This is a genomic window from Clostridium sp. NSJ-49 (assembly GCF_014287725.1).
Classification (GTDB): domain Bacteria; phylum Bacillota; class Clostridia; order Clostridiales; family Clostridiaceae; genus Clostridium; species Clostridium disporicum_B.
Genome location: NZ_JACOOP010000013.1, coordinates 1 through 57,671 on the forward strand (window position 1 = coordinate 1; position 57,671 = coordinate 57,671).

Sequence of the window (57,671 nt, forward strand, 5' to 3'; positions counted from 1 at the left end):
AGAAATGGTATATTATTGCATGAAAAGAAAATAGCGTAAAGGTATATTTTTACAGAGAATAGGAGATTTATAACCTCCTATTTGTCGTGTCAAAAAACTTGTTCATTTAGAAATAATTTCATATAAATATATGAATAAAAAATAAAAAGACCGTCTACTGAAATGATTTTAAAAATCATTTCAGAGACAGCCCCTTTTTTTAATTAGTAACAACATCTAAAGGAGTTTGTATATTTTCTTCAGTAGCAAGTTTGTTTAATGATTTAAATTCTTTAGCTATTAATATTATTGTAATAACTACAGATAATAAGTCAGCACAAGCACCAGCAGCCCATACTCCGTCTAATCCCATAAATTTAGGTAATATTAATGTGAATGGAATTAGAAGAATAACTTGTCTTAATAAACTTACAAACATAGACATTTTAGCTTTTCCAACTGATTGATAGTAACTTGTTGCTACTATGTTAATTCCTACTATAGGCATCATAAGTAAATAAATTCTTAAGCCTTTAACTGCTAATCCAGTAAGTTCGGCATCGTTATTAAATATGCTTATTGCAATTTGAGGGAATAATTGAATTAGTATTCCACCAATAGTACATATTATTGTAGCTGCTATAGTTGCATATATAAACGTCTTTTTAGCTCTCTCAAATTTTCTAGCGCCGTAATTAAAGCCTATTATTGGTTGGCAACCTTGGTTTATACCGAATATAGGCATCATAAATACCATATTTAATGAACCGATAATTGTCATTGCACCAATAGCTAAGTCATTTCCATAAGTTTTTAAAGCATTATTAGCTACAACTTGTACTAAACTATTTGCTATTTGAGTAGCAAAAGGAGCAATTCCGATAGCGAAAGTCATTAAAATTAGACTCTTTTTAAGTTTTAAATTTTGTGATCTTAACTTTAAGTTAGATTTACCTTTTGTATAGTAGTATAAAATAATAAAGAATGTAAGTGCTTGTGAGATAACAGTAGCTAAAGCAGCACCTTTAATACCCATATTAAATACAAATACAAAAACATAGTCTAAAATAACATTTGTAACACATCCAACAATCATAGTGAATGATGCCATTTTAGGATTACCGTCAGCTCTAACTGTACTGTTTAATGCAAAAGAAAGAATATTAAAAGTACATCCAATTAAGATTACTGTTATATATTCTTTAGCGTAAAATAAAGTATTTGCGCTAGCACCAAATAAATTTAATATAGGGTTTAAGAATATAAGACCTATAGCAGTTATAGCAATACCAACTATTAAGCTTAATGTAACTGCATTACCAATTAGCTTTTCAGCAATATCTTTCTTACCACGACCAAGATTTAATGAGATGTTAGCAGTTGAACCTATACCTATAAGCATACCAAAGGCTAAAAGTATAGACATGATTGGCATTGTAATACCAACTCCAGTTAAGGCTAAAGAACCAACATCAGGTATACGACCTATAAACATTCTATCAACGATATTGTATAAGGCATTTACTAGCATTCCTATAATTGCAGGAATAGAATATTTTAAAAGTAGTTTTCCAATAGATTCTTCAGCTAAATATTTTTGATTACTCATGTATTACCTCCTAGTTTTTTGAAACATTTTTAGTTAATTTATTTAATATTTTTAATCCATAAAGAATCTCTTCTTCGCTTAAATTTGAAGTAAGCATATCTTCCCATTTCATTAAGCTTGCAAGAAATTCATCCTTAATTTCTAAGGCTTTTTCTGTTAAGTAGATTTTATTTACTCTTTTATCAGAAATATCTTTATTTCTTTCAACATAGCCAAGCTCTTCAAGTTTTTTTATTGCTTTGGCAGTAGTGCCTTTATCTATATTTATAAGTTCAGAAAGTTTTTCCTGGCTTATACCATCATTTTTATATAGATGAATCATAAACATATATTGACCAGAACCAATACCGAACTTATGAAATTCTTTTGAATAAAACACACTAGATTGACGATAAAGAATTGAAATATATCTTCCAAAGTATTCGTTGTTCTTATTATTCATAGATAAATCCTTTCGATTTGTTTTGCTTTATATATTATAATGCTAAAATAGTTGCAATTGCAACTAAATAAAAAATGAAAAAATAAAAAAAATTTACAAACTTACCTATGAAAATAATTAAAGTGTATTTAATAGGAAAATAAAAGTATATAATATGAATATAGAAAAAATAGCCATAAACATTTATAATAATTAATGTTACTTTGCAGTAGAATTTTATTAAGATGGTAGAAATATAATATAGGTATTACTTTTAAAGGAGAAATATTATGTGGGTTATATATGCATTTGCTTCAGCAATATTTGCAGGAGCTACATCAATATTGGCTAAGGTTGGTATAAAAGATGTAGATTCACATGTTGCAACAGCTATAAGGACAATAGTAGTTTTGATTTTTTCATGGATGATGGTTTTTTTAGTGGACTCACAATGGACATTAAATGATATAAGTACTAAAAGTTATGTATTTTTAATACTTTCAGGAATGGCTACAGGAGCATCTTGGCTTTGTTATTTTAAGGCATTACAAATAGGAGATGTAAATAAAGTTGTTCCAATAGATAAATCTAGTACAATTTTAACTATGATACTAGCATTTATAGTATTAGGCGAGAAAATTACAATAAATATGATAATTGGAATGATTGGAATAGCCATAGGTACTTATTTGATGATTCAAAAGAAAGAAGAAAAACTAGATAATTTAGAACAGAATGTGAAAGGGTTAAAAAATAAAGCTTGGCTATTATATGCATCACTTTCAGCTGTATTTGCATCCTTAACTTCTATTCTAGCTAAAATAGGAATTGAGAATGTAGAATCAAACCTAGGAACTGCAATTAGGACAATAGTTGTTTTGATTATGTCATGGATAATTGTATTTATAACAAAAAAACAACATGAAATTAAAAACATAGATCGTACAAGCTTATCATTTATAGTATTATCAGGAATTGCAACAGGTGGATCTTGGTTATGTTATTACAAGGCTTTGCAAGATGGATTAGCTAGTGTGGTTGTACCTATAGATAAATTAAGTATATTAGTAACTGTAGGTTTTGCGTATGTATTCTTAAAGGAGAAGTTCTCAAAAAAATCTTTAATTGGGTTAAGTTTAATAGTTGCTGGAACCTTAGCACTATTAATAAAAATATAAAATAAAAATGCTTCAGCAAATAAGCTGAGGCATTTTTTTATATAGAACTTTTAGAAGCATATTTTTTAGGTGTTATACCAGTAAATCGCTTAAAGGTTTTAGTAAAATAACTTTGGTCATGAAAACATAATAAGGTTGAAATGTCTAATATAGAATAATTAGTATGAGTTAAAAGATATTTAGCTTCATCAATTTTACATTTCAATATGTATTCACTTAGGCTAATTTTTACTTCATTTTTAAATTTTGAAGATATATAGGGCGGAGATAGATTTAATATATTACTAATTTTTGAAAGTGAAATATCTTCGTATAGATGTTTCAAAATTATGTCTATGCAATTACAAGTAATTTTGGAGTAGTTAGATTTTTGGACTTCTTTTACTTTTGCAGCAAAAGCTATAGGGATTTTAGTTTCTATAGTAATAAAAGAGCTAATATTATTAATTTCTTCAATGTTTTGAATGAATGAATCGCTAAGAGTAAAAGCATCTTCACAAGATACACCACCATCAATAGATGCCTGAGTACATAAGGTTGTTAGAGCTATAATTAAATTTTTTCTATTTCGAAGGTCATTACTTTTGGCAACTGTACCTGATTCACCATCAGGTTTAGATTTTAAATCTAATAATAGTTTATCTATATTTCCAGTTTTTATATCATTATAAATAGCTCTTACAAGTTTGTTGCTATGATGATGAGTAGTATTTTGTCTATTTGTAGTTAATAAAGTTTTATATGTATTTTTTACTTTAAAATTAATGTCCAAGTAGGAATTATCATCCCTTAAGATATAATCACTATACATAGGACTATTGTAAATAGAGAAAAAAAGCAGGCTAATCCAATTTAATATACTTGATATTTCAATAACGGGAATTTCACTATAATACTTATATATAAGATCCTTATCAATATTTGAAATATCTTTATTATTATAGATATAATTTTTATCTATAGGACTACTTAAAATTGGACCAATGATTATAGATCCCATATACTCTTCAAAGTTCAAATTAACTATTATAAATTTAAAGATATGCTTAGTACTAACTAGTATTGGAAGAGTTAATGTACAATAGCTCATAGATAACTTTATAAGTAAGTTATCAAAATCTATTGATATATTTGTTGATGTCATATTTTTGAGTGAATAGATGATATTATTTTTATTAGAAATATAACATACAGATGTATTAAATGTACTAAATGTTAAATCACAGAGATATTTAATTTTATTAAAAGGTAAATTTTGAGACATAATAGAAACTCCTACATTAAAATATTTATAAAAATATAAAAATAATACAAATGTGAAATAATTGTAAATGTTATCATATAATTTAGGAAAAATCAACATAATATTTTAATTTAGTAAGATATTGGGGGGATGAAATTGGGGAGAATAGATGAGGTATTTAATAAGTTAATTGAATTATATGATGGTGAAGGGGTTACTACAATAGATATTGCAACTGGATTAGGATTAAGCAGAGCAAACGTAAGTAATGATTTAAATCGTTTATGTGAAGAAGGCAAAGTAATAAAGAAATGTGGAAAACCTGTATTGTTTACTCCAATAATTAAAAAGAAACCTAAAGTTAAAAAAATATTAAACAAGAATGTGTTAGATAATTTTGTTGTTGAAAACAAAAGCTTATATTCAGCAGTTGAACAAGCTAAAGCATCAGTTTTATATCCACCAAATGGAATGAATATGTTGGTTCTTGGAGAAACTGGTGTAGGAAAATCAATGTTTGTATCACTAATACATAAATATGGAATAGAGATGAAGAAGTTTATAGAAAACTCTCCATTAATAACATTTAATTGTGCAGATTATGCAAATAATCCACAGCTTTTATTAGGTCAATTATTTGGATGTAAGAAAGGAGCTTATACAGGCGCTGATTCAGACAATGTAGGATTAATAGAGAAGGCAAATGAGGGGATTTTATTCTTAGATGAAGTTCATAGGTTACCATCTGAAGGGCAAGAAATGCTTTTTACTTTTATGGATAAAGGTATATATAGAAGGCTTGGAGAAACTGAATTTGAGCGAAAAGCTAAAGTGCTTATTGTTTGTGCTACCACAGAAAATCCAGAAAAGGTTCTGTTAAAAACATTTACTAGAAGAATTCCAATGACAATACATATTCCATCATTAGCTGAAAGAAGTATTGAGGAGAGATTTTCCTTGATTAGTACCTTTATGAAAGATGAATCAGCTAGATTAGATAAAGAGATAAAAGTATCTATGAATTCTATAAAAGCTTTATTAAGCTATGATTGCGAATTTAATATAGGACAATTAAAAGTGGATATTCAATTAATATGTGCAAGAGCTTATGCAGAATACGTATCAGGGAGAAAAACAGATATAAAGGTGAATAGCTTGGATTTACCACTATATATAAGAAAGGGCTTATATAAAGAAGTTGACCATAGGCAATTGTGGAATAAGCTTATAGATATTAATAAGAAGTATTGTATATTTAATAATATTAATGATGAGATAATTTTTGAAGATTATAAAGAAGAAAGTAATATATATGAGTTAATAGAAGCAAGATACCATCAGTTAAAGGATAGAGGAATTGATGAGTCAAATTTACAGGAAACTATGAACTTTGATATAGATAATTATTTCAAGAAGTATATAAATAAGCTTAATAAAAATTTTAATTGTACTTTTGATATATCACAATTAGAAGGATTTATTGATGGAGATATAAGAAGAGTTATATTGGAAATAATTAATTTTAGTGAAGATAGGTTAAATAGAAAACTAAGTGAGAAGGTTTGCTATGGAATGGCCGTACATATTAATAGTTCCATAGAGAGGGTTAAATCTAATAAAAAGATTACTAATCCACAATTAAATAAAATACGAGTCGAAAATACTATTGAGTTTAATATAGCATTAGATTTGTTAAAAATTATTGAGAGATCATTAGATATAAGCATGCCCATAGATGAAGCCGGTTTTTTAGCCATATTTTTAGCATATGATAAGTGTAATATAAACAAAGAAGAGCAAGAAGTAAAGGTAATAGTTATTGCTCATGGAGAGACTACAGCTACATCTATGGTTAATGCCACTAATAAGTTATTGGGAAATAATTATGCTATAGGGATAAATGCTCCTATAGAAGAAAGTCCAGAAAAAGTATTAGAGAGAGTTAGGAAATATATTAGCAAGAATATAAAATCAGATATTCTATTCTTAGTTGATATGGGTTTATTAACGACTTTTGCAAAGGAAATAGAAGTAGAGTTTAATATAAAAACTAGAGTTATGCCATTAGTAAGTACTCTACATGTTCTTGAAGCAACAAGAAAAGCTATGCTTGGATATAATGTTGATGAAATATTAAATGATATGATAAAAGTTAATGAGTTGTATATTACAGACTATGAAACTAAAAAGGATCTTTTACCAAGTGATAGCATAAAAAAATTAGCTATACTATCAATATGTACAACTGGTGATGGAGGGGCTAAAAGTATACTTAATTTATTAGAAAATAAACTGAATTATGATAGTAATGTAATAGAGATTATTACAATGAATTTAATTGGGGAAGAAAATATAGAAAACAAGATAAAGAGATTATCAAGAGAGTATAAAATAATATCTCTAATAAGCACATTTGATATAGAGGTAGATATATTTAAGATTTCATTAAAAGATATATTTGTTGGAGATGGAATCAATAAATTACAAAAAGTTATTGATCTAGAAACAACATATATAAAAATGGTAGAAACTCTTAAAACACATTTAAAACACATTGATGGAGAAAGAGTTTTAGAACATATAAAGTGTTTTAATGAAAGAATTCAGAAAAAAATGAACATGAAGATAGAAACAAATAGATTAATAGGAATAACACTTCATATAGCTTGCATGATAGATAGATTAAATGAAGGAATAAATGCGGAACCTTTTGAATTAAGGGAGAAATTTATAAAAGAAAATAAAGAGTTATTTAACTTAGTAAAAATTGAAATAAATAAATTAAAGAATAAATACTATGAAAATATTGAAGTAGATAATGATGAAATATGCTATATCACTAGTTTCTTCAAAGGTGGATTCATAAATTAATAATAATGTTTTAATAAAAACTCTCATTAATTGAGAGTTTTTATTTTATGTGTTTTATTAGTTTTGGCATGGCAATTGCTTTATATATTATTAAGAAAACATAAAAAATTAAGAGGTGAATAGAAAATGGATAATATGGAGTATCAAGAAGTAGTATTTGGTTTAATAGTAAATGCAGGAAATGCCAGAAGTAAAGCTATGAACTCAATAAGGTTAGCTAAGAAGGGTAAGATAGAAGAAGCTAAAGAAAATTTAAAATTATCTGAAGAAGATTTAAATCTTGCTCATGAAATACAAACTAAACTGATTCAAGGAGAAGCAGCAGGAAAGAAAACAGAACTTTCATTATTAATGGTACATGCTCAAGACCATTTGATGAACGCAATAACAGTAAAGGATTTAGCAAATGAAATAATTGAGATTCATGAAAAGCTAATAGTAAATTAAGGTTAAAATTTATAAAAAGTATTTATTTAAATTTATATATATTTTTAGGAGGAAAGAATAATGAAAAAAATAACTTTAATTTGTGCAGCGGGGATGTCTACAAGTTTATTAGTAACAAAGATGGAGACTGTAGCAAAGAAAAATAACTTGCCAGTTACAATAACTGCAATTCCACAATCAAAATTTGTTGAGTATGAAGATAAGACAGATATTCTTTTATTAGGACCACAAGTTAGTTTTTTATATGAAGATTTTAAGGAAAAATATGAGCCAAAGGGAATAGTAGTTAAAGTTATAGATAGTGCAGATTATGGAATGATGAATGGTGCAAAAGTTTTAAAAGCAGCATTAACTAAATAAAAGGGGGATAAGAAAATGAACGTATCAAAAGTACAAGAAAAAGTTATGCCAGTTGTAAATAAAATAAGTAATAATAGATATTTAAAAGCAACATCAGATGGGGTTGCTGGAGCGCTTCCGGTAATTATTGTAGGGGCAATATTTACTTTGTTAGCAAACTTCCCATTTGAGCCATATCAAAACTTTTTAGCAAATACAGGACTTGTAACATTATTTAATTTACCAATAACATTTACGACAAACCTTCTTTCTTTATATGCAGTATTTTTCATTGGATATAAGATGTCAGAAAGCTTTGATTGTAGTGGCCCTATAGCAGGTATGATATCTTTATTATGTTTCTTTATAGTAACTCCATTAGCCAATGTAGAGGGAACTAGCTTTATATCATTTGAATGGTTAGGAGCAACTGGATTTTTCGTTGCTATATTAGTTGGATTAGTTGTAGGAAGAATATATGCACTTATAGTTACTAAAAATATAGTAATTAAAATGCCAGCAGGTGTACCTCCTACAATAGCACAATCTTTTACTGGATTAATACCAGCATTTATAATTACACCTATTTTCTTAACTGTATCAGCAATTTTTGCTAATAGTTCTTTTGGAAGTATACATGCATTAGTTTATCAATTTGTACAAACACCATTACAAGGATTAGGTGGGTCATTTGGAGCTTTATTAACAGTAATTCTTGTATCTCATGTATTATGGTTATTTGGTATTCATGGAACTATGGTAGTCTTTTCAATAATGATGCCTATATGGACAGGGTTAGATATGGCAAATTTAACAGCATACAATGCAGGACAGCCATTACCTAATATAGTTGGATCAGCATTTTTAATGACTTATGTATTAGTAGGTGGATCAGGTGCAACTATGGGAATGAATATATATATGTCATTTAGGGCTAAGAGTAAACGTTATAAGACTTTAGGAGCATTAGCTTTACCAGGAAGTGTTTGTGGAATAAATGAACCTTTAATTTTTGGAGCTCCATGTATAATGAATCCAAGACTAGCAATACCATTTATAGTATCACCTATAGCTTGTGCAACAATAGCGTATTTATTAACTGTAACAGGAATAGTTCCAAGATTAGCATGTATAGGATTACCTTTAGGAACTCCATTAGTAGTAGGTGGATTCTTACAAGGTAGTTGGATGATAGCGGCATTACAAATTTTATTAATTGTAGTATCCTTCTTGATATATTTACCATTCATTAGATCTTTAGATAAAGAAGCTTATGCTATGGAACAACAAGAAGAGGAAGATGATGTAGATTTTAGTGATGTTGTTTTTGACTAAGAAATATATAGTATAAATTTAAAATGAGGCTTGTTTATTATAAATAAGCCTCATTATTAGGAGGAAAATAATATGAGTAAAAATAGATTTCCAGAAAATTTCTTATGGGGAGGAGCTGTAGCTGCTAACCAATGTGAAGGAGCATGGGATGTTGATGGAAAAGGAATTAGTACGGCTGATGTAGCAACAGCTGGGTCAAGGGAAAAGCAAAGAGAGTATACTGATGGAGTAATTGAAGGAAAGTATTATCCATCTCATGAAGCAATAGATTTTTATCATAGATTTGAAGGTGATATTGCTTTACTTGCTGAAATGGGATTCAAATGTTTTAGAATGTCAATTGCATGGACAAGAATATTCCCAAATGGAGATGAAAGTGAGCCAAATGAAGAAGGATTAAAATATTATGATAGATTATTTGATGAATGTTTAAAGTATGGAATAGAGCCTGTAGTTACAATATCTCATTATGAAATGCCATATACATTAGTCGAAAAATATGGGGCTTGGAGAAATCGTAAATTAGTAGATTTTTATGCTAATTACTGTGAAGTTATATTTACAAGATATAAAGATAAGGTTAAATATTGGATGACTTTCAATGAAATTAATGTAATAGCATTACATCCATTTATGCCTGCTGGGATAAAGTTTGCAGAAGGAGAAAATAAAGAGCAAGTAACATATCAAGCTGCTCATCACCAATTAGTAGCAAGTGCTAAGGCTGTAAGTATTGGACATAAAATAAACCCAAGCTTTAAAATTGGAATGATGATGATTTATCCGCTTATGTATCCAGAAACATGTAATCCATTAGATACGTTATTGGTACAAGAGGCTATGAATAAAAATTACTTCTTCTCAGATGTACAGGCTAGAGGATGTTATCCAAATTATATGAAGAATTACTTTGAAAGAAATAATATAAATATAGAAATGGAAACGGAGGATGAAGCGATATTAAGAGATGGTGCTGTAGACTATATAGGATTTAGCTATTATATGTCACTTGTAATGGGAACGAAGAAAGATAAAGAGTCAGTTTCAGGGAATATGATGGGAGGTAAGAAAAATCCATATTTAGAAGCATCAGATTGGGGATGGCAAATAGACCCTGTTGGACTAAGAATATCATTAAATAATTTATATAATAGATATCAAAAACCATTGTTTATTGTTGAGAATGGTTTAGGTGCTGTAGATATTGTTGAAGAAGATGGATCAATTAATGATGACTATAGAATAGATTATTTAAGAAAACACATAGAAGAAATGAAGAAGGCTGTTTCTATTGATGGAGTAGAGTTAATGGGATATACACCGTGGGGATGTATAGATTTAATTTCGGCATCAACAGGAGAGATGATGAAGAGATATGGATTTATATATGTTGATAAAAATAATGACGGAGAAGGTACATTAGAGAGAAGTAGAAAGAAGAGTTTCCATTGGTATAAAAATGTTATAGCAACAAATGGAGATGAATTATAAAAATATATAATATTTGTTTATAGAGGTAAAGTTTTAAATTTTACCTCTTAATACTTTGTAATATTTAATTAAATTATGAAAGTTTCAAAATAAGAAAATCTAAGAACGTGTTCGATGATATAATCATATGAGGAAGGAGATGGAAGCATGGAATTGACGGTATTTAAAAGAGAAAATGACTTCTATAAGAGAATGTTAGCTATAGCTATTCCAATAACGTTACAAAATTTAATTACAATAGGAATAAATATGGCAGATACGATGATGCTTGGCTCATTAGGCGAAGTAGCATTATCAGCTTCTGCATTAGCAAACCAATTTAGCTTTATATTTCTAGTAATACATTTTGGATTAGCTGGAGGAGCAGGAGTTTTAACAGGACAGTTTTGGGGAAAAGGGGATAAAGAATCTATAAGCAAGACATTATCTATGATGCTTAAGATAAGTGCGATATTTAGCTTTACTTTCTTTATATTAGGACAGTTTTTCCCATCTCAAATAATGAGAATATATACTCCAGATCTATCAGTAATTGCTGAAGGAGTTAAGTATTTAAAGATATTATCTTTTGCATTTTTAGTACAAGGTTTTTCTACTATAGCAATAGGAATTTTAAGAACTGTTGGAATAGTTAAGTTAGCTTTATGTTCAACAGCTATTTCATTCTTTGCAAATATATTTTTAAACTGGATGTTTATATTCGGTAATTTAGGTGCTCCAAGATTAGGTGCAGCTGGAGCAGCAGTAGGAACTTTAATATCTAGGATAATTGAATTCTTAATAGTTGCAATTTATTTAATATTTATTGATAAGAGAATACAATTTAAGATTAAGGATTTATTTAAACATGATAAGGCTATTTTTACTGATTATGCTAAGCATGGAACTCCAGTGCTTATAAGTGATTTTATATTAGTAATAGGGTTAAATATGTTATCTGTAATCATGGGGAGAATGGGAGCAGAAATGGTAGCTGCTAACTCTATAAATACAGTATTACAACAATTCTGTACAGTATTTTTAATGGGAGTAGCAAATGCAAGTGGTGTAATTATAGGAAATACTGTTGGAGCTAGAGAGTATGATAAGGCACAAGATTATGGAAAGACGTTTTTAGTATTAGCAGTATTAATAGGATGTGTTTCTGGACTGCTTATATTTAGCTTAAAGAATGTAATGATAGGATTTTATGATGTAGCGGGAAGTACAAAGGAAATTGCATATCAACTAATGAATACAACATCTATTATAGTAGTATTCTCAGCTGTTGGCTCAACATTAACTAAAGGTGTATTAAGAGCAGGTGGAGATACTAAATTCTTAATGAAAGCTGATGTACTTTTCCTTTGGTTATTAGCAATTCCTCTTGGATTTATAGCAGGGGTAGTATTAAATTTACCAGCTGGTATAGTATTTTTCTGCTTAAAAATAGATGAGGTAATTAAAGCATTGTGGTGTACAAAGAGATTGCTTCTGGATAAGTGGATTAAAAATGTTACTCTTGCGTAGAGAGTAGAAATTAATAATGGGAAATTTATAACAATAAATTCCCTATTATTAATTCTTTTTTTATTTAATATATTTTCAAAAAATGAAAACTTATGTATAACTTTACTGATATAATTTAATTATAAAATATAATAATTATAACTTAATTTGTAAAAGGGTGGAAAATATGAATAAATTAACTTTAGGAATAGATATAGGTGGAACTTTTATAAAATACGCATTAGTAGATTCAGCATTTAATATAATAGAAAAGTGGAAAATTCCAACAGCTAAGTGTGATACTAAAGATGAATTTTATGATTATATATGTTCAAATGCTAAATACTTAGATGAAGTAGATAGAATAGGGGTAAGTGCTCCAGGATTAGTTAATGAAGCATCAGAAATAAAGTCTTATGCAGCACCAAATGTTGTAATAATGTTTGGGACAAGCGTTAATGAAGAAATATCAAAGAGAACTGGTAAAATAGTTGCAACTATAAATGATGCTAAATCAGCAGGACTTTGTGAGCTTAAAGCTGGTAATGCAAAAGGAACTAAATCATCAGCCTTTCTAATTATAGGAACTGGTACTGGTGGATGCCTATGTAATGAAGATGATGTTATATATGGAGTTGATGGATTTGCAGGGGAGTTTCATCATATGCCATTTATAGATTTTCATGAAAATAAGGTATTAAGACAAGGTGATTATTGCTCAATGACTGCTTTAATTCAAATTTATAATACTAAAGTAAGTGAAGATGAGAGATTAGAGTATGGTCATGAAATAACAGCTAAATATTTAGCTGGAGATGAAGTGGCTAAGTTAGCTATAGAAGACTGGACTAGAAATATAGCAAATCAATTACTATCTATAACAACATTCTATAATCCTGAAATAATATGTTTAGGAGGAGGAATATCTGAAGAGGATTGGTTTATAAATTTAATATCAGAAAGATTCAAAGTAGCATCGAAGAATTTCTTAGGACTAGATATTCTTACAACAAAAATAGGTAGATGTAAGTACAATAATGATGCAAATATATTAGGGGCAGTAATTAAAGTAAATATGAAATAAAATTAAAGAATATAATTATTAAGTAAAAGTACGGAAAGAGATTTTCGTGCTTTTTTTATATTTAATTATGAAATTTTTATATAAATATATTTTCAGTTTAAAAATGTGACTATTATCACAGTTTTTTAGATAAAAGTATGATAGATTTTACTTAGTGAAATAAATAACAATGGATTTAATGATATTAATATATAAAGAAGTGGAGATGAAGTTACTTATGAAAAAAATTCAATCAACTTGTAACTTATGTGCATTAGCATGTAACATTGACTTTCATGTAGAAGACGGAAAAATATATAAGGTTTCACCAACTGTGGATTATCCTGTTAATAAAGGGTTTTGCTGTATTAAAGGTTTAAATTTAGATAAACAGCAAACAAAAATTAAAGCAAGAAAAACACCTCTTTTAAGAGATGAAAATGGAGAAATGAAAGAAATTTCTTGGGAAGAGGGAATAAAAACATTTGCTAAAAAAATGACAGAGATTCAAGAGAAGTATGGTAAGGAAAGTGTTGCTTTCATAAGTACTGGTCAGATGCCAACAGAAGATATGGCACTACTTGGACATGTAGGTAGAAATCATATGGGTATACCTGGTGATGGTAATACTAGATTATGTATGGCTACTTCAGTAGTTGCTCATAAGCAAAGCTTTGGATTTGATGCACCTCCATATACATTAAATGATGCTGAGCTTTCAGACACTATAATATTAATTGGAGCAAATCCAGTAATAGCTCATCCAGTATTCTGGGGAAGAATCAAAGAAAATAAAGATGCTAAAATAATAGTAATAGACCCAAGAAAATCAGAGACAGCTATGAATGCTGATATTTGGATAGATGTTAAGCCAAAAGCTGACTTAGTTTTATTCTATACATTAGCGAATGTATTAATAGAAAAAGGTTATATTGATAATAATTATATTGAAAACTTCACAGAAGGATATGAAGGATTCAAGGAACATGTTTCTAAGTTTACATTAGAAAATGTTGAATCTGAAACTGGAATATCAGCTGAAAGAGTTTTAGAATTAGCTGAAATAATACATAACGGAAAAAGAGTTTCATTCTGGTGGACAATGGGAATTAACCAAGGATATCAGGCTGTTAGAACTGCTCAATCAATAATTAATTTAGCTTTAATTACTGGTAACATGGGTAGACCAGGAACAGGGGCTAACTCTTTAACTGGACAATGTAATGCTATGGGTTCAAGAGCATTTAGTAATACTGCAGGACTTTACGGTGGTGGAGATTTTGATAATCCAGTACGTAGAAAAGCTGTTGCAGAAGCTTTAGGAGTAGATGAAAGTGTACTTGCTACTAAGCCAACAATTCCATATAACGTTATAATAGAAAAAGTTATATCTGGTGAAATAAAAGGTTTATGGGTAATTTGCACAAATCCAAGACACTCATGGGCAAATAATCAGGAATTTGAAAAGGCAGTTAAGAACTTAGATTTCTTTGTAGTTCAAGATATATATGAAGATACAGATAGCGCTAAGCTTTGTGATTTATTCTTACCATCAGTTCCAGCTATTAAAAAAGAAGGTGTATTAATAAACACTGAAAGAAGATTATCAAAGGTTAATCCTGTTATAGCTAAAGAAGAAGGAGAGTTATCTGATTACGAAATCTTCTACAAGATTGGTGAAGAATTAGGAATGGGAGATACTTTAAAAGGATGGGAAACTCCAAGACAAGCATTTGAATTGTTAAAGAAGTGTTCAAAAGGAATGCCTTGTGATATTACTGGTGTAACTTATGAAATGTTAGAAGGTAAGAACATGGAAGGTTCAAGAGGAGTTCAATGGCCATTTAGAGAAGGGGATGTTCTTGAAGCAGATGAAAGAAGATTATTTGAAGATGGTAAGTATTATACTCCATCAAAGAAAGCTAAATTCCACTTTGAAGATATAGCAGAAAATCCAACTCAAACAAGCGAAGAATTCCCATATATATTTAACTCAGGAAGAGGAACAGTAGGACAATGGCATACTCAAGTTAGATCTAGAGAAATTGAAGAATCTGAAAGAATATATTCTAAAGAATCCTATGCATTTATGCATCCAGAACTAGCTAAAGAGTTAAATATAGTAGAAAACGAAAGAGTTAAGATAGCTTCTCAAAACGGAGTTACTAGTGAATTTACTATAAAAATTTCAGACCATGTTAAAAAGAATCATTTATATGCACCAATTCACTACATAGAAACAAATTCACTTACTCCTTCAGTATATGATCCATATTCAAAGGAGCCATCATTTAAGACTGTGGCAGTAAATATCATCAAGAAGTAAGAGGTAGAAAAATGAAGAGAATTAAGATAGATAGAAGTAAATGCGTTGGATGCCTAACATGTACAACTGCATGTATAGTATCTCACGGTTCAGAGGATACAAGAAGTAGAATTACAATAGATAGTAACGGTAAATATGCTCCAATATTCTGTAGACATTGTGATAAACCAGAATGTGTTTATACTTGTATGACTGGTGCTATGAGCAAGGATAGAGAAACAGGAAAAGTAACTTATGATAAAAACAAATGTGCAAGCTGTTATATGTGTATAATGGCTTGTCCATACGGAGTGTTAAAGGCTGATTCAAGAACTCATAAAGAGATAATGAAATGTGATGGATGTAAGGAAAAAGGAAGCCCACAATGTGTGGCTAAATGCCCGATGTCAGCAATTACTTTAGAGGAGGTTAAGTAATGAGATATGTAGTTATAGGAGCCTCTGCAGCAGGAATCAGCGGAGTTAAGACTTTAAGAGAGTTAGATAAAGATGCAGAAATAATATTAGTATCTAAAGATGAAAATGTATATTCAAGATGTATACTTCACCACTATATATCTAATCATAGAGACGTAGAAGCACTAAACTTCACAGATAAAAAATTCTTTGAAGATAATAATATAACTTGGATTAAAGGTGTTGAAGTTAAGTCTATAGATGATAAAGCTCAAAGTTTAGAATTATCTAATGGAGAAACTTTAACATATGATAAAGTGATGCTATGTACAGGTGCATCTGCATTTATACCTCCAGTAGAAGGTTTAAGAGAAGGTAACAATGTAGTTGGATTAAGAAACTTAGATGATGCTGTATTAATAAAGGAACAAGCTAAAGAGGTTAAAAATGTAGTAGTTCTTGGTGCAGGTCTTGTTGGAATAGATGCAGTTAGTGGATTATTAGGACAAGGGTTAAATGTATCTTTAGTTGAAATGGGAGATAAAATATTACCTATTCAATTAGATAAATATACTTCTGATGTATATCAAAAGAAGTTCTCTGAAAATGGTGTTAATTTAAAGCTTGGCGTTAGAGCTGAAAAGTTAATATTAGATGAAAATAAAAATCCTAAGGCATTAGTTATAAATACTGGCAATGGAACAGAGGAAATTCCATGTGAGTTAGTAATAGTAGCAACAGGCGTTAGATCTAATACTGCATTCTTAGAAGGAAGCAACATAGAATTTGATAGATTTGGTTTAATTATAGATGAAAAGGGTAAAACTAACATTGACAATGTATATGGTGCAGGAGATATAACAGGTAGAAATCCAATATGGCCAACAGCTGTTAAGGAAGGTATTATTGCAGCTAATAATATGTTAGGAAATGAAATGATAATGACAGATTTCTTTGGAAGCAAGAATACTATGAACTTTGTTGGGATAGCAACTATGTCTCTTGGTGATACTGAACCAAAGGATGAAACTTATAAAGTAGAAGTTAAGATTGATGGAGATAACTACAAGAAGATTATCCATAAGGATGGTAAGATTTATGGAGCTTTAATTCAAGGCGATTTATCTTATGCAGGAGTTTTAACTCAGCTTATAAAAGAAAATATAGATATTTCAAAAGTAACTAAAAGTATATTTGATATAGACTATGCAGATTTCTTTAATATGAAAGAAAATTTTGAGTTTATATATTAGTTATAAAAATATCATAACAATCAAGTTTCCACTAAAATTTATATATCAAGGAAGTCCCATCGTTACATTGAATGATGGGACTTTTTTATAACAGTTGATATATTTTTACAAAAAGATTGTGAAAAAAATATTAAAATACCAAGTAAAACGTGATATTAATCACAGTTTTTAAAGAATTAGTTATATATAATTACAAGTGAAGAGAGACGTTTCGGGAAAAGAGTTAAAAACTTAACAAAAACTAGAAATTTTAATTGAATTAGGAGGTAATTATGAGTAATAAATCATTTTTACAAAAGGTCCAAAACATGCCAGTTGCGATTTTACCTACTATGGTGGGAGCCTTAACGTTAGGAAATGTTTATTCAGGTATGGGTTATACATGGGTAAGACATATTACTACATGGGCGGCAATAATAATTTTATTAGTTTATTTAACAAAAATTATATTCCATTTTGATACTTTTAAGAAGGAATATTCAAACACTGTACCAGCTTCGCTTTATGCAGGAGCTACAATGATAACTATGATTGTAGGTAGTTATTTTTACAATGCAAGTGCTGTCTTTGGTAAGACTTTATGGTTTACTGGTTTAATATTACATGCAATTCATATTTTAATATTTACATATAGAAATGTTATTAAAGGTGTAAATATGCAAACTTTCGTTCCAAGCTGGTTTGTAACATATAATGGAATAATGGTTTCTACTGTTGTTGGCGGAGTTATGAATGAACCTCTTATTGGTAAGATAGTTGTATTTTATGGTATAGCAGTGCTTACTATAATAATGCCATTTATGATTTATAGATTAGTAAAACATGAAATTAAAGATCCAGTATTCCACACTCAAGCAATATTACTTGCACCATCAAGTCTTTGCTTAGTGAGTTACTTTAATTTTATTAAAGAACCGAATGCAATAATAGTATATTATTTATATGCTTTAGTATTAGCTGCATTTATATTTATATTATGGAGATTACCAAAGTTCTTCTCATTTGATTTCCATCCAGGATTTGCAGCATTAACATTCCCTATGGCTATAGGAATAGTTGCTTCAAATAAAATGTCAGCTTATTTAATAGCTCAAGGATATGAAGCTGCTGGAAACGCAGTTAATCAATTAGCAGGAATACAAATTTATGTAACAACAATGTTAATTGGATATATTTTATTACGTTTCTTCATGTTATTTAAAGATAGCTATAAGAAAGATAAACAAGAAAAAGCAGCTTAATTACAAAATAATAAGTTGATAAAGAGATAGAGGTATTTGTTAAAGAATACTTCTATCTTTTCTTTATTTTAAATTTTGAAAACAAAAATATATAATAATTGGTATAATAATTTGTGAAAGTTTTACAGTTGTAAGAATTAAATAATAAATGTAGGTAGAAGGAGATAATTATGATTAAACTTATTGCATCAGATATGGATGGAACATTACTAAATAGCAATCACACTATATCACAAGGAAATATTGAAGCTATAAGAAAAGCACAAGAGCTAGGTGTGAAATTTGCTATAGTTACTGGGAGAAGTTATGATGGTGTTAAACCAATTGCAGATGAATTTAATCTTGATTGTGAATATATTTTAATGAATGGTTCTGAATATAGAGATAGGAATGGAAATATTCTTGAAAATATAACAATTGATAAAGAGAAAGTTAAAGTTGTTATGGAGATTATGGAAGAAGCAGATTTATGTATAGAGCTTTTTACTAATAAAGGAACTTTAACATCAGATTATGAAAAAGTTAAAGCTTCAATAGAAGATAGGGTAAGGTCTTTAAATCCTGAACATAGTGATGAGGAAATTCAAGGATTTTTAAAGGAATTTATTGGCAGAAGAAAAATTACTATTTTTAATAGTATAAATGAGCTAATGGATGATAAAATAGATATATATAAAATTATAACTTTTAATAAAGATGTTGAATTAATTAAGAGTATTAAAGAAAAATTAAAGAAGTTACCAGGACTATCAGTAGTATCAACTTTTGATAATGATATAGAAATTAGTGACATGCAAGCCCAAAAGGGGTTAATACTTGCAAAGGTAGCTGAAAAGATGGGATTAGAAAGAGATGAAGTTATGCCTATAGGGGATAGTTTTAATGATTATTCTATGTTTACAGAGTTTAAAAATGCATGCGCTATGGGAAATGCTATACCTGAAATAAAGGAGTTAGCAGGTTTCATAACTGACACAAATGATAATGATGGAGTAGCTAAAGCGATTTACAGAGCTTTAAATATATAAAATAAAATTATTAGGTGAGATTATGGTTAAGATAAGCTTAGAAGAACTTAAAGACATGGAACTATTTCAAGAGCTATCAGATGAAACATTAAAGCTATTAAGCGAGCATTGTGATATGAAGGAGTATAAGAAGGGGAGTCATGTTTTTAGGGATAGGGAGATTGTAAGTAGAATATATATACTATATTCAGGAAAAGTATCATTATATAAAATGAATGAATCAGCTCAAAAGAAGATAATTTTTATATTAGGGGCAGGTAAGATAATAAATGATTATGCTATTGATGATCTTCCATCTTCAATAAATTGTGAAGTATTTGAAACAGCACAAATCTTATCTATAGATAAAAAGATTTTTCTTGAAATAATGAAAAGTGATTTTGACTTAACAAAGATTTTTATTAAGGCTCAAGCATTAAAAATTAGGAGACTATATAGGCAAATGAAGAATTCAACACCTATAAAAGTCGAAAAGCGTGTTGCAGCTAAACTGTGGAAATTAGCAAAGGACTACGGAGAAGAAGTAGAAGAAGGAACGTTAATAAAATTAAACATAAGTGTTACATATTTAGCTGATATGTTTGGCGCACCCCGTGAAACTATATCGAGAGCATTAAAACTTTTAAGTAAAGAAGATTTAATAATAAATGATAATAAAAAAATTATAATTAAGGACAAAGATAGGCTTTCGAAATTTTTTAAAGGACTGTGATATTAATCACAGTCTTTTTTTCTATCAAAAATTATAATAAAAACATAGATTATTGTTAGTTTAATAACAAAGATAAGAATAACAATTTGAGTAGGAAGTCTTTTAACCTAATAAAATAAAGTTGATTAAGAGGTGTTCAAATGGGATATAAGTTTGATATAGAAAATTTTAATGGCGCATTAAAAGAATTATCAAAGGAGTACAAGATATATGCTCCTAAGGTATTAGAAGGAAAAGGAAGATTCTCAGATACTGATATAGTAAGATATGAAGAAGTATCAAGAGTTGAAGAAATTGAGTTCAATAAAAAATCTCAATTTTCATATAAAGAAGTTTTACTTCCAATTTCTCAGACATTATTCTTCTTTACAGAAAATGAAATGAAAGAAGCTGATATGGAAGAAAAGGCTCCATTAATATTCTTAAGAAGCTGTGATATAAATTCTTTAAGAAGAATTGATGATATATATTTAAGAAATGGATTTGAAGATCCATTTTACAAGAAGATAAGAGAAAAAGCTAAATTTGTATTAATGGGATGCGAAAAAAGCTTTGAAAATTGTTTCTGCGTAAATATGGGAACAAACACAACTGATGAGTATGACATGTACATAAAAGTTAATGGAAATGAAGTTTACTTAGATGTTAAAAATGAAGAATTCAAAGACCTTATGGATAAATTCAACAACGAATCAGTAGATGTAACTCCAGATTTCGTAACTGAAAATGAAGTTAAAGTTAATATTCCAGAAAATTTAACTCAAGAAGTAATGAAATCTAAGATGTGGGATGAATATTCAGAAAGATGTATAGCATGTGGAAGATGTAACTTCGTATGTCCAACATGTACATGCTTCACAATGCAAGATATTTTCTACAAAGAAAACGAAAAATCAGGTGAAAGAAGAAGAGTATGGGCTTCATGTCAAGTTGATGGATACACAGATATGGCTGGAGGACATAGCTTCAGAAATGATAAGGGACAAAGAATGAGATTTAAAGCTCTTCACAAGGTTTATGACTACAAGAAGAAGTGGGGATACCACATGTGCGTAGGTTGTGGAAGATGTGACGATATATGTCCTGAATACATATCATTCTCAAACTGCATAAATAAATTAGAGAAAGCTATGGATGAGGTGAAATAGATGACAAACAATATATACAAACCATTTATATCAGAAATATTAGATGTTATTGAACATACTTCAATAGAATATACTTTTAGAATGGCATTTACAGGAGATGTAAAGCCAGGGCAATTCTTTGAAGTTTCACTTCCTAAGTACGGGGAAGCTCCTATATCTGTAAGTGGAATTGGAGAAGGATATGTTGACTTAACAATAAGAAGAGTTGGTAAAGTTACTGATGAAATCTTCAAGAACTATAAGGGGGACAAGTTATTTATGAGAGGACCATACGGAAATGGTTTCGATATAGATAACTATAAAGGAAAAGAAGTAGTTGTTGTTGCTGGGGGAACAGGACTTTCACCAGTAAGAGGAATAGTAGAATACTTCTCAAGAAATCCTCAAGATGCTAATGGATTCACTTTAATTTCAGGCTTCAAATCACCTGAAGATGTACTATTTAAAGCTGATATAGAAGAATGGAAGAAAAACTTAAATGTAATAATAACAGTTGATAAAGCTGAAGAAGGATATACAGGAAATACAGGACTTGTTACAAAGTATGTTGCAGAGCTTAAACTAAAAGACTTAGAAAACGTAGAAGTAGTTGTAGTTGGACCTCCAATGATGATGAAGTTTACAGTTTTAGAGTTCTTAAAACTTGGTGTTAAAGAAGAAAATATCTGGATTTCTCAAGAGAGAAAAATGTGTTGTGGAGTAGGTAAGTGCGGACACTGTAAGATAGATGATACTTATATCTGTTTAGATGGACCAGTATTCAACTACACTAAGGGTAAACTTTTAATAGATTAATTAGGAGGCAGAAGTTATGGATATAAATACTAAAAAGCTTAAAAAGAATGCTTTTAGAATAACTAAAACTAGAGGAGTTACAGCTTCAAGAGTTAGAGTTCCAGGAGGACATCTAAAAGCTGAATATTTAGGATTAATTCAAGAAATAGCTGATAAGTACGGAAACGGAACTGTACATATAACTACTAGACAAGGATTTGAAATACCAGGAATAAGCTTCAAGGATATGGATGCAGTTAATAAGATGCTTCAACCTATAATTGAAGGATTAGAAATAAACCAAGAAAATCCTGGAGATGGATATAATGCAGCAGGTACAAGAAATGTATCAGCATGTATAGGAAATAATGTTTGTCCTTTTGCTAACTATAATACTTCTAAGTTCGCAAAGAGAATAGAAAAGGCTATATTCCCAAATGACTTACATTTTAAAATAGCTTTAACTGGATGTCATAATGACTGTATAAAAGCTAGAATGCACGACTTTGGAATACTAGGTATGACTGAGCCTCAATTCGATAAAAATAAGTGTGTATCTTGTGGTGCTTGCGTAAGAGCTTGTAACAAGAAATCAACAGGAGCTATACATGCTGAAAACTATAGACCAGTAAGAGATCACGGCAAATGTATTGGATGTGGAGAGTGTGTAATCAACTGTCCAACAGGTGCATGGACTAGAAGTAAGGAAAAATACTATAGATTAGTTATCATGGGTAGAACAGGAAAGAAGAACCCAAGATTAGCTGAAGACTTTATAGTTTGGGTAGATGAAGATAGTATAGTTAAAATAATTACTAACACTTATAAATATGTTACAGAACATATTGCAAAAGATGCTCCAGGTGGAAAAGAACACATTGGATATATCATAGATAGAACTGGATTTATGGAATTTAAGAAATACGCATTAGAAGGTGTAGAACTTTCAGATAAAGCTGTATTAAAGAATAATGTATATTGGAGCGGAGTAAGATATTAAATTAGATTAGTATAATAATTGCTGACTAATGAAAGAATACTACTATGTAATTAAAATTTAACAAACTAAACTAAAATTAAGGTCGCTATATTAAATTATAGCGGCCTTAAAAAATAGATGTTAAGTTAAAAGGAAACACTAATTCTGATGAATTAATTGGCGTACTCTGCTAGAGTAGCTTAAAGTTACAAAATTATAGATTTAGACTTTTAGTTAACAGTTCATCTACCTAAATCAGAGATTTGGAGACTCACTTAAAAAGTAGTATAATGTAAATATAATAATAAATATTAGGAGCGATAAAATGATAAGATTATTAGCTATAAGAAAAAATATTTCATTAGATATAAGAGAAAAGTTCGCACTTAATCCTAAAAAGCTAGAAGAAGGGCTTAAAGCACTACATAATATATTTGATGAGGTAGTAATATTAAATACATGTAATAGGACAGAAATTTATTTTAATAGCTCTTGTGAAGAAAAGGATGAAGAGATATTAAAAAAGATTTTTGAAGCATTAAAGTGGGAATATGAGTTAGCTGATAATTGTGTTGTTTTAAACCAAGAAAGAGCTATAAGACATCTTATGGATGTAGCCTGTGGATTTCATTCAAAGATTTTTGGAGAAGATCAAATTTTAGGGCAGATTAAAAATGCTTATTCTAAAGCTTTAGAATTAAAAACTGTAAAAAGCATATTAAAAAAATTATTTGAAATGACAATCAGCTGTGGAAAGGAATTTAGAACAAAAAGTAAGCTATATGAAATACCTGTATCTTCAGCATCTATAGCAGTAAATGAAGCTATAAAAAATAATTCGAAAAAATTTATGATAATAGGATATGGGGATGTAGGAAAATTAGTTTCAAAATATATTTTAGCTAATGATTTTGAATCATTAATTATTGGTGTAAGAGATATAAACAAAGTTAATGATATTAATGATGAGAGAGTTTTAGTAATGAATTATGAAGAGGCTAGAAAACAGATAGAAAATATAGATTGTCTAATAACTTGTACTTCTGCACCACATTTAATGATAGAAAGAGTACATATTAAAGAGAGAAATAAGCCATTACATATTTTTGATTTATCAGTTCCTCGTGATGTAGAGGATTCTGTAAAATACATAGATAAAGTTTATTTATATGATATTGATAAGGTAAGTTCTATTGATGATAAAAACAAAGAAATAAGAAAAGAGATAATGATATCAAATAAATATATTATTGAAAAAAGTATTGATAAATTTAATCAGTGGAATAAGCAACGTAAAATTTCTCCGTATATAAAAGAAATGAAAGAAGAAAGAGATAAAGTAATATTAGAAAGAATAAATAGTTTTTCACATAAGTGTAAGAATGAAGATGATATACAACTGGCAAATACTCTTATAAAAAGCGCTACAGATGTATACATTAATAGAGCAATAGAAGTTTTAAAAGAGGAAACATTAAAGGGTAGTGAGGAAGAATGCTTAAGAATTTTGAAGAGAATATTTATGGAGAAGAAATAGAAAGAATATATTTATCATTTTTCCCAAATAAATTACGAGTTGGAGTAATTGGTGGAGGAAAGGCTGCTATCATAAAGATAAGAAGCTTTTTAAAGAGAAATGTATACGTAGAAGTATTGGCAAGAGAATTTTCTGAAGATATTTTAAGTATAAGAGATAAAAACCTTAGATTAATAAAATCAGACTATAAAAGTGATTTTATTCAGGATAAACATATAATTGTAATAGCAATAAATGATAATGAGTTATTACAAAGAATAAAAGATAAATGTGATGAAGCTTATAAGCTATACATTAATTGTTCTGATTTTAAAGATGGTATTGCAGCTATGCCAGTTCAACGAAATTTGAAAAATATATCTTTTGGAATAAATACTGTTGGTGGAAATCCTAGAGGTGCATTAATGGTTGCTGATATTGCTTATAAATCACTTTGTAGTATTGATGATTTTATAGGTTTTATAACAAGGCTTAGAAATAACGCTAAGGTATTAGGAAATCATAAGAAGGAAGTAATAGAATTTTTAAATTCTAATGATTTTAAGTTTTTTTATGATAAAGGAAAAGATAAAACTGTATTTAAGCTTTTTTTAGAGGATGAAGATTTACAGTGCTTATATAGAGGTGAGATAAATGGAGATAGTTATAGCAACAAGAAAGAGTATTTTAGCTCAAGTTCAAGCAGATAAAGTAGGAAAGCTTTTAGAAGAAAAGAGAAATCTAGATTATAAGAAGCTTTTAATCGTAACAGAAGGTGACAGAAGGTTAGATGTGTCTCTTAATAAAATTGGAGGTAAAGGTCTTTTTGTTAAAGAGATAGAATATTCACTAATTAGATTAGAAGCAGATTGTGCTGTTCATTCTATGAAAGATGTACCTTATGCTTTAAGTAATGAATTTGAAATAATAGCAATACCTGAAAGGGAAGATATTAGAGATTGTTTTATCTCAGCTGACGGTACTCATTTTAATGATTTAAAGGAAGGTGCTACAGTAGGAACAAGTAGTATAAGAAGAGCATCTTTTTTAAAAATGATGCGACCAGATTTAAATATAGTACCTATAAGAGGAAATGTTCAAACAAGATTAGAAAAGATGAAGAAGGAAGAAATGGATGGAATAATCCTTGCTGCTGCGGGCTTAAAAAGATTAGGTATGGAAGATATAATAACAGATTATTTTGATCCAAAGGTATTTTTGCCAGCTATAGGGCAAGGTGCATTAGGAATAGAGTGTTTAAAAGAATCTAAATTTAGAGATGAGTTTAAAGCATTAGATTGTAAGAATTCAAGAATAACTGTTGAAGCTGAAAGAAGCTTTATGACAGCTTTAAATGGAGATTGTCATAGTCTTATTGGAGCTTATTCAGAAATAATAGATGATGAATTATATATGATAGGCGCTTATGAAGTAGATGGTGAAATAATAAGAAAAGAAATAAAAGGGAAAATTGAAGATAACAAAGAGTTGGGAGTTAAACTTGCGGAAAAAATATTAAATCATTAGGAGTATAGTTATGAGTAAAGTTTACATAATAGGAACTGGGCCAACAGATGAAGAGTTATTAACACTTAAAGCTGTAAGAGTATTAAAAAAATGTACAGCTGTGTTATATGATAGATTAGTTTCTAATAATATTTTAAATTATTTAAATGAAGAATGTGAAATTTATTACTGTGGTAAAGAGCCAGGAAGTCATTATAAAACTCAAGAAGAAATTAATGAGTCTATTGTAAAACTTGCTAAAGAAGGTCATATCGTAGGAAGGATAAAAGGTGGAGACCCTTATGTTTTTGGTAGAGGTGGAGAAGAGGTATTAGCTCTAGTAGAAGAAAACATAGATTTCGAAGTAGTTCCAGGGGTAACCTCTCCTATAGCAGTTTTAAACTATGCAGGTATACCAATAACTCAAAGGGCTATGGCACAAAGTTTTCATATAGTAACTGGGATGTCTGCAGGAAGTTCAAAAATAAATTATGAAGCATTAGCAAAAGAAACAGGTACTTTAGTTTTTATGATGGGTCTTGAAAATTTAGATTTGATTATAGAAAATTTATTGAAAAATGGTAAAGATGCAAATACAAAAGCTGCAGTAGTTATGAGAGGAACATCATCAAAGCAGAAGAAGGTAGTTGGAACTATTGCTGATATATCTCAAAAGGTGAAGGAAGCTGGATTGAAATCGCCTTGTATAATAGTATTTGGAGAGGTTGTATCTCTAAATGATAAATTAGATTGGTATGGAAACAAACCTTTATTTGGAGCTAATATTTGTGTAACAAGAACTAGAGAGCAATCACAAAGCTTGAAAGAAAAATTAAGAGATTTAGGTGCTGAGGTTACTGAAATAAATTCAATAAGAATTAAAGGTACAGAAGAGAATCTTAAAGGATATTTAGATAGGTTGGAAGATTATGACCATATAATATTAACTTCAGTAAATGGAGTTAATAGATTCTTTGATTATCTTGTAAAAGAAGAGTATGATATTAGAAAAATTAAAGCAAAGTTTTCTGTTATAGGAAAAGCAACTAAGAAAGCATTACAAGCAAGAGGTATTCAGCCTTTTATAATGGCAAGAGAATTCGTAGGTGAAGGTTTGTTTAAAGTTTTAGAGCCTGAACTTAAAAAAGATGAGAAGGTTCTTATACCATGCTCATCATCAAGTAGAACATATTTAAAAGATGAAATTGAATCTTTAGGATTAAAAGTTGATAGAGTACATACATATGATACAGTTTGTGGTGAGATAAAAAATCCAAAAGCTTTTGAGGAAGTAGATATAATTCTTTATACTAGTCCTTCAACAGTTAAAAATATGGTTGATATGGTTGGATTAGAAAAGATAAAGGAAAAGACCAATATAGCTATAGGTCCTCAAACTAATAAAGCCTTAGCTGAAAGAGGAGTAGAGGCTCTTATTTGTAAAAAGCATTCAGAAGATGGTTTCTTAGAAGAAATCGTTGAGATGTATAGGAATATGGAGGATTATTATGATTAAAAGAGGAAGAAGAATAAGAGAAACAGCAGCTATTAGAGCTATGGTTCGTGAAAATATATTAACAGCAAATGATTTTATATATCCTATATTTGTAGTTGAGGGTGAAAATATAAAGGAAGAAATAAAATCTATGGAAGGCAATTATCATTGGTCTATAGATAGATTAGAGGAAGTAATAAATGAAGTTATTAATTGTGGTGTAAAAGGAATAATTTTATTTGGAATTCCTGATACAAAAGATGAATGTGGTAGTTCAGCTTTTGATAGTAATGGAATAGTTCAAAGAGCCATAAAGAAAATAAGAGAAATATCTAAAGATTTATATATAATAACGGATGTTTGTATGTGTCAGTATACTATTCATGGTCACTGTGGAATATTAGATGGTCATAGAATAGATAATGATGCTACTTTAGAAAAGTTAGGTCAAATAGCACTATCACATGCAAAGGCAGGAGCTGATATGGTGGCTCCTTCGGATATGATGGATGGAAGAATAGGATTTATAAGAAATGTATTAGACAATAATGGGTTTACACATGTGGCTATTATGAGTTATGCAGCTAAATATGCCTCTGCATTTTATGGTCCGTTTAGGGAAGCGGCACATTCAGCACCACAGTTTGGTGATAGAAAGTCATATCAAATGGATCCTGCAAATGGAAGAGAAGCTTTAAGAGAAATAAATATGGATATTGAAGAAGGTGCAGATATAATAATGGTTAAACCAGCACTTTCTTATTTAGATATAGTAAGAAAAGCCAAAGATATTGTCGATATTCCAATATGTGTTTATAATGTAAGTGGAGAATATTCAATGATTAAGGCTGCTGCGAAGGCAGGACTTATGAATGAAAAGGCAACAGCTTTAGAAATGCTTCTTTCTATGAAAAGAGCAGGAGCTGATATAATTATAACTTATTATGCATTAGAGGCATCTAAATGGTTAAAGGAAACACAGAACTAATCAGAGATTTAGAGTGTCAGTTAGAGGAGAATTAATATGGGTAACAGAGAAATATTTGAAGAATCTAAAAAATATATGCCAGGTGGAGTTAATTCACCAGTAAGAGCATATAAAGATATGGGAATAAATCCTCCAGTAATGAAAAGTGGTAAAGGTGTTATAGTAAAAGATGAAGATGGAAATGAGTATATAGATTTTGTTTTAGCTTGGGGACCTATGATATTAGGTCATTGTAATGATGATATTGTAAAATGTATACAAGAAATAAGTGAAAGTTCTATAGCTTTTGGAGCACCTACTGAATTAGAGCTTCAAATGGGAAGATTCTTATGTGAAAACTTAGATAATGTTGAGATGGTAAGAATGGTTAACTCTGGAACAGAAGCTACTATGAGTGCTATAAAACTGGCAAGAGGATATACTGGAAAAAATAAAATAATAAAGTTTGCAGGTTGTTATCACGGGCATTTTGATGGTTTTTTAGTTGAGGCTGGTTCTGGAGTTTTAACAGAAGGAATTGCTGGATGTTTAGGTGTGCCTAATGAAAGTGTTAAAAACACATTAATTGGTGTATATAATGATATTGAACAAGTTAGAGCTTTATTTGAAGCTTATCAAGATGATATAGCTGCTGTTATTATTGAACCTGTAGCTGGTAACATGGGAGTTATAAAGGCTGATGATAAATTTATGGAAACTCTTAGAGTGCTTTGTGATGAATATGGTTCACTTCTTATATTTGATGAAGTTATGAGTGGATTTAGAGTGGCATTTAAAGGAGCCCAAAGTTTATTTGATGTTAAGCCTGACCTTGTAACTTATGCAAAGATTATGGGTGGAGGTCTACCTTGTGGAGCTTACTGTGGAAGAAAAGAAATAATGGAAAAGTTGGCACCTCTAGGTGGGGTATATCAAGCAGGTACAATGTCTGGAAATCCTGTAGTTATGGCAGCTGGACTTGCAACTTTAAATATACTTAAAGAAAACCCAGAGATATATAATCATATAAATAAAATAGGTGAAAAATTAGAAAATGGGCTTTTAGAAATAGCAAAAGAAAAGAATATAGATATAGTTGTTAATAGAGTAGGGGGAATGATGACAATATTCTTCACAGATTTAGCAGCAGTTAATACTTATAATGATGTAAAGACTTGTGATACAGAGAGATTTAAGAGATATTTCCTTCATATGCTTAAGAATGGTATTAATTTACCTCAATCTCAATATGAAGCAGTATTTTTATCTTCAGAACATACAGAAGAACATATTAATAAATTCTTAGATGCATTTAGAAAGTTTGAAGGATAATGAAGAGATCAGTATTAATAGTTAGTTTTGGAAGTTCTAACTTAGATGCTTATAAACAAGTTGAATCTTTTATAAAAAATATAAAAGATTCGATAGATAAAGAACTATTTATACAGTGTGTATTTACATCAAATATACTTATAAAGAGAATGAAAGAAAAAAATAATATAGATATTTTAAATGTTAAAGAGGCCTTAGAAATATTATTTAATGATGGATATAAAGAGGTGATTTTGCAGCCATTACATATGATTGATGGAAAAGACTGTGATTCGTTGAGAAATATCCTAGAAGAAAATAAAGATAGGTTTAATTATATTAAATTAAATCCCACACTACTTATTAATAAAGGAAAAAATACTAAAGAATCTGCTTTAAATATAGCAAATGCCATAAAGGATAATGTGAATAAAGATAGGTGTGTAGTGTTAGTAGGGCATGGTAGCAATAGATGTCAGGATAATTGTTGTTATACATCTATAGGAATTAATGAGTACTGCGGGGATAATGGTAATGTATGTAATGATGACTGTTATCAGGAAATTGAAAAGGCCCTTCAAAGTATAGGATATAAGAATGTTATAATTGGAACATTAGAAGGTAGCAGAACTAGGAGTGTTGTACTTAAAGAACTTAAAGATAAGAAAATAGATGATGTGATAATAATGCCTTTATTAGTTTTACCTGGAAATCACATAATTAAAGATATAAAAGGAGATAACTCTTGGGAAAGCTTGTTTAATGAAAATGATATAAATGTTGAAGTAAATTTAAAGAGTTTATTAGAATACGAAAAAATTCAAAAACTTTATATTGATATGATAAATGAAGCTATAAATGTTGAGTGAAAATCTAAATCTTTGATTTAGTTATTTATATGAACTTAAGTGAAAGTTTGTAACTTTAAGTTACATAGAGTGAATTCATCTATAGGATTAGTTTCATTTACTACATAATAAAAAGGTTGTAGCAATACAACCTTTTTATTATGGAATTGTTATATTATTAAGGCAATTATAAGTCATTTCTACTAGTGTGTAGATAACTCCACCAAGAGTAATTGTCAATAAAATACTCATAATAAAAACCTCCACTTAACAAAATTTAATTTCTATATTAATATAATAATCCAAAAGTATTAATAAAATACAGATAAAAATGTTAAGAATTATTAAATTCACAGAAGTTTCATATAAAAAATTAAATTTATAATAATAAATGTGTTATAGGCATTATAGCTACGCCTAAAAATATTGATGCTAATGAAAGTTTTATATGACCGTATTCCCTTGATGATGGAATAAGTTCAGAAAATGAAATATACATCATAATACCAGAAACTACAGCGAATACTATTCCTAGTACTAAGTCATTAATAAATGGTTTTAAAAACAAGAATGATATAAATGCTCCAAGGGGTTCAGCCATTCCTGAAAGAAAGGAGTATTTTAATGCTTTAGCTCTACTTTTAGTTGCAAAATATATTGGCATAGCTATTGCAATACCTTCTGGGATGTTGTGAAGTGCTATAGCTAAAGTTACGGAAATTCCTAAAGCTGCATCTTGGTAACCAGAAACAAATGTAGCAATACCTTCAGGGAAATTATGTATCATTAAAGCTATTGTAGATACTAAACCAACTCTGAAAAGGCCAAAATTTTTATCATCCTTTGGAACTTGAGATTTTTCTTCGTCTGGTATAAAGCTATCAATTAAAAATGCCATTAAAGCACCGATAAGCATAAATAATATTGACCAAAGTATTCCGTTTGCTTTTCCATGATATTTGCTTATAGCTTCTTGTGCTGCTGGAAAAAGGTCTGTAAAAGATACTGTTATCATAACTCCAGCAGAAAATCCAAGAGAAAATGTAAGAAATCTATTGTTTTTTGTTTTTGTGAAAAATACTAAAACTGCCCCAATCACTGTTGAAAGTCCGGCTATAGATGAAAGTATTAATGGAAATAGAGAATTTTTATCAATCATACAGAGCTCCTTTTATCATTATTACATAACTATAATATGATTGAATTAATAAGTTTATTTATAATATATAAACTATATTTTTATATATTTTTACACTCTAATTAAATATTCGTCATATTCTATTATATGGATTTAATGAGAGGTGAAAATTATGTGTGGTATTGCAGGATGGATAGACTTTAATAACGATTTAAGAGATAAAAGAAGCATCGTAGATAAGATGGTAAAGACTTTAGAGAGAAGAGGACCAGATGATGAAGGAGTATATGTAAGTACTAATGTTTTATTAGGACACAGAAGATTAGTTGTAGTTGACCCAGAAGGCGGAAGACAACCTATGACTAAGATTGTTGATGGCAATGAATATACTATAGTTTATAATGGAGAATTATATAACACTGAAGACTTAAGAAAGGAGTTAATAAATAAAGGATTTAATTTTGAGTCATATTCAGATACTGAAGTTTTATTAACATCTTATATTTGCTGGGGACTTGAAGTAATAAATAGATTAAATGGTATATTTGCTTTCGCTATCTATGATAAGAAGAAAGAACAAGTTTTTTTAGCAAGAGATCATATGGGAGTAAAGCCTTTATTTTATGCTAAGAGAGGTAATTCTATAATTTTTGGATCAGAGCTAAAGACTATATTGGCACATCCTTATGTAAAAGCAGAAGTGGATAGAGAGGGATTAACCGAAGTGTTTGCAGTAGGACCAGCTCGTCCTCTTGGAAGTGGTATTTATAAAGGGGTAAATGAAATAGCACCAGCTAATTGTATGGTTATCAATAAAGATGGTGAACGTATATGGGAATACTGGAAGGTTACTGCTAGAGAATTAGATGAAACTACAGATGAATCTATAGAACATGTCAGAGAGCTATTAATAGATGCGATTAAGAGACAATTAGTTGGAGATGTGCCTATATGTACATTTCTTTCTGGAGGTTTAGACTCTTCAATAATATCAGCAGTAGCAGCAAAGGAGTTTAAAGAGAGAGGAAAGACTTTAACAACTTATTCTATTGACTATGAAGATAATGATAAATATTTTAAATCATCACTATTTCAACCAACATCTGATCAATATTGGGCAGAAAGAATGGCTGAATTTATAGGAAGTAATCATAAGACAGTAGTTTTAAGTCAAAAAGATTTAGCAGAAGCGCTTATAGAATCTACTTTAGCTAGAGATTTACCAGGTATGGCTGATATAGATTCATCTTTATTATTATTTACAAGAGAGATACGAAAAGATTTCGTAGTTGGATTATCAGGAGAATGTGCAGATGAAATATTTGCAGGTTATCCTTGGTTTACCAATGAAGAAATGATAAATGCAAAGACATTTCCTTGGTCAAGAAGTGTAAGTAGTAGAAGAGAAATTTTAAATTCTAATTTAAAGAATTTAGATATTGAAGGCTTTACAAATGATCAATATGAAAAAACATTAAAAGATGTTCCTCATATAGATGGAGAAGATGCAAAAACTTATAGAATGAGAGAGATATTCTATCTTAATTTAAAGTGGTTTATGGTTAATTTACTAAATAGAAAAGATAGAACCACTATGTATAATAGCTTAGAAGTAAGAGTTCCTTTTGCTGATCATAGAATAGTTGATTATGCATTTAATTTACCAGTTGAAACTAAGCTGTTAGATGGAAGGGAAAAAGGACTATTAAGAAAAGCATTTGTAGGTATTTTACCAGATGAAATACTATTTAGAAAAAAGAGTCCTTATCCTAAAACTCATAATCCTGTATATACTTCAATAGTTTGTAGTATGATGAATGAAATTTTAAATGATAAGACTTCTCCGATATTAGAAGTAATTGATAGAAATGTGGTTAAAGAAATTGTTGAAAGTAAAGGGGAATCTTTTAAGACCCCTTGGTATGGACAATTAATGACAGGACCTCAATTAATAGCTTATTTAATACAAGTTAATGCATGGCTTAAAGAATATAATGTTAATTTAATATTATAAGATTAAATTTGTTAAGCTAATATGCTCACTTTATATTGGACTGTTAAGAATAACAGTTCATATTAAGTGAGCTTTTTTAGTTAATAGTTAATTAGATAAGGGGAATATGTTTGAAATGTCTATAAAAGTATTTAATTTAAGAAAATTATAAAATTGATACAGATATATGTTTTTATGGTAAAATATAGTTAATTAATGTATATTTAAGTGATATGAAATATTTAGAGTTAGAATAAAGATAGGAGTTGAGGTAAGTGATAGGGACGATAGTTAATAGTGTAGCAGTTGTTATTGGTTGTTTAATTGGATTTTTAATTAAGGGAAGATTAAAAACAAATATAAGTAATACTATAATGAGTGGACTTGGATTATGTGTATTATATATTGGTGTATCAGGAGCATTAAAAGGTGAAGATACTCTTTTGATGATAATATGTATTGTTATTGGAGCCTTAATAGGAGAATTAATAGATATAGATAAATGGTTAAGTAGATTGGGTGAGATAATAGAAAGAAAGGTAAATAAAGTTGGTAAGAGCAATATTGCAATTGCAGAAGGCTTTGTATCAGCAAGTCTTTTATTTTGTGTTGGAGCTATGGCTATAGTTGGCTCATTAGAAAGCGGATTAAGAGGAAATCATGACACATTATTTGCAAAATCTTTATTAGATGGGGTAACTTCTATAATATTAACTTCGACATTAGGAATAGGAGTTATTTTTTCAGCTGTTACAATTTTTATATATCAAGGATTAATAACTTTGGGGGCAGGCATGTTAGCTAATGTTTTAAGTGAGTCAGTTATTAATAATATGACAGCAGTGGGTAGTTTACTGATAATAGGGCTGGGATTTAATATTTTAGGAATTACTAAAATTAAGGTAGCTAATATGTTACCAGCTGTTATTTTACCTGTTTTATTAGGGGTTTTTATGTAGATTTTAGAAGAATGATATTAGTATTATATTTGATAATATTAAATATAATTATAGTGATGTAGAGTAGTTAAGTGAATTGTTTAAATATTATATGGTGCAAATTAAATAAAAAATATTAAATTAATGTATCTATTTAGTTGTTGTATTGAAAAAAAGTAAATAATGGTATAAAATTGAAAGTGAATTAATGTGCAAATATAAAATCTCTCTATTAACTCGTAAATTACGACAAAAATATCTAAAAAAATTAAAAAAGATACAAATGGTATTGAAAATACGAATAATATGTTTTATAATAAATTCATAATTCGTATACAATATAAATTAAAGAGTATATTATTTGAGGGGGAAATTAAAAATGAAAAAAAGAGCAATCGCATTAGCACTTTCTGCACTTGTGCTTACTGGTCTTGTTGGATGTGGAAGCAAATCAGAAGGGGGACAAACACCTGCTGAAGATGCAATGAAAGTCGGGATGGTTACTGACTCTGGGACAATTGATGATAAATCATTTAACCAAGGTACTTGGGAAGGTATAATAAAGGCAGAATCAGAACTTGGTATCGACAAGAACTATATAAAACCAGCAGGAGAAACAGAAGCTGATTACTTAAAAGAAATTCAAAATCTTTATGATACAGGATATAAATTTATAGTAACTCCTGGATTTAAATTTGAAACAGCTGTATTCCAAGCTCAAACAAAATATTCAGATGCTAAATTTGTAATTTTAGATGGAGCTCCACACTCAGGAGATTATAACAATGTTATAGCTGATAATACAGTTTCAATTATGTTTGCTGAACATGAATCTGGATTCTTAGCTGGTGTAGCAACTGCTTTAGAATTACAAGATGGTGAACTAGGATTCATTGGTGGATTAGAAATTCCTGCAGTTCAAAGATTTAACTGGGGATTCCAACAAGGTGTAGCTTATGCTAACGAAAACTTAGGAACTAAGATGTCAATAAAAGAAGAAAATGTTAAATATGCAAATAGTTTTGCTGATATCCCAGCAGGCAAGCAATTAGCTGCTACTATGTACGATAGAGGAGTTAAAGCTATATTCTGTGCTGCTGGTGGAACTGGACTAGGTGCTATAAACGAAGCTAAAGAAAGAGTTTCTAATGGAAATGAAGTTTGGGTTGTAGGTGTTGACGTTGACCAATATGCTGATGGTATATATGATGAAGCAAATAACAAATCAGTTGTTTTAACTTCTGCTATGAAGAAGATAGATACAGCTACATTTGATGTTATTAAAGCTGAATTAGATGGTGAATTCCCAGGTGGAGAACAATTAACATTTGATGCTAAGAATGACGGTGTTGGTATTCCTGCTGAGAATCCAAACTTAAGCAAAGAAACTACTGATAAAGTTGCAGAAGTATTTGAAAAGATCAAATCTGGAGAAATTGTGGTTTCAGGAGAACAAGGGGACTTAATAAAATAATTTTCTTGTAGAAATAGGTGAGCTTAAGCTCATCTATTTTTTTATTTTCAAGTAAAATGCAAAAATAAAGAGGATTCCGTTTAGAAAAAAGTAGATTGTTCTTTAAAACTATGAATTAAGCATATACTATTATTTATGAATATATATACTTAAAAACAAAAAGAATATACTAAATTGAATGCGTAAGTGATGTAAAATATAATTGAAATAAAGTTAATAGTAGTTGGAATGAATAGTGTTAATTTAAGTAGTAATAAATTCAATAAAGAAATCATTAAATAAAGTGGTTAAAGTTTTTTATGAAATTAAAGAAAGTAATATAAATGTTTCAAATGAAAAAGTATACATTGGAATCTGGCGAAAAGTTGAGGAATATAATAATAAACTTTTGAGAGTGATTTAATAAGATAGAGGTTATAAATGGAATTATATTACATAATATTGCAATTCAAAATATGACGAAAATTGTTGAAAATACGAAAGATATGATATATAATTTTAATATAATTTGTGTATCACTGTAGAGTGATAAAATAGAGTTTAAAAGTAAAAGTATATTAGTTCTGAATGTTGATTTTAGATTCAAAAAAAGTTCGGTATTTATTTTTAAATACTTTATGGAATTGTTTAACAATGATATTAAATATTGTATAATTAAAATTGAGACAGAGCTTTCAATAAGTAAAAAAATAGGAGGAGATCCGATGGAATATGTAGTAGAGATGCTGAATATTCGAAAAGAGTTTCCAGGGATTGTGGCGAACGATAATATCACACTTCAGTTAAAGAAGGGTGAAATTCATGCTCTTTTAGGAGAGAATGGTGCTGGTAAATCTACTTTAATGGGAATGCTTTTTGGTATGTATCAACCAGAAAAAGGGACGATAAAGATAAGAGGAAAAGAAGTTAAGATTTCTAATCCAAACGTAGCAAATGATTTGGGAATAGGAATGGTTCATCAACATTTTAAATTAGTTGAGAACTTTACTGTTACAGAAAATATTATTTTAGGTTATGAGCCTAAAAAATATATGACAGTAGACATAAAAAATGCAGCGAAAAAGATAGAGCAACTTTCTAAACAATATGGATTAAATGTTGACCCATATGCAAAGATAGAAGATATTTCTGTTGGTATGCAACAACGTGTTGAGATATTAAAGATGCTATACAGAGATGCTGAAGTTTTAATATTTGATGAACCTACAGCAGTATTAACTCCACAAGAAATAATAGAGTTAATAGATATAATGAAAAATCTTATTAAAGAAGGAAAGTCAGTTATATTAATTACACATAAGTTAAAAGAAATTAAAGAAGCTGCAGACCGTTGTACGGTTATAAGAAGAGGTAAATACATAGGAACTGTTGATGTAAAAGATACAGATGAAGCTGAAATGGCTAAAATGATGGTTGGTAGAGAAGTATCATTTAAGGTTGATAAAAAAGAAGCTAATCCTGGAGAAGTAGTTCTTAAGATAGACAAGCTATCAGTTAAAAATAATAAAAAAGTACTAGGATTAAAGGATTTTTCTATAGAATTAAGAAAAGGTGAAATTCTTGGAATAGCTGGTGTTGAAGGTAATGGACAAACTGAACTGGTTGAGGCATTAACTGGAATGAGACATATAGAATCAGGTGTTATAACGTACAAAAATATGGATATAACTAAAAGCTCTATTCGTGCAAGAATTGATAACGGTATAGCACATATTCCAGAAGATAGACATAAAAGAGGATTAATTCTAGATTATACTATAGAAGATAATATGGTTTTAAAAGCTTATAAAAAGAGACCTTTCTCAAAGAATGGGTTAATTAACAGAGCTAAGATAAGAGAGTATGCAAATCATATTATAGAAACTTTTGACGTAAGATCAGGTGAAGGTGGACAATCTATAGCTAGAGGTCTTTCAGGAGGAAACCAACAAAAAGCTATAATAGGACGTGAAATAGAATCAAATCCGGATTTATTAATCGCTGTACAACCTACAAGAGGATTAGATGTTGGTTCTATAGAGTATATTCATAAGAGATTGGTAGAACAAAGAGATGCTGGTAAGGCCGTATTACTTGTATCACTAGAATTAGATGAAGTTTTAAATGTATCAGATAGAATTGCTGTTATAAATAATGGTGAATTAATAGGTATAGTAAATGCTTCAGAAACAGATGAAAATGAAGTCGGTTTAATGATGGCTGGTATAAAGAGAGGTGACAAGTAATGGAAAAGAACAGAGGATTAAAGTCTATATTAGCTATAGTATTAGGTCTTTTAGCTGGTGCTCTTTTAATGTTAGCTATGGGGTTTGAACCAATCAAAGGTTATCAATTCCTATTCAAAGGTGGATTGATGAATATTGAAAGAATTGGTAATACGATAGCTACAGCAACTCCATTAATACTTACAGGTCTTTCAGTTGCCTTTGCATTTAGAACAGGGTTATTTAATATTGGTACTCCTGGGCAAATGTTATTTGGAGGATTTTGTACAATAGCAGTAGGTTTAAGCTTTGATTTACCAACTGTTGTTATAGTACCGTTAATGGTTTTAGCTGGTATTTTAGGTGGAGCTTTATGGGCAGTAGTTCCAGGGGTATTAAAAGCACTATTTAATGTTCACGAAGTTGTTTCATCAATAATGATGAACTGGATTGCTTACTGGACAATATATTATACAGTTCCAAAATACTTTAAAGGTGAGTATTTGGAAACAGAATCTAGGATGTTACCAGAAACGGCAACATTAAGAGTAAAGTGGTTAAGTGATCTTTTCGGAGGTTCATATATTAACTTAGGTATTATACTAGCATTAGTTGCAGTATTTGTAGTTTGGTTTATATTAAATAAAACAGTTTTAGGATATGAATTAAAAGCAGTTGGATTTAATAGATTCGGTGCTGAATATGCAGGTATGCCTGTTAATAGAAATATAGTTATTTCTATGATGATTGCAGGTGCTTTATCTGGTCTTGCAGGTGTAATTCAGTATATGGGTAATGCAACAGTTATGCAAATAGGTGTAATGCCTTCTCAAGGATTTGATGGTATCGCAGTATCATTATTAGGGGCTAATACTCCAATAGGAGTTCTTTTCTCGGCGTTATTCTTTGGAATACTATATGTAGGAAAAGGATTTATGAATGCAGCTGTAAAAATACCACCAGAACTTGCAGATACTATAATAGCTACAATAATATACTTTGCAGCTACAAGCGTAGTTATGGATAAAGTTATTAAGAAGTTTAAGAATGTTAAAAAAGATAGACTAGAAAATAAGGCTAATTCATCAGAAAGGGCGGTGGAGAAATAATGTGGACAATAATTCAGCAGATATTTCCATATGCAATAGCTTATACAATTCCACTATTAATAGCAGCTCTAGGTGCTCTTTATTGTGAAAGAAGTGGTATTGTAAATATCGGTATTGAAGGGCTTATGGTTGTAGGATCATTTGCAGGAGCTTTCACCATTTCAAAACTACAAGCAGCTGGTGTTCCAGGAGCATTATGGATTGGATTATTAGTAGCAGCTTTAGTTGGGATGTTATTCTCTTTACTACATGCTTTTGCAAGTATTAATTTAAGTGCAAACCAAGTTATTAGTGGTACAGCTATTAATATGATAGCTGGTGCATTAACAGTTTTCTTAGCAAGAAACCTTACTGGAAGTGGTAATATAAGAGTAACATTAGGATTTATTCCAAAAGATATACCTGTACTTTCAGATATACCTGTAATAGGACCGCTATTATTTACAAGATCATATATAACTACATGGTTAGTGTTATTAATATTAGCTATATTTACATTTTTACTATACAAGACAAGCTTTGGTTTAAGATTAAGAGCTTGTGGGGAGCATCCTCAAGCAGCTGCAGCAGCAGGTGTTAATGTATATAAGATGAGATATATAGGAGTTATGATTTCAGGAGCTTTTGCAGCCTTAGGTGGAGCTATAATACTTGTAACTTACTCAGGAGAGTTTAATGGTAACGTAGCTGGATTAGGATTCTTAGCAATAGCAGCATTAATATTCGGACAATGGAAGCCATTAGGTATTTTAGGAGCTACATTATTCTTCGGATTTGCAACTACCCTTGCGAATGTATCTCAAGCTATACCTGAACTAAGTAGCATTCCACAGGTTGCATTAAAGGTATTCCCATATGTGGTTACTTTAATAGCGTTAATAATATTCTCTAAATCATCACAAGCACCAAAAGCAGCTGGTGAAACATTTGATGCAGGAAAGAGATAATAATAGTAAAAATAAGCCGTGCAAAATTTTGCACGGCTTATTTTTATATGAATTTTTAATCATTTTTAGAATGAAAAATACAGAGCTTTTTCATTTTATTTACATATTATTGTCATTAGTTATAAGTATTATAAATATGAAATTTAATGAAGGGACTGAAATAAATGGACTTTATATTTAGAGCAATTATAACTTTAAAAGAAAAATTAGGAAGAACATTGATTTTATTAAGTATCATGTTCGTTATATCAGCGGTTGTATTATCATCTTTTGGAATTCAATCAGCTACTGATGCAGAGCTGTATTAGCAAGGTAAAAGTTAGGAGCAAATGTAACTTTATCACAGAATGTAGAAAAATTAATGCAAGAGCAAAGAGAGAATATGGCTGCTAATAGTGCAGAAGGAGAGAAACAAGGGGGAGGGGCAGGAAGATTTAATATAACTAGAGTACAAGTTCCTTTAGAATATATTGATGAGCTAAGTAGCAATGAAAGTGTTGTTGCATATTTAGCTACAAATAGTATCCAAGCTAACTTAGATGAATTACTAGCAGTAGGAGCTAGTGAAGAAGAAACAATAGAGGAAACATCATCAAAACAAGGATTTGGTGGTGGAATGAATATGAAAGGTAGTATGGGAGATATCACATTCACTGGAATAAATGATTTTAAGACAACATCAGCTTATGTTAATGGTGAAGCGGAGCTATTAGAAGGTAGAGAACTTACTGAAGATGATTTAGGTACTAATAATGTAATGATTGAAGAAAATTTTGCTATTGCAAATAATTTAGAAATTGGAAGTGAATTTAATATCACAAATATATCAGGTGAGAATTTAATTGGAGTTACAGTTATTGGAATATATAAAACATACACATCTATTGATGATAATGGATTAAGAAATACTGCAATGTTACCTTATAACAATATATATTCATCTTATACATTAGTTAATCTATTAAATGGAAAAGCAGAAAATTCAGGTGTTGATTCAATTACATTTTACTTAGATGATCCAGCTAATGTAGATAGTTTTTTAGAATATGGAGATAGCACATCAATTGATTTTGATACATTTATACTTGATGCAGGAAATAGAGAGTATGAAGCAATGATAGAACCTATTGAAAATGTTGCATCATTTTCTAAAATAACTATTTTAATAGTAGCAGTATTTGGTGGAGCAATTTTAGCATTAATTATAATGTTATCGATAAAAGATAGAATTCATGAAGTTGGAATTCTTATGTCATTAGGGGAAAAGAAGTTTAAAATAATAGGACAATTTACTGTTGAAGTGCTAACGGTTCTACTTCTTGCAATAGTAATTTCAGTAGCAGCAGGTAATACAATAAGTAATAAAATGAGTGATATATTATTAGCAAATGAATTGAAAACTGAGCAAACAGAAGTGAGTAATTTGGTTACTAGTGATAGACCTACCAAAGGAAATAAACCTATGATAGGGATGAATAGCTCTAGTACAACTGTAGATAAAATTGAAGAATTAAATGTTAATATAAGTCTTTTAGACATAGGAAAGATGTCTGGTATTTCGATATTAATAGCGATAATTGCTACTATGCTACCATCATTGATGATAATGAGATATAATCCAAAACAAATTCTAAGTAAACATAATTAATGGAGGAGTTAAATATGGAAGAAAGAGTTGAAAGAAAAAATGATGTCTTATTAAAAACTAAAGGGTTAGGATATTGGTACGACAATAATAAAAAGATATTAAATAATATAGATATGGAATTTGAGAAAGGGAAATTTTATTCTATAGTTGGATCATCAGGAAGTGGAAAAACTACATTATTATCATTAATTGCTGGATTAGACCAAGTAAAAGAGGGAGATATATTTTTAGGTGATAATAACATAAAAAATATTGGATTAGATAATTACAGAAATAAACATGTTTCTATTATATTTCAAGGATATAATTTAATGAATTACATGACAGCGCTTCAAAATATAACTTCAGCTATGTCAATAAAAAAAATTAAAAAGGAAGATAATAAGAAATTTGCTTTGGATATGATTAAACGTGTTGGATTGACAGAGGAACAAGCAAATCAAAAGGTATTAACGTTAAGTGGCGGACAACAGCAAAGAGTTGCTATAGCAAGAGCCTTATGCTGTGATAATGATATTATAATAGCAGATGAACCAACTGGAAACTTAGATGATGAAACGACAGTAGAAATAATTAAATTATTTAAGGATATAGTTTATAAGGATGGTAAAACCGTTATTATGGTTACTCATGATAAGGATGTTGCTAAAGAAACGGATGAAATTTATGCTGTAAAAAATAAAGGGATAATAAAAATTAAATAGAAAATATAGAGAAATGGTTGAATTTTAAAATATATAAAAATTCAACCATTTTTCTTGTAAAAATACATTTAATGTTCATATTAGACACACAGAGTTACCATATAAACTTGTTATTATATTTCTAAAGAAAGAACTAGAAAGGACAGAAGTTTTATAGATGAGTAGCAGAAGAAGAAGGGTGTATAGAAGAAAAAAAAGAAGATATAGAAGAATTTTTATAATTAATTTATTTCTAATTTTTAGCTTAATATCGTTGATTAAAATTGTTAATATTTGTAGTGGGTTGATTAAGTCACCAGATGCAAGAATGGTTTCAAGTGATATTAATCTATTAGAAGATACTGATGTTTTTACAGTTTGTATTGATCCAGGTCATGGCGATTGGGATGTTGGTGCTATTGGTGTAAATGGTTCATATGAGAAAGATATTGTACTAGATATAGCACTTATAGTTGGAGAACTATTAGAAAATAGCGGGATAAATGTTGTATACACGAGAAATAATGATACATTAAATTGGTCCGATAATTCTATAGAAAATTTATATGAAAGAGTTCGTATAAGCAAAGATAATAATGCGGACTTATTTATATCAATTCATTGTAATAGTGCATATGATTCTTCAGAGTATAAAGGAGTAGAGACATGGTATAATCCTAAAAGTAAGGAGAGTAAAGCTTTAGCATCATTGATACAAGACGAGTTAAGTAACTTAGAGTATACAAATGATAGAGGAATAAAATTTTATAGTGATGATGCGCCTTTAGCAGTTCTAAATAATAATGATGCACCATCAGCTCTTATTGAATTAGGATTTTTAAGTAATTGGTCAGATGAAAATATTTTAACTTCGAAAATTTGGCAAAAAAATATAGCGGAAGCAATATGTAATGCAATTTTAAGCTATAAAGATTTAATTGAGTAAAAAAATCGTCAAGGCAATTAAGCAGTTGGCGATTTTTTACATGCATTTCATTAAATCTACTTTTTACAAAACATATTTATCATATAATTCAGTAAATAGTTTTATATGATACTCCTCGTCTAAGATGATTCTATCTATTATATCAACTATATGAGTATCATCTATTTGTTTTGCAGTTCTTTTATATTGAGCAATAGCTTCTTTTTCGTCTATTATATCGATAGTTAAAGCTTTTTTTAAATCTGTATTAAATGATAAAAATTCAGGAGTCCAAAGATTAGTTTTTTTATGTTTATATATCCAATAGCCAGGATCTTTTCCAAGCTTTACGATTAGCTCACCAAGTATTTGAAGATGATGCATTTCAACTATTGATATTCCCTTAATAGTTTCTGAAATATCTGGATATTTATTATCACTAAATGCTATTTCGTGGTACACATATTGGGTAACAGCTGAGAGCTCTGATACAGAACCAGCATAGTTCAATAAGATTAAGTTTGCGTAGATAGGATTTTTTTCTTTTACCTCTATTGGCGGATAAGGTATATTAACATAGTATTCCATAAAATTTTCTCCATAAATTATTTTAATAATATAGTATGAAGAAGAGTAAATAAAGTGAGAAGCACTTTGGTGAAAAGTTTGACTGCGTCAAAAGAGAAAGGGTCACTAACGTGACAGAGAAAATATTACCTTTGGTAATAGTGAAAAGTGTCTACATTAGTGCCTTTCATTTTAACTTAAGTTAACTTTTCCCCGCTACGTTAGTAGCCTTTTCACTTCGACGAAGTCGACTTTTCACCTGCTAGCTTTGCGAACAATTTCTTTCTAAATAAATCTATTTCTGATTTTTCCATAAGCTGATAAAGCTAAGGAATATGGTGCATCAAAAATGCTGTAGGATTCATCAGTGGAATAAAGATTATATAAAGGATATTTGTTGATTTTACCCTTATATAATAATGTTTTGTTTTCTAGGTCTAATAAATCCATAGGTCTAATAAGCTCTGGGAGCTTGTCTGTTTTGTAGATTCCAGATTCTATTAAAGCTTCAGCGACAAATTGTGAACAGAAATAATAATTTTCTCTTTTAATTGGTTTATTAAATAAAAGAGTAGCGGTTCCTAGTACGCTATATTTGTATTTTGACTTATCCATTAAAAATTTATCGATATGATTTTTTAATGAAGTATATTGTTCAGAAGTAACAGAAACCTTATATATTAAGCATTTACTTTCAGGAAACATTGAAAATACTCCTGAGTAAAGATTTTCTTCTACGAATCCAGCTGGAAGTACATATGCTGGATTTATACGTCCAAATGAATACATTGTTTGAAATGTCGGATCAAATGAGATAGATATATGTGCAAATTCTTTTTTTGTAAAGAATGAAATAACGTTAGAAAATAGAGTTCCAGTTTTTGGAAAAATTATGTAAATATCGTTATTAATCAATTTAATTCCCTCCCCCGTTTTATATATTCATATTTTACACCAAATTACCAGTAATGTTAATAAAAAATGAATAATTTTAATGAAAAGTAAATATAACAATAATAAAGTATTAATGGAAAAAGTAATAGTAACATTTAACTTTATAAGTTATTTATGATAAAATAGTATAAATTAAATAAGAAAGTAAGGTACATATTATGGAATACACATTTAAATTTGATGAAAAAGAATATATATTAAATGAAGAAAATCTATATTGTTTTTTTAATGATGAAGAAAATCCTATTAATGATGTAGATGAAAAAAAGATTATAGAAATATTAAATAATAGTGATAAGGTAGACTTTTCTAAAGCATACTTTAATTTAGCTTGTGAGAATTGTCAAACAGGAGTTGAAGAAAAGAAGAAATTCTTTGATTTCTTAGGATATAATTTTTATATTTTCACAAAGAATGGAAAATACGTTGTAAGCAATATAGAACCACAATATGAAGGATCAACATATGATAAGTTATATGCACTTGGTAAAGTTGATAACAGTTATTTAGTAACTATTAACGTATGTAAGCATTGTGGAGAATATTCAATAGAGATAGAAGAGTTTGAACTTTAATATAGTATATTAATAAATAATGACTACCTAAATTATAGGTAGTCATTAAATTTTTTAGCTAAGTAAATTTTTAAAACTTATTTTAATAGACCATACTGAGATTAATAAACAAATAGCTTCAGATAATATTGTTGCTATCCATATTCCATTTCCTCCGTATAGAATTATTGTAATAATTAGTGTAATTATTATTATAACTAGTCCTCTAGATATAGAGATTAGTGTGGCTAGGATTGGTGATTCTATAGAAGAACAAAAACCAGATGATAATATATTAAAGCCAACTAATAAAAATGATAATGAATATATTCTAAATATAATTATAGATTGATTTATTAGAGCACTATCATTTGATGCTATAAATACATTAATTATAGATGGTGCAAATAAAATACATATAATAAATATTCCAACTGATACTATAGCTATAGTTTTTAAAGTAATACTAAATAAATATTTTAGTGATTTAACATCTTCTGAACCATAGTAAAAACTACATAAAGGTTGAGCACCTTGAGTAATTCCTATCATAGTCATAAGAACTAATGTAGACACATAACATATTACACTATATGTAACTAATCCATTTTCACCTATAAATTTTAAAATGCTTTGGTTAAATATAAGAATAACTATTCCAGAAGTTAATTCTGTTATTCCATCAGGAAAACCTATACTTATAATTCTTTTAAATATATTAAAAGAAGGTTTGAATTTAACAAATTTTAAAGTTGATATTGGCTTTAAAAAGTGCAATGTAAAAAATAAACAAGATGCAACTTGAGATATTCCAGTAGCTATAGCAGCTCCTTTCACTCCAAATCCAAACTTTATCACAAATAAGTAATCTAATATAATATTGGTAATTGCTGATATAGAAACTCCTATTATTGCAAGGTTAGGAAAACCATCAGCTTTAGTTAATACTTCTAAACAGTAAGAAACTATAAAGAATCCATTAAAAAGTATTATTATACTTAAATAGTCTTTTACCATTTTAAAAGTACTTTCAGTAGCCCCTAGAAAAATTGATATTTTATTTATAAATATTAAACTAAATGCTAATAAAATTATTGAAAATATAATCATTATAGCTACATTAAAAGAAAAAATATTGTTTGCTTCATCTTTTTTATCTTGTCCTAGTCTTATTGAGATTAGAGTGGAAGTTCCTGTAGCGAAAAATATAGAAGATGCAAAAATTAAATTTACAAATGGCATAGCTATATTTACTGATGCTAGTGCAGTAGAACCAACTCCTTTTCCAACAAATATTCCATCAATTATTGTATAAATCGAATAGACCCACATAGCAGTTACTGATGGAATAAGATTTCTAAAAAAGCTTTTTCTTAAAGTTTTATTATCAGTCATTCTATCACTCCTAAATTAAACGGAAACTATTTCTTCTAGTGTTGAATTAGTAACTTTAAGTTACTAAATTGAAGTTTGGACTTTCAGTTAATGATAACTTATAATTTGCTAATGGTCAAAGTTATAAAAAAATGAATTAATATAAACAATAAGACAAAAGATATAGATTGAAGGGAGTGTGAAATATGAAAAAAGACCGTTGGGATAAGAACTCAAATACAAGTAATCCTATGCAAAAAGGAGCTAGAAGACAAAAACTACATCAAGATCAAGATAATGTAGGAAATGATAAAAATTCTCCTGCATATAAGAGCTTTGATGGAGAACCTTTAGATTAAATATGTGTAAATAATAAAACGAGGCTATAAATTGATATATCTATGTATTAATTACTAGATTAAAATCATTTGGCCTCGTTTAATTATTTTATACAAAATTTACATATTAATTATTTATTAAAATTGATTACACTGTTAGAATATAAGTGAGATTCTTAAGGAGGAATTATGATGAAAAAAATTAAAAAGATAATGATATCAGCATTAGCTATAGTTATGTCAGTGGCTATGGTTGGTTGTGGAAACAGCAATGTTAAAACAGAAAATAATAATTCAAGTGATAATTCTACTACTCAAGTAGAAAGACCAGAAAATCTACCAATAGCTACTATAAAGGTTAAGGATTTTGGAACAATAGAAGCAGAGCTTTACCCAGATAAAGCGCCTAATACTGTAAATAACTTTATTGAGTTAGCTAATTCAGGATTTTATGATGGATTAACTTTTCATAGAGTAGTAGAAGGTTTTATGAATCAAGGTGGAGATCCAAAGGGTGATGGAACAGGAGGACCTGGCTATAGTATAAAAGGTGAATTTTCAGGAAATGGATATAAAGCTAATGACTTAAAGCACACTACAGGAGTTTTATCTATGGCAAGAGCTCAAAATCCAGATTCAGCAGGAAGCCAATTCTTTATAATGGCAGCAGACGCTCCAAGTTTAGATGGGCAATATGCAGCATTTGGTAAGGTTATAAATGGGTTAGATGTTGTTGAGGCTATAAATAAAGCTGAAGTAGAAAAGAATAAAGCTACAGGAGAAAAATCAACTCCAGTAAATACTATTGTTATTGAAGAAATAAGAGTAGATACAAAAGGTGTAGAATATCCAGAAGCAGAAAAGATAAAGTAAATTTGCTAATTAAAATATAGAGAGTAAATGAAAGAAATTGTTCGCGGAGCTCACAGGTGAAAGGTCGACTTCGTCGAAGTGAAAAGGCTACTAGAGTAGCGGGGAAAAGTTAACTTAAGTTAAAGTGAAAGGTACTAATGTAGACACTTTTCACTATTGCTATAGGCAATATTTTCACTGTCACGTCAGTGACATTTTCCCCTTTGACGAAGTCAAATTTTTCACCAAAGTGCTTCGCACTTTATTTAATTATTGAATTTCTAATTTATATCCAAGTCCCCAGACAGTCTTTAAGAATTTAGGGGCTTTGGGATTATCTTCTATTTTATCTCTAAGTCTTTTTATATAAACCATAATAGTATTATCATCTATTGTGGTATTATTCCAAATTGTTTCGTATAATTGTTCCTTTGAAAAAACTTTATTTGGATTTTCTAATAAAAATTTAAGGAAAAGAACCTCTTTTGCCGTTAAATCAAGAGGTATATTATTTTTAAATATTTGAAAGTTATTTTGACAAAATCTAAAAGGGCCAATGGTTAAATCAGGATTAATAGTTTTTTGATACATATTAGAACGCCTATAAAAAGCTTTAATTTTTGAAACTAATAAATTAATACTGAAAGGTTTTGTTAGATAATCATCAGCTCCTAAGCCTAACCCTAATATCTTATTATGTTCTTCTTCTTTACCACTAAGAATTATTATTGGAGTGAAAATATTGTTATTTCTTATTTGACGTATAAGTTCAAAGCCGTCTATATCAGGCATAACTAAATCTATTATTATTGTATCGTATGAATATTTCTTTAATAGAAGTAAGGCTTCATTACCTGAAGTTGTTGCTGTTGTATTTATTTGCTCCCTAGCTAAGGCTGTTCTTAAAGCTTTTTGGATTAATAGATCATCATCAATTAAAAGTACGTGTTCTTTAAACATTAAATGTCCTTTCTAAATAAACTATATTAATTTAATAGATGTAAAAAATTAATATATAACTATGATATAATTGTTAATTATTTGACTTTTATAATATATAACTCATTATAAGCGAATATAGAATATTACTTCAAGAGGTAAAGATATGTTAGAAAAAAGAAAGTTTAGGTATAAAAGTATTATATGGATATATGGAATTGTAATATTAACAATAATGATTGTTATCTGGATGATATATATCAATCAAAGGAATACCTTAATAGCTTTAAGAAGTGATGAGATGATTTCTATAGCAAAGATTTCAGCTAATAATTTAAAGACATATTTTGATGAAAAAATAGATTATTTAAATGGTGTATTTCAAATAGATGATAATTTATTAGAACAGGGAATAGATGTAGAAGATTACATAGAAAATAAGATACTATATATAAATGAAAATAATAGTGATTATGAAGGAAAGCTAAGTTATATACCTTATGAGTTATTTGATAAATATAATATAAATAAAGATGAATTAAAAGAATGCAAAATTGGATCTGTAGTATTTACTAAAGAGAATAACTATGTGATACAGATAATAAAACCTATTTTATCAAAATACAAAGTTCAAGGAGTTGTACTAGTAGAATATTTATTAGATGAAGTTTATAAGGAAACTTTAGGAGAAATACAAGTCGGTGAATATGGTTATTGTACATTAAAAGATATGTCTGGAGCCATATTAATGCATGGAGATAAAAAGCAGATAGGACTAGATTCACTAAAAGATAGACAAGAGAAGTATCCACAATTAGATCCAGCAGGAATAGATAGATTAGTTACTAATCAATTAAGTGGTAAGACAGGTAGTGATATAGTAAAGTCCTATTGGTGGGGAGAAGATGAAATAAAACAAGTAAAGAAGATAATTGGATATGCCCCTGTAGATATAGGGGAACATAGGTGGGTTATAAGCGCTATTACATCTTATGATGAAATAGCACGTCCTTTAGATAAAATATTTTATTTCATAGTAGGATTAGGAATTATTTTATTAGTATTAATAGTCAGCTTTATAGTTTTTATTATCAAGATGAAAAATGAACAAGAAAAAATTATATTAGAACTAAAATATTCAGAAGAAATAAATAAGTCTACTAATATGCTTAGAAAGCATGAAGAAAAGTTAAGTAAGATTAATAGTATACATACTTTAGGAATGATGGCTAGTACAATAGCCCATGAATTCAAAAATTTATTAACACCAATTTTTATTTATAATGAACTATTAATGAATAGCTTAAAAGATAATAATGAGGCTATAGATGATTTAAAAGAAATTAAATTAGCAGCAGATAACTGTTTAGAGTTATCTAAAAATATATTAATGTACTCAAAAGAAGGTGGGGAAGAAACTACTGAGTGGTTTAATAGTACTGAGGAAATAAAAAAAATAATAAATATCTTAAAAACTATAGTACCACCTAATATACAAATAGATAATTTAATTTTAGATAAATCAATTTATATATATGGCAATAGAAGAGAATTAAAACAAATAATCTTAAATATATGCACTAATGCATACCAGGCTATGGAAAGTAGTGGTGGAGTTATACAAGTTAAATACTATTTAGAGGACAATAAGGCTATTTTAATTGTTAATGATAATGGGGAAGGTATTGAAGATGAAGCAAAAAATAAAATATTTGAGCCTCTTTATACGTCTAAAGGAAATAATGGTAATGGGTTAGGATTAAGTATAGTAGTAGAATTATTGAAAAAAATTAATGGAACAATACAGATTGAAAGCACTAGAGGTTTAGGAACAACGGTAAAAATAGAATTTTATAATATAGAAAGTGATAATTCTTAACAAATTTTAAGAATTTAGTCAGAATTTATATAGAATTTATCTCTATACTTAAACGTGTATGATAAAAAAATATCAATATATTGTTAGGGGAGAGATAAAATGAAAAAGAAATTTTTATCTGTTTTTTTAGCATGTGCAATGGCATTAACATTTGTAGCATGCGGTAATAATGAAAACAAGAATAGTAATGCTAATAATACTTTTGTAGCTGGTACATATGAAGGTACAGCTAAAGGATTCGGTGGAGAAATTAAGGCAACTATTAAATTATCAGATTCTAAAATTGAAGAAATAGTTGTTGTAGGGGATAAAGAAACTCCAACTATAGGGGGAGTAGCAATTGAAAGTATGCCACAAGATATGTTAGCAAAACAAATTGCTAATGTTGACATAGTTTCAGGTGCAACCGTAACTAGTAATGCTGTTATTGAAGCTGTTACAGCAGCATTTGCTAGTGCTGGAATAGATGCTTCAACTTTAGTATCACAAGAAGGTTCAGCTACAGAAAAGACTGAAGAGACTTTAAATGTGGATTGTGTAGTTGTAGGAGCTGGTGGAGCTGGTATGACAGCTGCTTTAGAAGCAAAGGCTGCAGGTTTAAATGTAGTTATAGTTGAAAAGATGGCTATGGCTGGTGGTAACTCAGTAAAAGCTACAGGTGGAATGAATGCTGCTGAGACAGATGTGCAAGAAGCATATGGCGTTGAAGATAGTGTTGAAGTTTTTGTTGAAGACACTATGAAGGGTGGATACGAACTTAACAACCGTGAATTAGTAACTAAAATGGCTGAAGAGTCATCTGATGCTATAGAGTGGTTAGAAGAAATAGGAGCGCCATTACCTGAATTATCTTTCTCAGGTGGAGCAACTAATAAGCGTATACATAGACCAGAAGGTGGAGAACCTGTTGGAAGTTTTATAGTTGATGCATTAATTAAAAATGTAGAAGAGCAAGGCATAGAAATAATATACAATACTGAAGCTAAAGAGATATTAACAGCTGATAATGCTGTAGCTGGAATTAAGGCTGAAGGTAAAGATAAAAATTATACTATAAATGCACAAGCTGTTATCTTAGCAACTGGTGGATTTGGTGCTAATGAAGATATGTATACTCAATATAGACCGGAATTAAAAGGATTCGTAACTACTAATACTCCAGGAGCTACTGGTGATGGTATAACTATGGCCGAAGCTGTAGGTGCGAACTTAGTTGACATAGAACAAATTCAAATTCACCCAACAGTTGAACAAACAACTAGTTTATTAATAACTGAGTCAGTTCGTGGTGGTGGAGCTATATTAGTCAACAAAGATGCCAAGAGATTCGGTAATGAATTACTTACTAGAGATGTTGTTTCAGCAGCTATAATAGAGCAAGAAGATGGATATGCATATACTATCTTTGATCAACAATTAAGAGATAGCTTAAGTGCTATAGAAAAATATGTTGAAAATAATATAGTTGTTCAAGCAGATACAATAGAAGGTTTAGCTAAAGAATTAGGATTAGATGAAGCTACATTAGTCTCTACAGTAAATACATGGAATGAGGCTGTAGCTAATCAAAATGATGTTGAATTTGGAAGAAATACTGGTATGGAAAAAAATATATCAGTAGGACCTTTCTATGCTATAAAAATTGCACCAGGTGTACATCACACAATGGGTGGAGTTGAAATAAATACAAATGCAGAAGTTATTTCTAAAGAAGATACAGTAATACCAGGATTATTCGCAGCAGGTGAAGTAGCTGGTGGAGTTCATGGTGGAAATAGAATTGGAGGAACTGCTGTTACTGATTTCGTTGTGTTTGGACGTATAGCAGGACAATCAGCAGGTAAATTTGTAAATAGATAATACAAATAAATTTTACAGATGTTTAATATAAAACTATAAAGATAATATAGTAACCCCTAAAATTTTATAATATAGTGCTGTTAATATAAAAATAGTAAAATTTGTTTTATTAAATAAATTAAGAAAACATGAATCTTTAATTGATTCATGTTTTTTGTTAATAATTAGATTTGATGTCGGTTAAATTAGATAATAACTTTTATAATAGAATATCAATGTGTAAAAAATCAAATTATATAGTGAAGGATAATAAGAAGTTTTCTGTAAGAATAGGTAATTGACTAAAATTTTATACAGATATATAATTACTAAAGATAATTACTATTAGTAATTATCTTTAGTAATTATATAAAGGGGGATATTATGAACGATAAATTAGTAAAAGAAATTTTTGATGCATGTTTTATAGCAAAGAAAGTTACTGAAATGATGCCAGAGCTTCCCAAAGATATGAAACCGAGGCATATACATGTTATTGATGCTATTTATACCTGTAAGAAAAATAAGGAATTAGTATGTGTGAGTGATATAAGTAATGCTTTGAATATTACTACACCAAGTGTAACCAAACTAATAAAAGAATTAGAGAAGAAAGACGTAGTTGAAAAAATAGAATGTAAGGAAGATAAAAGAATAACTTATTTAGAATTAACTACTTATGGTAAAGAACTGTATAAAGTGTTTGTTGAGGAATATCATAGCAAGGTAGCAAAAGTTTTAAATAATATATCTGATGAAGAGGCTAAAACTTTTATTAAAGTTGCAAATGATGTTTATAACCTAATGAAGAATAATATTATGGAGGATAATTAGATGAGTGATAAAATAGATTTTTCAAAAGGAAAGTTATTACCTATAATTTTGGAATTTTCTATACCAGCGGCTATTTCTTTATTAATTACTGCTATTTATAATATAATTGATAGAATATTTGTAGGAAACTTTGTTGGTAATACAGCTTTAGCAGCATTATCCATATGTTTTCCGTTATCATTTATGATGATAGCTTTTGGATTAACATGTAGTGCTGGTGGCTCCACTTTATTTTCTTTATTTCGTGGAAATAAAGAAGAAGATAAAATGAATTTATCATTTGGTAATGCATTTATAATGGTTATTGTATTTGAAGCAATACTTACAGCAATTTTATTAATATTTCCTGATATATTTTTAAAGGTGTTTGGAGTTACTGATACAACATATAATATGGCTAAAACTTATTACACTATAGTGTCTTTAGGTTGTGTTTTTCAAGGGTTGACATTTGTTTTTTGTGATTTTGTACGTGCTTCTGGAAAACCTATAATGGGAATGTGTGTTACAGCTATTGGAGCTATAACCAATATAGTATTAGATGCTATATTTGTTGCAGTTTTAAATTGGGGGATAGAAGGAGCAGCTATTGCAACAGTAATAGGACAAGTTGTTTCTGTATTATTTGGTGCATATTTATTATTTGGTGGTAAAACACTTGTAAAAATAAAGAAAGATACTTTCAAATTGGACTTTAAACTTCAAAAAGAAATATTTAGATGTGGATTTGCTTTTTGGATAGCACAAATGGCAATGGGATTTATAAGCTTGATTTATAATGGTCAACTTGGAAAATATGGTGGAGATATTGCTATTAGTGTTTATGCAGTAATTTCAAGTATAATGACATTTGTAATAATGCCAGCTAGTGGAATAAGTCAAGGTATTCAACCGATTTTAGCATATAACTACAGTAGTAAAAATACTTTAAGAGTTAAAGAAACTTTAAATAAAGCATCGATGCTTTCAGTAGGGGTAACATCAATAATATGGGTTGTAGTAATGTTCTTTCCAGCTTCTATTATTAGAGCATTTGGAGGTGGAGAGGAGTTAATGTCTATAGGGATTACTGCTCTAAGATGGAATTTTATAATTACTCCTATTTTAGGGTATGTAATGCTATGCACAACATTCTTTCAATCAATTGGTAGACCTAACCCATCGATTGTAATTAGTTTATTGAGACAAGTAGTGGCCTTAGTTCCTTTCTTATATTTATTACCTAAAGTTATAGGAATTAACGGAATATTTATGGCTCAACCTATAAGTGATATTATAGCATTGGTAATTTGTGTAGTATTGATTAAAAGAGAATTTTCTAATATAGCAAATGATAAGTATAATGTCGCCTAAAGATTAATAGAAAAATTAGTATATATAACATTGATATTTAAGCTATATTTTTCAGAAGAAAGAGTAGCTTAAATATCAAAAGAAAAATATTTGCGGAAAATTTTCCAAATTAAGTTGTAAAAAAGTAATGAATATTTTGAAAAAATATGATATAGTTGATTATATCAGAAATATGTAATCGGTTTTTGAAAACATTTCCTGATAGGAATTTAATTATTGAATTCTATTTAGAGGTATTGTAACATAATATATAATAGTAAATTTATAAGCTATAAATAAAAATTTATATAATAAATATTAAATATAATGTTTTAGTTTTAGGAGGAATTATCATGAAAAATATTTTATTAGTATGTGCTGCAGGAATGTCTACAAGTCTTTTAGTTAATAAGATGAAGGATGCTGCAAAAGCAAAAGGAATAGAAGTAAACATTAACGCTTTACCAGTTTCAGAATGTTCAAGCGTTGTTGATACAGTTGATATAGTTTTACTTGGGCCACAAGTTAGATTCCAAAAACCACAAGTTGATGCTTTAGTAAAAGGAAGAGTTCCAGTAGAAGTAATCGATATGAGATTATACGGAACTATGAACGGTGCTGCTGTTCTTGATAGAGCATTAGAATTAATTAAATAGTTTATAGTATATTATTAGGTGAATTCATCAATTTGAATTCACCTTTTTTATTTCAGTTTATAAACACAGTAGTTTTAGCAGGAACATTATCATATATCCATTTAGCATTAACTTTAGCTAGACGGATACAGCCATTTGAAATTTTCATACCTAAACGACCATCTTTAATGGTTCCATCTAAATTATACAGAATTGAATGAAACAAGTAGTCATTTTTAAATTGAGAGTAATAATAACAAACATATCCATGAGAATATCCAAAGGAATAACCTTTAATTCCTATATAGAATGTACCTTTAGGTGTAGGGGTAGTAGGTTTGCCTATGGAACAAGAATAACTTTTGATTAGTTTCCAATTAGATTTTTTACCTGTAAAAATATTAACTTTAAAACTTTGAGTATCAACCCAGATCAGATAATTGGTTGTACTAGATAAATTACTATTATTAACAAAGGATTCACCATAACTAGAAAGAGAATTAACTAATAGAAAGTCTGATAGAACTGTAGTATTTAACTTTGTAGCACGATAGATATTTTTTAAAATATTTATTAGCATAATATATCTCCAATCACTAATTATATAATTATATAAAGTTAGGTAATAAATATGGTTGTTCCACCAGGGATATTTTCATAAATCCATTTTGCATGAGGTGTTGATAAACGAACGCACCCGTCTGTAAGCATCATTCCAAGTCTATCGTCTTTTATTGTTCCATCTAAGTAATAAGGTATTGAGTGAAATAGGTAATCGCCTTTTATTTGAGTGTAATAAAGACATCGAAAGCCTCTTGATTCTCCAAAAGAATATCCTTTTACCCCAACGAAGTACGTTCCTTTTATAGTCGGATTATTAGGCTTTCCTATTGTGCATAGATAACTATTAATAAGAGTCCAGTTATTTTTTGAACCTCTAAAAATATTAGTTTTAAAATTTTCAGTATCAACCCAAATAAAGTATGGCGAACTACTAATGAAGCCGTTAGTATTTACAAATTTCGTTGCGGAATCTAAATAATAAGAACTTGTTCTAAATGAATTTACTAATAGGCGACCATTAAGTCGTCCAAATCTATATAAGCCTTTAACTTTGTTAATAAGCCACATAACTTAAACTCCTTAAAATTTACTTATACTCTATTTTATTTAAATGCTCCCACTTTGTTGATGGTTGTCGAAATAATTATATTGATTTTTGTGATTTACTGTTATACTATAACTATAACAAATATATCGGGGGTAATAATATGTTAGAAATAAAAAATTTCTCAAAGGCATATAAACAAGGTAAAAAGGCAGTAGATAATATATCTTTAACAATAAATTCAGGTGATATATTTGGATTTATTGGACATAATGGAGCAGGTAAAACTACTACAATAAAATCTGTAGTAGGTATATTAGAGTTTACTGAAGGAGAAATATTAATTGATGGATTATCAATTAAAGATAACCCTATAGAATGTAAAAGGATTATGGCATATATTCCAGATAATCCAGATTTATATGAAGCATTAACTGGAATTCA

At 29.1% G+C, this 57,671-nt stretch carries 53 protein-coding genes (1 of these 53 running past the window's edge); 43 read left to right on the forward strand and 10 right to left on the reverse strand.

What is annotated here, in order from left to right; all coding sequences use genetic code 11:
• Positions 1–199: 199 nt before the first annotated feature.
• Positions 200–1,588, reverse strand: a complete 1,389-nt coding sequence (locus H8S10_RS06340) for an MATE family efflux transporter (RefSeq protein WP_186838324.1) — start codon at positions 1,586–1,588, stop codon at positions 200–202.
• Between the two features lie 10 nt (positions 1,589–1,598).
• Positions 1,599–2,030, reverse strand: coding sequence for a MarR family transcriptional regulator (locus tag H8S10_RS06345; RefSeq protein ID WP_186838325.1), 432 nt, complete (start codon positions 2,028–2,030; stop codon positions 1,599–1,601).
• A gap of 269 nt (positions 2,031–2,299) precedes the next feature.
• Here H8S10_RS06345 and H8S10_RS06350 point away from each other — a divergent pair, with 269 nt between their 5' ends.
• The gene (locus H8S10_RS06350) at positions 2,300–3,187 is read left to right on the forward strand and encodes an EamA family transporter (RefSeq protein ID WP_186838326.1); all 888 of its coding nucleotides are present in this window, start codon (positions 2,300–2,302) and stop codon (positions 3,185–3,187) included.
• Between the two features lie 37 nt (positions 3,188–3,224).
• On the opposite strand, the gene H8S10_RS06355 is transcribed toward H8S10_RS06350, so the two are convergent.
• Positions 3,225–4,451 (reverse strand): helix-turn-helix domain-containing protein, encoded by a 1,227-nt coding sequence (locus H8S10_RS06355; protein WP_186838327.1) that lies wholly within the window; start codon positions 4,449–4,451, stop codon positions 3,225–3,227.
• Between the two features lie 135 nt (positions 4,452–4,586).
• Here H8S10_RS06355 and H8S10_RS06360 point away from each other — a divergent pair, with 135 nt between their 5' ends.
• The 23 genes from H8S10_RS06360 to H8S10_RS06470 all read left to right on the forward strand — a co-directional run bounded on the left by H8S10_RS06360 (position 4,587) and on the right by H8S10_RS06470 (position 30,984).
• Complete coding sequence (locus H8S10_RS06360; RefSeq protein WP_186838328.1) at positions 4,587–7,301, forward strand: sigma-54-dependent transcriptional regulator; 2,715 nt, start codon at positions 4,587–4,589, stop codon at positions 7,299–7,301.
• A 126-nt stretch (positions 7,302–7,427) separates the two neighbouring features.
• The gene (locus H8S10_RS06365; protein ID WP_207731846.1) at positions 7,428–7,748 is read left to right on the forward strand and encodes a PTS lactose/cellobiose transporter subunit IIA; all 321 of its coding nucleotides are present in this window, start codon (positions 7,428–7,430) and stop codon (positions 7,746–7,748) included.
• 60 nt (positions 7,749–7,808) lie between these two features.
• Positions 7,809–8,108, forward strand: a complete 300-nt coding sequence (locus tag H8S10_RS06370; RefSeq protein WP_186838329.1) for a PTS sugar transporter subunit IIB — start codon at positions 7,809–7,811, stop codon at positions 8,106–8,108.
• Between the two features lie 15 nt (positions 8,109–8,123).
• Positions 8,124–9,422, forward strand: a complete 1,299-nt coding sequence (locus H8S10_RS06375; protein ID WP_186838330.1) for a PTS transporter subunit EIIC — start codon at positions 8,124–8,126, stop codon at positions 9,420–9,422.
• Between the two features lie 72 nt (positions 9,423–9,494).
• The gene (locus H8S10_RS06380; RefSeq protein ID WP_186838331.1) at positions 9,495–10,913 is read left to right on the forward strand and encodes a 6-phospho-beta-glucosidase; all 1,419 of its coding nucleotides are present in this window, start codon (positions 9,495–9,497) and stop codon (positions 10,911–10,913) included.
• A gap of 147 nt (positions 10,914–11,060) precedes the next feature.
• Positions 11,061–12,422 carry an MATE family efflux transporter gene (locus H8S10_RS06385; RefSeq protein ID WP_186838332.1) on the forward strand — a complete coding sequence of 454 codons (1,362 nt, stop codon included), beginning with the start codon at positions 11,061–11,063 and terminating at the stop codon, positions 12,420–12,422.
• Positions 12,423–12,588: 166 nt separating this feature from the next.
• Positions 12,589–13,485: an ROK family protein gene (locus H8S10_RS06390; RefSeq protein ID WP_186838333.1), complete on the forward strand. Its 897-nt coding sequence runs from the start codon at positions 12,589–12,591 to the stop codon at positions 13,483–13,485.
• Positions 13,486–13,702: 217 nt separating this feature from the next.
• Positions 13,703–15,790 (forward strand): molybdopterin-dependent oxidoreductase, encoded by a 2,088-nt coding sequence (locus H8S10_RS06395; protein WP_186838334.1) that lies wholly within the window; start codon positions 13,703–13,705, stop codon positions 15,788–15,790.
• Between the two features lie 11 nt (positions 15,791–15,801).
• The gene (locus tag H8S10_RS06400) at positions 15,802–16,206 is read left to right on the forward strand and encodes a 4Fe-4S dicluster domain-containing protein (RefSeq protein WP_055266445.1); all 405 of its coding nucleotides are present in this window, start codon (positions 15,802–15,804) and stop codon (positions 16,204–16,206) included.
• The gene (locus H8S10_RS06405) at positions 16,206–17,438 is read left to right on the forward strand and encodes an FAD-dependent oxidoreductase (RefSeq protein WP_186838335.1); all 1,233 of its coding nucleotides are present in this window, start codon (positions 16,206–16,208) and stop codon (positions 17,436–17,438) included. The genes H8S10_RS06400 and H8S10_RS06405 overlap by 1 nt, the downstream gene beginning before the upstream one ends.
• A gap of 272 nt (positions 17,439–17,710) precedes the next feature.
• Entirely contained in the window at positions 17,711–18,679 is a 969-nt protein-coding gene (locus H8S10_RS06410) for a TDT family transporter (protein ID WP_055266450.1), read from the forward strand.
• A 170-nt stretch (positions 18,680–18,849) separates the two neighbouring features.
• Positions 18,850–19,707 carry a Cof-type HAD-IIB family hydrolase gene (locus H8S10_RS06415; RefSeq protein ID WP_055266452.1) on the forward strand — a complete coding sequence of 286 codons (858 nt, stop codon included), beginning with the start codon at positions 18,850–18,852 and terminating at the stop codon, positions 19,705–19,707.
• 22 nt (positions 19,708–19,729) lie between these two features.
• Positions 19,730–20,419: a Crp/Fnr family transcriptional regulator gene (locus H8S10_RS06420; protein WP_055266454.1), complete on the forward strand. Its 690-nt coding sequence runs from the start codon at positions 19,730–19,732 to the stop codon at positions 20,417–20,419.
• Between the two features lie 140 nt (positions 20,420–20,559).
• Positions 20,560–21,567 carry an anaerobic sulfite reductase subunit AsrA gene (gene asrA / locus H8S10_RS06425; RefSeq protein WP_055266456.1) on the forward strand — a complete coding sequence of 336 codons (1,008 nt, stop codon included), beginning with the start codon at positions 20,560–20,562 and terminating at the stop codon, positions 21,565–21,567.
• On the forward strand, positions 21,568–22,362 hold the full coding sequence (asrB, locus tag H8S10_RS06430; protein WP_055266458.1) for an anaerobic sulfite reductase subunit AsrB: 795 nt from the start codon (positions 21,568–21,570) through the stop codon (positions 22,360–22,362).
• Positions 22,363–22,378: 16 nt separating this feature from the next.
• Positions 22,379–23,341, forward strand: coding sequence for a sulfite reductase subunit C (gene asrC, locus H8S10_RS06435; RefSeq protein ID WP_055266460.1), 963 nt, complete (start codon positions 22,379–22,381; stop codon positions 23,339–23,341).
• Between the two features lie 304 nt (positions 23,342–23,645).
• On the forward strand, positions 23,646–24,857 hold the full coding sequence (gene hemA / locus H8S10_RS06440) for a glutamyl-tRNA reductase (RefSeq protein WP_186838336.1): 1,212 nt from the start codon (positions 23,646–23,648) through the stop codon (positions 24,855–24,857).
• On the forward strand, positions 24,815–25,546 hold the full coding sequence (locus tag H8S10_RS06445; protein ID WP_186838337.1) for an NAD(P)-dependent oxidoreductase: 732 nt from the start codon (positions 24,815–24,817) through the stop codon (positions 25,544–25,546). Before hemA ends, H8S10_RS06445 begins: the two co-directional genes overlap by 43 nt.
• Entirely contained in the window at positions 25,491–26,363 is an 873-nt protein-coding gene (gene hemC / locus H8S10_RS06450) for a hydroxymethylbilane synthase (protein ID WP_186838338.1), read from the forward strand. Before H8S10_RS06445 ends, hemC begins: the two co-directional genes overlap by 56 nt.
• Before the next feature lie 10 nt (positions 26,364–26,373).
• Entirely contained in the window at positions 26,374–27,858 is a 1,485-nt protein-coding gene (gene cobA, locus H8S10_RS06455; protein ID WP_186838339.1) for a uroporphyrinogen-III C-methyltransferase, read from the forward strand.
• Complete coding sequence (hemB, locus tag H8S10_RS06460) at positions 27,851–28,825, forward strand: porphobilinogen synthase (protein ID WP_055266470.1); 975 nt, start codon at positions 27,851–27,853, stop codon at positions 28,823–28,825. The genes cobA and hemB overlap by 8 nt, the downstream gene beginning before the upstream one ends.
• Before the next feature lie 36 nt (positions 28,826–28,861).
• Positions 28,862–30,136, forward strand: a complete 1,275-nt coding sequence (gene hemL / locus H8S10_RS06465; protein ID WP_186838340.1) for a glutamate-1-semialdehyde 2,1-aminomutase — start codon at positions 28,862–28,864, stop codon at positions 30,134–30,136.
• The gene (locus H8S10_RS06470) at positions 30,136–30,984 is read left to right on the forward strand and encodes a sirohydrochlorin cobaltochelatase (RefSeq protein WP_186838341.1); all 849 of its coding nucleotides are present in this window, start codon (positions 30,136–30,138) and stop codon (positions 30,982–30,984) included. Before hemL ends, H8S10_RS06470 begins: the two co-directional genes overlap by 1 nt.
• A 358-nt stretch (positions 30,985–31,342) precedes the next feature.
• On the opposite strand, the gene zupT is transcribed toward H8S10_RS06470, so the two are convergent.
• Complete coding sequence (gene zupT / locus H8S10_RS06475; protein WP_055266476.1) at positions 31,343–32,122, reverse strand: zinc transporter ZupT; 780 nt, start codon at positions 32,120–32,122, stop codon at positions 31,343–31,345.
• A gap of 151 nt (positions 32,123–32,273) precedes the next feature.
• Here zupT and asnB point away from each other — a divergent pair, with 151 nt between their 5' ends.
• From asnB to H8S10_RS06525, 10 genes are all read left to right on the forward strand, one after another.
• A complete protein-coding gene (asnB, locus tag H8S10_RS06480) occupies positions 32,274–34,115 on the forward strand; it encodes an asparagine synthase (glutamine-hydrolyzing) (RefSeq protein WP_186838342.1) in 1,842 nt (613 codons plus the stop codon).
• A 254-nt stretch (positions 34,116–34,369) separates the two neighbouring features.
• On the forward strand, positions 34,370–35,053 hold the full coding sequence (locus H8S10_RS06485) for a DUF554 domain-containing protein (RefSeq protein WP_186838343.1): 684 nt from the start codon (positions 34,370–34,372) through the stop codon (positions 35,051–35,053).
• A gap of 358 nt (positions 35,054–35,411) precedes the next feature.
• Complete coding sequence (locus H8S10_RS06490; protein ID WP_055266482.1) at positions 35,412–36,506, forward strand: BMP family ABC transporter substrate-binding protein; 1,095 nt, start codon at positions 35,412–35,414, stop codon at positions 36,504–36,506.
• Positions 36,507–37,210: 704 nt separating this feature from the next.
• Positions 37,211–38,731 carry an ABC transporter ATP-binding protein gene (locus H8S10_RS06495; RefSeq protein ID WP_055266484.1) on the forward strand — a complete coding sequence of 507 codons (1,521 nt, stop codon included), beginning with the start codon at positions 37,211–37,213 and terminating at the stop codon, positions 38,729–38,731.
• A complete protein-coding gene (locus tag H8S10_RS06500; RefSeq protein ID WP_186838344.1) occupies positions 38,731–39,819 on the forward strand; it encodes an ABC transporter permease in 1,089 nt (362 codons plus the stop codon). Before H8S10_RS06495 ends, H8S10_RS06500 begins: the two co-directional genes overlap by 1 nt.
• Positions 39,819–40,766, forward strand: a complete 948-nt coding sequence (locus H8S10_RS06505; protein ID WP_055266488.1) for an ABC transporter permease — start codon at positions 39,819–39,821, stop codon at positions 40,764–40,766. Before H8S10_RS06500 ends, H8S10_RS06505 begins: the two co-directional genes overlap by 1 nt.
• Before the next feature lie 164 nt (positions 40,767–40,930).
• Entirely contained in the window at positions 40,931–41,074 is a 144-nt protein-coding gene (locus H8S10_RS06510) for a hypothetical protein (protein ID WP_186838345.1), read from the forward strand.
• 74 nt (positions 41,075–41,148) lie between these two features.
• Entirely contained in the window at positions 41,149–42,414 is a 1,266-nt protein-coding gene (locus tag H8S10_RS06515) for an ABC transporter permease (protein ID WP_186838346.1), read from the forward strand.
• Positions 42,415–42,428: 14 nt separating this feature from the next.
• Positions 42,429–43,118 (forward strand): ABC transporter ATP-binding protein, encoded by a 690-nt coding sequence (locus H8S10_RS06520; protein ID WP_186838347.1) that lies wholly within the window; start codon positions 42,429–42,431, stop codon positions 43,116–43,118.
• Positions 43,119–43,275: 157 nt separating this feature from the next.
• The gene (locus H8S10_RS06525; protein WP_186838348.1) at positions 43,276–44,043 is read left to right on the forward strand and encodes an N-acetylmuramoyl-L-alanine amidase; all 768 of its coding nucleotides are present in this window, start codon (positions 43,276–43,278) and stop codon (positions 44,041–44,043) included.
• Between the two features lie 63 nt (positions 44,044–44,106).
• Here H8S10_RS06525 and H8S10_RS06530 read toward each other — a convergent pair whose 3' ends face one another.
• Both H8S10_RS06530 and H8S10_RS06535 read right to left on the reverse strand, forming a co-directional pair.
• Positions 44,107–44,610, reverse strand: a complete 504-nt coding sequence (locus H8S10_RS06530) for a ferritin family protein (protein WP_055266496.1) — start codon at positions 44,608–44,610, stop codon at positions 44,107–44,109.
• A gap of 264 nt (positions 44,611–44,874) precedes the next feature.
• Positions 44,875–45,504: a hypothetical protein gene (locus H8S10_RS06535; protein WP_186838349.1), complete on the reverse strand. Its 630-nt coding sequence runs from the start codon at positions 45,502–45,504 to the stop codon at positions 44,875–44,877.
• A 197-nt stretch (positions 45,505–45,701) separates the two neighbouring features.
• Here H8S10_RS06535 and H8S10_RS06540 point away from each other — a divergent pair, with 197 nt between their 5' ends.
• Complete coding sequence (locus H8S10_RS06540; RefSeq protein WP_186838350.1) at positions 45,702–46,118, forward strand: DUF3785 family protein; 417 nt, start codon at positions 45,702–45,704, stop codon at positions 46,116–46,118.
• Between the two features lie 54 nt (positions 46,119–46,172).
• Here H8S10_RS06540 and H8S10_RS06545 read toward each other — a convergent pair whose 3' ends face one another.
• Positions 46,173–47,492 carry an MATE family efflux transporter gene (locus H8S10_RS06545; protein ID WP_186838351.1) on the reverse strand — a complete coding sequence of 440 codons (1,320 nt, stop codon included), beginning with the start codon at positions 47,490–47,492 and terminating at the stop codon, positions 46,173–46,175.
• A 185-nt stretch (positions 47,493–47,677) separates the two neighbouring features.
• Here H8S10_RS06545 and H8S10_RS06550 point away from each other — a divergent pair, with 185 nt between their 5' ends.
• Entirely contained in the window at positions 47,678–47,830 is a 153-nt protein-coding gene (locus H8S10_RS06550; protein WP_172675763.1) for a clostri-philic family protein, read from the forward strand.
• A 171-nt stretch (positions 47,831–48,001) separates the two neighbouring features.
• A complete protein-coding gene (locus H8S10_RS06555; RefSeq protein WP_186838352.1) occupies positions 48,002–48,682 on the forward strand; it encodes a peptidylprolyl isomerase in 681 nt (226 codons plus the stop codon).
• Between the two features lie 249 nt (positions 48,683–48,931).
• Here the strand turns inward: H8S10_RS06555 and H8S10_RS06560 are convergent, their stop codons facing one another.
• Entirely contained in the window at positions 48,932–49,621 is a 690-nt protein-coding gene (locus tag H8S10_RS06560; protein WP_055266506.1) for a response regulator transcription factor, read from the reverse strand.
• A gap of 145 nt (positions 49,622–49,766) precedes the next feature.
• On the opposite strand from H8S10_RS06560, the gene H8S10_RS06565 reads away from it, so the two are divergent.
• From H8S10_RS06565 to H8S10_RS06585, 5 genes are all read left to right on the forward strand, one after another.
• A complete protein-coding gene (locus H8S10_RS06565) occupies positions 49,767–51,479 on the forward strand; it encodes an ATP-binding protein (protein WP_186838353.1) in 1,713 nt (570 codons plus the stop codon).
• A 99-nt stretch (positions 51,480–51,578) separates the two neighbouring features.
• Positions 51,579–53,339, forward strand: coding sequence for a flavocytochrome c (locus tag H8S10_RS06570; RefSeq protein WP_186838354.1), 1,761 nt, complete (start codon positions 51,579–51,581; stop codon positions 53,337–53,339).
• A gap of 363 nt (positions 53,340–53,702) precedes the next feature.
• Positions 53,703–54,152 carry a MarR family transcriptional regulator gene (locus H8S10_RS06575; protein WP_186838355.1) on the forward strand — a complete coding sequence of 150 codons (450 nt, stop codon included), beginning with the start codon at positions 53,703–53,705 and terminating at the stop codon, positions 54,150–54,152.
• The gene (locus H8S10_RS06580; RefSeq protein WP_186838356.1) at positions 54,153–55,505 is read left to right on the forward strand and encodes an MATE family efflux transporter; all 1,353 of its coding nucleotides are present in this window, start codon (positions 54,153–54,155) and stop codon (positions 55,503–55,505) included. It begins immediately after the preceding gene.
• A 332-nt stretch (positions 55,506–55,837) separates the two neighbouring features.
• The gene (locus H8S10_RS06585) at positions 55,838–56,140 is read left to right on the forward strand and encodes a PTS sugar transporter subunit IIB (RefSeq protein ID WP_055267683.1); all 303 of its coding nucleotides are present in this window, start codon (positions 55,838–55,840) and stop codon (positions 56,138–56,140) included.
• A gap of 52 nt (positions 56,141–56,192) precedes the next feature.
• On the opposite strand, the gene H8S10_RS06590 is transcribed toward H8S10_RS06585, so the two are convergent.
• Together H8S10_RS06590 and H8S10_RS06595 are read right to left on the reverse strand one after the other, a co-directional pair.
• On the reverse strand, positions 56,193–56,699 hold the full coding sequence (locus H8S10_RS06590; RefSeq protein WP_084759042.1) for a L,D-transpeptidase: 507 nt from the start codon (positions 56,697–56,699) through the stop codon (positions 56,193–56,195).
• Positions 56,700–56,737: 38 nt separating this feature from the next.
• Positions 56,738–57,250: a L,D-transpeptidase gene (locus tag H8S10_RS06595; protein ID WP_055267685.1), complete on the reverse strand. Its 513-nt coding sequence runs from the start codon at positions 57,248–57,250 to the stop codon at positions 56,738–56,740.
• Positions 57,251–57,390: 140 nt separating this feature from the next.
• On the opposite strand from H8S10_RS06595, the gene H8S10_RS06600 reads away from it, so the two are divergent.
• On the forward strand, positions 57,391–57,671 hold the 5' end (the start) of the coding sequence (locus tag H8S10_RS06600; protein WP_186838357.1) for an ABC transporter ATP-binding protein. 433 nt of this gene lie beyond the right edge of the window; only the first 281 of its 714 coding nucleotides appear in the window; its start codon is at positions 57,391–57,393; the stop codon falls past the right edge of the window.

Excerpts from the sequence above, each read along its gene's own strand:
- H8S10_RS06345 (WP_186838325.1), bottom strand. The coding sequence starts at position 2,030 with ATGAATAATAAGAACAACGAATACTTTGGAAGATATATTTCAATTCTT.
- H8S10_RS06565 (WP_186838353.1), top strand. The coding sequence starts at position 49,767 with ATGTTAGAAAAAAGAAAGTTTAGGTATAAAAGTATTATATGGATATAT.
- H8S10_RS06500 (WP_186838344.1), top strand. The coding sequence starts at position 38,731 with ATGGAAAAGAACAGAGGATTAAAGTCTATATTAGCTATAGTATTAGGT.
- H8S10_RS06400 (WP_055266445.1), top strand. The coding sequence starts at position 15,802 with ATGAAGAGAATTAAGATAGATAGAAGTAAATGCGTTGGATGCCTAACA.
- H8S10_RS06405 (WP_186838335.1), top strand. The coding sequence starts at position 16,206 with ATGAGATATGTAGTTATAGGAGCCTCTGCAGCAGGAATCAGCGGAGTT.
- H8S10_RS06410 (WP_055266450.1), top strand. The coding sequence starts at position 17,711 with ATGAGTAATAAATCATTTTTACAAAAGGTCCAAAACATGCCAGTTGCG.
- H8S10_RS06580 (WP_186838356.1), top strand. The coding sequence starts at position 54,153 with ATGAGTGATAAAATAGATTTTTCAAAAGGAAAGTTATTACCTATAATT.
- H8S10_RS06375 (WP_186838330.1), top strand. The coding sequence starts at position 8,124 with ATGAACGTATCAAAAGTACAAGAAAAAGTTATGCCAGTTGTAAATAAA.
- H8S10_RS06510 (WP_186838345.1), top strand. The coding sequence starts at position 40,931 with ATGGACTTTATATTTAGAGCAATTATAACTTTAAAAGAAAAATTAGGA.
- hemA (WP_186838336.1), top strand. The coding sequence starts at position 23,646 with ATGATAAGATTATTAGCTATAAGAAAAAATATTTCATTAGATATAAGA.
- H8S10_RS06420 (WP_055266454.1), top strand. The coding sequence starts at position 19,730 with ATGGTTAAGATAAGCTTAGAAGAACTTAAAGACATGGAACTATTTCAA.
- H8S10_RS06380 (WP_186838331.1), top strand. The coding sequence starts at position 9,495 with ATGAGTAAAAATAGATTTCCAGAAAATTTCTTATGGGGAGGAGCTGTA.
- H8S10_RS06505 (WP_055266488.1), top strand. The coding sequence starts at position 39,819 with ATGTGGACAATAATTCAGCAGATATTTCCATATGCAATAGCTTATACA.
- H8S10_RS06350 (WP_186838326.1), top strand. The coding sequence starts at position 2,300 with ATGTGGGTTATATATGCATTTGCTTCAGCAATATTTGCAGGAGCTACA.
- asrA (WP_055266456.1), top strand. The coding sequence starts at position 20,560 with ATGGGATATAAGTTTGATATAGAAAATTTTAATGGCGCATTAAAAGAA.
- H8S10_RS06545 (WP_186838351.1), bottom strand. The coding sequence starts at position 47,492 with ATGACTGATAATAAAACTTTAAGAAAAAGCTTTTTTAGAAATCTTATT.
- H8S10_RS06445 (WP_186838337.1), top strand. The coding sequence starts at position 24,815 with ATGCTTAAGAATTTTGAAGAGAATATTTATGGAGAAGAAATAGAAAGA.
- H8S10_RS06470 (WP_186838341.1), top strand. The coding sequence starts at position 30,136 with ATGAAGAGATCAGTATTAATAGTTAGTTTTGGAAGTTCTAACTTAGAT.
- H8S10_RS06490 (WP_055266482.1), top strand. The coding sequence starts at position 35,412 with ATGAAAAAAAGAGCAATCGCATTAGCACTTTCTGCACTTGTGCTTACT.
- asrB (WP_055266458.1), top strand. The coding sequence starts at position 21,568 with ATGACAAACAATATATACAAACCATTTATATCAGAAATATTAGATGTT.
- H8S10_RS06340 (WP_186838324.1), bottom strand. The coding sequence starts at position 1,588 with ATGAGTAATCAAAAATATTTAGCTGAAGAATCTATTGGAAAACTACTT.
- H8S10_RS06395 (WP_186838334.1), top strand. The coding sequence starts at position 13,703 with ATGAAAAAAATTCAATCAACTTGTAACTTATGTGCATTAGCATGTAAC.
- H8S10_RS06370 (WP_186838329.1), top strand. The coding sequence starts at position 7,809 with ATGAAAAAAATAACTTTAATTTGTGCAGCGGGGATGTCTACAAGTTTA.
- asrC (WP_055266460.1), top strand. The coding sequence starts at position 22,379 with ATGGATATAAATACTAAAAAGCTTAAAAAGAATGCTTTTAGAATAACT.
- hemB (WP_055266470.1), top strand. The coding sequence starts at position 27,851 with ATGATTAAAAGAGGAAGAAGAATAAGAGAAACAGCAGCTATTAGAGCT.
- H8S10_RS06495 (WP_055266484.1), top strand. The coding sequence starts at position 37,211 with ATGGAATATGTAGTAGAGATGCTGAATATTCGAAAAGAGTTTCCAGGG.
- H8S10_RS06590 (WP_084759042.1), bottom strand. The coding sequence starts at position 56,699 with ATGCTAATAAATATTTTAAAAAATATCTATCGTGCTACAAAGTTAAAT.
- H8S10_RS06570 (WP_186838354.1), top strand. The coding sequence starts at position 51,579 with ATGAAAAAGAAATTTTTATCTGTTTTTTTAGCATGTGCAATGGCATTA.
- hemC (WP_186838338.1), top strand. The coding sequence starts at position 25,491 with ATGGAGATAGTTATAGCAACAAGAAAGAGTATTTTAGCTCAAGTTCAA.
- H8S10_RS06385 (WP_186838332.1), top strand. The coding sequence starts at position 11,061 with ATGGAATTGACGGTATTTAAAAGAGAAAATGACTTCTATAAGAGAATG.
- H8S10_RS06560 (WP_055266506.1), bottom strand. The coding sequence starts at position 49,621 with ATGTTTAAAGAACACGTACTTTTAATTGATGATGATCTATTAATCCAA.
- H8S10_RS06595 (WP_055267685.1), bottom strand. The coding sequence starts at position 57,250 with ATGTGGCTTATTAACAAAGTTAAAGGCTTATATAGATTTGGACGACTT.
- H8S10_RS06555 (WP_186838352.1), top strand. The coding sequence starts at position 48,002 with ATGAAAAAAATTAAAAAGATAATGATATCAGCATTAGCTATAGTTATG.
- cobA (WP_186838339.1), top strand. The coding sequence starts at position 26,374 with ATGAGTAAAGTTTACATAATAGGAACTGGGCCAACAGATGAAGAGTTA.
- H8S10_RS06355 (WP_186838327.1), bottom strand. The coding sequence starts at position 4,451 with ATGTCTCAAAATTTACCTTTTAATAAAATTAAATATCTCTGTGATTTA.
- H8S10_RS06530 (WP_055266496.1), bottom strand. The coding sequence starts at position 44,610 with ATGGAATACTATGTTAATATACCTTATCCGCCAATAGAGGTAAAAGAA.
- H8S10_RS06415 (WP_055266452.1), top strand. The coding sequence starts at position 18,850 with ATGATTAAACTTATTGCATCAGATATGGATGGAACATTACTAAATAGC.
- H8S10_RS06520 (WP_186838347.1), top strand. The coding sequence starts at position 42,429 with ATGGAAGAAAGAGTTGAAAGAAAAAATGATGTCTTATTAAAAACTAAA.
- H8S10_RS06585 (WP_055267683.1), top strand. The coding sequence starts at position 55,838 with ATGAAAAATATTTTATTAGTATGTGCTGCAGGAATGTCTACAAGTCTT.
- H8S10_RS06540 (WP_186838350.1), top strand. The coding sequence starts at position 45,702 with ATGGAATACACATTTAAATTTGATGAAAAAGAATATATATTAAATGAA.
- zupT (WP_055266476.1), bottom strand. The coding sequence starts at position 32,122 with ATGATTGATAAAAATTCTCTATTTCCATTAATACTTTCATCTATAGCC.
- H8S10_RS06365 (WP_207731846.1), top strand. The coding sequence starts at position 7,428 with ATGGATAATATGGAGTATCAAGAAGTAGTATTTGGTTTAATAGTAAAT.
- asnB (WP_186838342.1), top strand. The coding sequence starts at position 32,274 with ATGTGTGGTATTGCAGGATGGATAGACTTTAATAACGATTTAAGAGAT.
- hemL (WP_186838340.1), top strand. The coding sequence starts at position 28,862 with ATGGGTAACAGAGAAATATTTGAAGAATCTAAAAAATATATGCCAGGT.
- H8S10_RS06575 (WP_186838355.1), top strand. The coding sequence starts at position 53,703 with ATGAACGATAAATTAGTAAAAGAAATTTTTGATGCATGTTTTATAGCA.
- H8S10_RS06515 (WP_186838346.1), top strand. The coding sequence starts at position 41,149 with ATGGCTGCTAATAGTGCAGAAGGAGAGAAACAAGGGGGAGGGGCAGGA.
- H8S10_RS06390 (WP_186838333.1), top strand. The coding sequence starts at position 12,589 with ATGAATAAATTAACTTTAGGAATAGATATAGGTGGAACTTTTATAAAA.
- H8S10_RS06525 (WP_186838348.1), top strand. The coding sequence starts at position 43,276 with ATGAGTAGCAGAAGAAGAAGGGTGTATAGAAGAAAAAAAAGAAGATAT.
- H8S10_RS06550 (WP_172675763.1), top strand. The coding sequence starts at position 47,678 with ATGAAAAAAGACCGTTGGGATAAGAACTCAAATACAAGTAATCCTATG.